The sequence below is a fragment of the Selenomonadales bacterium genome, assembly GCA_018335585.1.
Lineage (GTDB): Bacteria > Bacillota > UBA994 > UBA994 > UBA994 > UBA994.
Genome location: JAGXRZ010000041.1, coordinates 1 through 57671, shown reverse-complemented (window position 1 = coordinate 57671; position 57671 = coordinate 1). Strand labels below are relative to the sequence as shown.

Annotated in this window: 56 protein-coding genes (1 of these 56 running past the window's edge); 36 read left to right on the top strand and 20 right to left on the bottom strand. The window is 54.7% G+C overall.

Annotated features, from left to right (window positions below; translation table 11 throughout):
• On the bottom strand, positions 1–1169 hold the 5' portion of the coding sequence (gene iorA / locus KGZ66_07550) for an indolepyruvate ferredoxin oxidoreductase subunit alpha (GenBank protein MBS3985444.1). 559 nt of this gene lie to the left of the window's left edge; the window shows 1169 of its 1728 coding nt (coding positions 1–1169); its start codon is at positions 1167–1169; its stop codon lies off the left edge, out of view.
• Between the two features lie 119 nt (positions 1170–1288).
• On the opposite strand from iorA, the gene KGZ66_07545 reads away from it, so the two are divergent.
• The 22 genes from KGZ66_07545 to KGZ66_07440 all read left to right on the top strand — a co-directional run bounded on the left by KGZ66_07545 (position 1289) and on the right by KGZ66_07440 (position 24203).
• Positions 1289–1948, top strand: coding sequence for a GntR family transcriptional regulator (locus tag KGZ66_07545; protein ID MBS3985443.1), 660 nt, complete (start codon positions 1289–1291; stop codon positions 1946–1948).
• A 242-nt stretch (positions 1949–2190) separates the two neighbouring features.
• Positions 2191–2469: a citrate lyase acyl carrier protein gene (citD, locus tag KGZ66_07540; GenBank protein MBS3985442.1), complete on the top strand. Its 279-nt coding sequence runs from the start codon at positions 2191–2193 to the stop codon at positions 2467–2469.
• Positions 2462–3358, top strand: a complete 897-nt coding sequence (locus tag KGZ66_07535; protein ID MBS3985441.1) for an HpcH/HpaI aldolase/citrate lyase family protein — start codon at positions 2462–2464, stop codon at positions 3356–3358. Before citD ends, KGZ66_07535 begins: the two co-directional genes overlap by 8 nt.
• Positions 3359–3360: 2 nt before the next feature.
• Positions 3361–4902: a citrate lyase subunit alpha gene (gene citF / locus KGZ66_07530; GenBank protein ID MBS3985440.1), complete on the top strand. Its 1542-nt coding sequence runs from the start codon at positions 3361–3363 to the stop codon at positions 4900–4902.
• Between the two features lie 23 nt (positions 4903–4925).
• Positions 4926–7139, top strand: a complete 2214-nt coding sequence (locus KGZ66_07525; protein ID MBS3985439.1) for a hydratase — start codon at positions 4926–4928, stop codon at positions 7137–7139.
• A gap of 50 nt (positions 7140–7189) precedes the next feature.
• A complete protein-coding gene (locus KGZ66_07520; GenBank protein ID MBS3985438.1) occupies positions 7190–8164 on the top strand; it encodes a tripartite tricarboxylate transporter substrate binding protein in 975 nt (324 codons plus the stop codon).
• 83 nt (positions 8165–8247) lie between these two features.
• Positions 8248–8754: a tripartite tricarboxylate transporter TctB family protein gene (locus tag KGZ66_07515; GenBank protein ID MBS3985437.1), complete on the top strand. Its 507-nt coding sequence runs from the start codon at positions 8248–8250 to the stop codon at positions 8752–8754.
• A 17-nt stretch (positions 8755–8771) separates the two neighbouring features.
• Positions 8772–10277, top strand: coding sequence for a tripartite tricarboxylate transporter permease (locus KGZ66_07510; GenBank protein MBS3985436.1), 1506 nt, complete (start codon positions 8772–8774; stop codon positions 10275–10277).
• Between the two features lie 32 nt (positions 10278–10309).
• Positions 10310–10810 carry a citrate lyase holo-[acyl-carrier protein] synthase gene (citX, locus tag KGZ66_07505; protein MBS3985435.1) on the top strand — a complete coding sequence of 167 codons (501 nt, stop codon included), beginning with the start codon at positions 10310–10312 and terminating at the stop codon, positions 10808–10810.
• A complete protein-coding gene (locus KGZ66_07500) occupies positions 10810–11715 on the top strand; it encodes a triphosphoribosyl-dephospho-CoA synthase (protein ID MBS3985434.1) in 906 nt (301 codons plus the stop codon). The genes citX and KGZ66_07500 overlap by 1 nt, the downstream gene beginning before the upstream one ends.
• Before the next feature lie 5 nt (positions 11716–11720).
• On the top strand, positions 11721–12761 hold the full coding sequence (citC, locus tag KGZ66_07495; GenBank protein MBS3985433.1) for a [citrate (pro-3S)-lyase] ligase: 1041 nt from the start codon (positions 11721–11723) through the stop codon (positions 12759–12761).
• A 275-nt stretch (positions 12762–13036) separates the two neighbouring features.
• Positions 13037–14434 (top strand): sodium:alanine symporter family protein, encoded by a 1398-nt coding sequence (locus KGZ66_07490; GenBank protein MBS3985432.1) that lies wholly within the window; start codon positions 13037–13039, stop codon positions 14432–14434.
• Positions 14435–14679: 245 nt separating this feature from the next.
• On the top strand, positions 14680–16020 hold the full coding sequence (locus KGZ66_07485; protein ID MBS3985431.1) for a sodium-dependent transporter: 1341 nt from the start codon (positions 14680–14682) through the stop codon (positions 16018–16020).
• A gap of 154 nt (positions 16021–16174) precedes the next feature.
• Complete coding sequence (locus KGZ66_07480) at positions 16175–18130, top strand: diguanylate cyclase (GenBank protein MBS3985430.1); 1956 nt, start codon at positions 16175–16177, stop codon at positions 18128–18130.
• Between the two features lie 85 nt (positions 18131–18215).
• Positions 18216–18869, top strand: a complete 654-nt coding sequence (locus tag KGZ66_07475; protein ID MBS3985429.1) for an ABC transporter ATP-binding protein — start codon at positions 18216–18218, stop codon at positions 18867–18869.
• Positions 18841–19521: a heme exporter protein CcmB gene (locus KGZ66_07470; GenBank protein MBS3985428.1), complete on the top strand. Its 681-nt coding sequence runs from the start codon at positions 18841–18843 to the stop codon at positions 19519–19521. Before KGZ66_07475 ends, KGZ66_07470 begins: the two co-directional genes overlap by 29 nt.
• 46 nt (positions 19522–19567) lie before the next feature.
• The gene (ccsA, locus tag KGZ66_07465; GenBank protein MBS3985427.1) at positions 19568–20233 is read left to right on the top strand and encodes a cytochrome c biogenesis protein CcsA; all 666 of its coding nucleotides are present in this window, start codon (positions 19568–19570) and stop codon (positions 20231–20233) included.
• A gap of 2 nt (positions 20234–20235) precedes the next feature.
• On the top strand, positions 20236–20352 hold the full coding sequence (locus KGZ66_07460) for a CcmD family protein (GenBank protein ID MBS3985426.1): 117 nt from the start codon (positions 20236–20238) through the stop codon (positions 20350–20352).
• Positions 20342–20710 (top strand): cytochrome c maturation protein CcmE, encoded by a 369-nt coding sequence (locus KGZ66_07455; protein MBS3985425.1) that lies wholly within the window; start codon positions 20342–20344, stop codon positions 20708–20710. The genes KGZ66_07460 and KGZ66_07455 overlap by 11 nt, the downstream gene beginning before the upstream one ends.
• Positions 20711–20714: 4 nt before the next feature.
• Positions 20715–22013 carry a cytochrome c biogenesis protein ResB gene (locus KGZ66_07450; protein MBS3985424.1) on the top strand — a complete coding sequence of 433 codons (1299 nt, stop codon included), beginning with the start codon at positions 20715–20717 and terminating at the stop codon, positions 22011–22013.
• A 2-nt stretch (positions 22014–22015) separates the two neighbouring features.
• A complete protein-coding gene (ccsB, locus tag KGZ66_07445) occupies positions 22016–22891 on the top strand; it encodes a c-type cytochrome biogenesis protein CcsB (protein MBS3985423.1) in 876 nt (291 codons plus the stop codon).
• 46 nt (positions 22892–22937) lie between these two features.
• Complete coding sequence (locus tag KGZ66_07440) at positions 22938–24203, top strand: ammonia-forming cytochrome c nitrite reductase subunit c552 (protein ID MBS3985422.1); 1266 nt, start codon at positions 22938–22940, stop codon at positions 24201–24203.
• A 63-nt stretch (positions 24204–24266) separates the two neighbouring features.
• Here KGZ66_07440 and KGZ66_07435 read toward each other — a convergent pair whose 3' ends face one another.
• From KGZ66_07435 to KGZ66_07425, 3 genes are read right to left on the bottom strand one after another with little or no spacing between them, the layout of a single operon-like run.
• On the bottom strand, positions 24267–25145 hold the full coding sequence (locus KGZ66_07435; GenBank protein MBS3985421.1) for an acetamidase/formamidase family protein: 879 nt from the start codon (positions 25143–25145) through the stop codon (positions 24267–24269).
• Between the two features lie 27 nt (positions 25146–25172).
• A complete protein-coding gene (locus KGZ66_07430; protein ID MBS3985420.1) occupies positions 25173–25586 on the bottom strand; it encodes a putative toxin-antitoxin system toxin component, PIN family in 414 nt (137 codons plus the stop codon).
• On the bottom strand, positions 25583–25855 hold the full coding sequence (locus tag KGZ66_07425) for an AbrB/MazE/SpoVT family DNA-binding domain-containing protein (protein MBS3985419.1): 273 nt from the start codon (positions 25853–25855) through the stop codon (positions 25583–25585). The genes KGZ66_07430 and KGZ66_07425 overlap by 4 nt, the downstream gene beginning before the upstream one ends.
• Positions 25856–26086: 231 nt before the next feature.
• Here KGZ66_07425 and KGZ66_07420 point away from each other — a divergent pair, with 231 nt between their 5' ends.
• The gene (locus tag KGZ66_07420; GenBank protein MBS3985418.1) at positions 26087–26881 is read left to right on the top strand and encodes a D-cysteine desulfhydrase family protein; all 795 of its coding nucleotides are present in this window, start codon (positions 26087–26089) and stop codon (positions 26879–26881) included.
• Between the two features lie 98 nt (positions 26882–26979).
• Here KGZ66_07420 and KGZ66_07415 read toward each other — a convergent pair whose 3' ends face one another.
• Genes KGZ66_07415 through KGZ66_07400 form a run of 4 tightly spaced genes read right to left on the bottom strand, consistent with a single transcriptional unit; the run spans position 26980 to position 29647 of the window.
• Entirely contained in the window at positions 26980–27801 is an 822-nt protein-coding gene (locus KGZ66_07415; protein MBS3985417.1) for a DUF4097 family beta strand repeat protein, read from the bottom strand.
• Positions 27794–28639 (bottom strand): hypothetical protein, encoded by an 846-nt coding sequence (locus KGZ66_07410; protein ID MBS3985416.1) that lies wholly within the window; start codon positions 28637–28639, stop codon positions 27794–27796. Before KGZ66_07410 ends, KGZ66_07415 begins: the two co-directional genes overlap by 8 nt.
• Complete coding sequence (locus KGZ66_07405; GenBank protein ID MBS3985415.1) at positions 28636–29139, bottom strand: zf-HC2 domain-containing protein; 504 nt, start codon at positions 29137–29139, stop codon at positions 28636–28638. Before KGZ66_07405 ends, KGZ66_07410 begins: the two co-directional genes overlap by 4 nt.
• Positions 29126–29647 carry a sigma-70 family RNA polymerase sigma factor gene (locus tag KGZ66_07400; GenBank protein ID MBS3985414.1) on the bottom strand — a complete coding sequence of 174 codons (522 nt, stop codon included), beginning with the start codon at positions 29645–29647 and terminating at the stop codon, positions 29126–29128. The genes KGZ66_07405 and KGZ66_07400 overlap by 14 nt, the downstream gene beginning before the upstream one ends.
• Before the next feature lie 163 nt (positions 29648–29810).
• Here KGZ66_07400 and KGZ66_07395 point away from each other — a divergent pair, with 163 nt between their 5' ends.
• Positions 29811–31670 carry an ATP-dependent helicase gene (locus KGZ66_07395; GenBank protein MBS3985413.1) on the top strand — a complete coding sequence of 620 codons (1860 nt, stop codon included), beginning with the start codon at positions 29811–29813 and terminating at the stop codon, positions 31668–31670.
• 73 nt (positions 31671–31743) lie between these two features.
• On the opposite strand, the gene pdxA is transcribed toward KGZ66_07395, so the two are convergent.
• Positions 31744–32787, bottom strand: coding sequence for a 4-hydroxythreonine-4-phosphate dehydrogenase PdxA (gene pdxA, locus KGZ66_07390; protein MBS3985412.1), 1044 nt, complete (start codon positions 32785–32787; stop codon positions 31744–31746).
• Between the two features lie 152 nt (positions 32788–32939).
• Between pdxA and KGZ66_07385 the strand changes: the two genes are divergently transcribed.
• The 5 genes from KGZ66_07385 to KGZ66_07365 all read left to right on the top strand — a co-directional run bounded on the left by KGZ66_07385 (position 32940) and on the right by KGZ66_07365 (position 38604).
• The gene (locus tag KGZ66_07385; GenBank protein ID MBS3985411.1) at positions 32940–34700 is read left to right on the top strand and encodes a PrpR N-terminal domain-containing protein; all 1761 of its coding nucleotides are present in this window, start codon (positions 32940–32942) and stop codon (positions 34698–34700) included.
• A 144-nt stretch (positions 34701–34844) separates the two neighbouring features.
• A complete protein-coding gene (locus tag KGZ66_07380; GenBank protein MBS3985410.1) occupies positions 34845–36062 on the top strand; it encodes a four-carbon acid sugar kinase family protein in 1218 nt (405 codons plus the stop codon).
• Positions 36063–36152: 90 nt separating this feature from the next.
• Positions 36153–37112, top strand: a complete 960-nt coding sequence (locus KGZ66_07375; GenBank protein ID MBS3985409.1) for a 2-keto-3-deoxygluconate permease — start codon at positions 36153–36155, stop codon at positions 37110–37112.
• Between the two features lie 35 nt (positions 37113–37147).
• Positions 37148–37450, top strand: a complete 303-nt coding sequence (locus KGZ66_07370; GenBank protein ID MBS3985408.1) for a UxaA family hydrolase — start codon at positions 37148–37150, stop codon at positions 37448–37450.
• A complete protein-coding gene (locus KGZ66_07365; GenBank protein MBS3985407.1) occupies positions 37447–38604 on the top strand; it encodes a UxaA family hydrolase in 1158 nt (385 codons plus the stop codon). The genes KGZ66_07370 and KGZ66_07365 overlap by 4 nt, the downstream gene beginning before the upstream one ends.
• Before the next feature lie 115 nt (positions 38605–38719).
• On the opposite strand, the gene KGZ66_07360 is transcribed toward KGZ66_07365, so the two are convergent.
• Positions 38720–39286 carry a cysteine hydrolase family protein gene (locus tag KGZ66_07360; protein ID MBS3985406.1) on the bottom strand — a complete coding sequence of 189 codons (567 nt, stop codon included), beginning with the start codon at positions 39284–39286 and terminating at the stop codon, positions 38720–38722.
• A gap of 118 nt (positions 39287–39404) precedes the next feature.
• Between KGZ66_07360 and KGZ66_07355 the strand changes: the two genes are divergently transcribed.
• Positions 39405–40466, top strand: coding sequence for a DUF697 domain-containing protein (locus tag KGZ66_07355; protein ID MBS3985405.1), 1062 nt, complete (start codon positions 39405–39407; stop codon positions 40464–40466).
• 6 nt (positions 40467–40472) lie between these two features.
• On the opposite strand, the gene KGZ66_07350 is transcribed toward KGZ66_07355, so the two are convergent.
• The 4 genes from KGZ66_07350 to KGZ66_07335 are packed head-to-tail and all read right to left on the bottom strand — an operon-like array spanning position 40473 to position 46958.
• A complete protein-coding gene (locus KGZ66_07350) occupies positions 40473–41720 on the bottom strand; it encodes a DUF2399 domain-containing protein (protein ID MBS3985404.1) in 1248 nt (415 codons plus the stop codon).
• Complete coding sequence (locus tag KGZ66_07345; GenBank protein ID MBS3985403.1) at positions 41665–44979, bottom strand: AAA family ATPase; 3315 nt, start codon at positions 44977–44979, stop codon at positions 41665–41667. Before KGZ66_07345 ends, KGZ66_07350 begins: the two co-directional genes overlap by 56 nt.
• Positions 44957–45553 carry a DUF4194 domain-containing protein gene (locus KGZ66_07340; protein MBS3985402.1) on the bottom strand — a complete coding sequence of 199 codons (597 nt, stop codon included), beginning with the start codon at positions 45551–45553 and terminating at the stop codon, positions 44957–44959. The genes KGZ66_07345 and KGZ66_07340 overlap by 23 nt, the downstream gene beginning before the upstream one ends.
• Positions 45537–46958, bottom strand: coding sequence for a hypothetical protein (locus tag KGZ66_07335; GenBank protein MBS3985401.1), 1422 nt, complete (start codon positions 46956–46958; stop codon positions 45537–45539). The genes KGZ66_07340 and KGZ66_07335 overlap by 17 nt, the downstream gene beginning before the upstream one ends.
• 213 nt (positions 46959–47171) lie before the next feature.
• Here KGZ66_07335 and KGZ66_07330 point away from each other — a divergent pair, with 213 nt between their 5' ends.
• Positions 47172–47711, top strand: coding sequence for a GNAT family N-acetyltransferase (locus KGZ66_07330; GenBank protein ID MBS3985400.1), 540 nt, complete (start codon positions 47172–47174; stop codon positions 47709–47711).
• A 44-nt stretch (positions 47712–47755) separates the two neighbouring features.
• Here KGZ66_07330 and KGZ66_07325 read toward each other — a convergent pair whose 3' ends face one another.
• The 5 genes from KGZ66_07325 to KGZ66_07305 form a co-directional block, all read right to left on the bottom strand.
• On the bottom strand, positions 47756–49051 hold the full coding sequence (locus tag KGZ66_07325; GenBank protein MBS3985399.1) for a transcriptional regulator: 1296 nt from the start codon (positions 49049–49051) through the stop codon (positions 47756–47758).
• A complete protein-coding gene (locus KGZ66_07320) occupies positions 49035–49880 on the bottom strand; it encodes a DNA adenine methylase (GenBank protein ID MBS3985398.1) in 846 nt (281 codons plus the stop codon). The genes KGZ66_07325 and KGZ66_07320 overlap by 17 nt, the downstream gene beginning before the upstream one ends.
• 83 nt (positions 49881–49963) lie before the next feature.
• Positions 49964–50746, bottom strand: a complete 783-nt coding sequence (locus KGZ66_07315; GenBank protein MBS3985397.1) for a hypothetical protein — start codon at positions 50744–50746, stop codon at positions 49964–49966.
• A 95-nt stretch (positions 50747–50841) separates the two neighbouring features.
• A complete protein-coding gene (locus KGZ66_07310) occupies positions 50842–51825 on the bottom strand; it encodes an NHL repeat-containing protein (protein MBS3985396.1) in 984 nt (327 codons plus the stop codon).
• Between the two features lie 65 nt (positions 51826–51890).
• Positions 51891–52970, bottom strand: coding sequence for an MFS transporter (locus tag KGZ66_07305; GenBank protein MBS3985395.1), 1080 nt, complete (start codon positions 52968–52970; stop codon positions 51891–51893).
• A gap of 124 nt (positions 52971–53094) precedes the next feature.
• Here KGZ66_07305 and KGZ66_07300 point away from each other — a divergent pair, with 124 nt between their 5' ends.
• From KGZ66_07300 to KGZ66_07290, 3 genes are all read left to right on the top strand, one after another.
• Positions 53095–53769: a Crp/Fnr family transcriptional regulator gene (locus KGZ66_07300; protein ID MBS3985394.1), complete on the top strand. Its 675-nt coding sequence runs from the start codon at positions 53095–53097 to the stop codon at positions 53767–53769.
• Between the two features lie 85 nt (positions 53770–53854).
• Positions 53855–54331 (top strand): DUF302 domain-containing protein, encoded by a 477-nt coding sequence (locus KGZ66_07295; protein MBS3985393.1) that lies wholly within the window; start codon positions 53855–53857, stop codon positions 54329–54331.
• Between the two features lie 12 nt (positions 54332–54343).
• Positions 54344–54622, top strand: coding sequence for a thioredoxin family protein (locus KGZ66_07290; protein MBS3985392.1), 279 nt, complete (start codon positions 54344–54346; stop codon positions 54620–54622).
• Positions 54623–54699: 77 nt separating this feature from the next.
• Here KGZ66_07290 and KGZ66_07285 read toward each other — a convergent pair whose 3' ends face one another.
• Complete coding sequence (locus tag KGZ66_07285; GenBank protein ID MBS3985391.1) at positions 54700–55059, bottom strand: VOC family protein; 360 nt, start codon at positions 55057–55059, stop codon at positions 54700–54702.
• Between the two features lie 243 nt (positions 55060–55302).
• Here KGZ66_07285 and KGZ66_07280 point away from each other — a divergent pair, with 243 nt between their 5' ends.
• Positions 55303–55827, top strand: a complete 525-nt coding sequence (locus tag KGZ66_07280) for a methylated-DNA--[protein]-cysteine S-methyltransferase (GenBank protein ID MBS3985390.1) — start codon at positions 55303–55305, stop codon at positions 55825–55827.
• The gene (gene rlmD / locus KGZ66_07275; GenBank protein ID MBS3985389.1) at positions 55805–57181 is read left to right on the top strand and encodes a 23S rRNA (uracil(1939)-C(5))-methyltransferase RlmD; all 1377 of its coding nucleotides are present in this window, start codon (positions 55805–55807) and stop codon (positions 57179–57181) included. Before KGZ66_07280 ends, rlmD begins: the two co-directional genes overlap by 23 nt.
• The last annotated feature ends 490 nt before the right edge of the window (positions 57182–57671 follow it).

Below are 57671 nucleotides of genomic sequence, written 5' to 3'. Positions count from 1 at the left end.
CCTAGCGCCATCGGCACCGATGCGCCCATGCAGATGCACGTGTCCATAGAGTCAAGCGGCGGCAGTGCCCCCAGCGTATAGCAGCCAATATCCCCAGTAACAAACAGCTTCAACTGCTTAAGCAGATAAAACACCGGGCGGTGCGGACACCCGGGGCAGAGCACAGGCGGGCGCACAGGGACTTGTGCCGCAGGCTTTCCAGTCGCCACGCCCGAGCCACCGAAGGCCTGCAAAACTGTCCGTACAGATAGTTCGCCCACGCTTGGGAAGATACCCTTGCCAACTACCGGTATTCCGAGAGCCTTTACGTGTTCTTCCAGATAGGGCTCACCTTCCTCGATAACGTAAAGCGTTTCGACTGCGGCGGCAAAGGCTTTAATTAACTTCTCGGGCAGCGGCCAGGTTAACCCGAGCTTAAGAATAGAGACGTGCGGGAGCGCCTCCCGCGCGTATTGAAATGCAATGCCCGACGTAATAACGCCAATCCGCTTGTCGCCCCATGCAACGCGGTTTACAGGCGTCGTTTCGCTGTACTCCTTAAGGCGGGCGTATCTCTGCTCGAGCTCTAGTCGCTTCGCGCGCGCAAAGGCCGGCATCATAACGTACTTTTTAATGTCCTTCACGTAAGGCTTTACTGTCCGAAGTATAGGGTCTCTTAGTTCCACGAGCGTCTTAGAATGGGAAATGCGCGTAGTAACCCTAAGCAGCACGGGCACATCAAACCGCTCGCTAATCTCTAGCCCGAGTCCCACATAATCCTTAGCTTCTTGGCTGTCGCTTGGTTCAAGCATGGGAACTTTAGCGAACTTCGCGTAGTACCTGTTGTCCTGCTCGTTCTGTGAGCTGTGCATACCAGGGTCGTCCGCCGAGACTAGCACCAAGCCTCCGTTTACTCCTGCGTAGGACATAGTAAACAAAGGGTCAGCCGCGACGTTTACGCCTACGTGCTTCATCGCCGCTAACGTGCGCGCGCCGGCAATCGAGGAGCCCACCGCCACTTCCATCGCGACTTTCTCGTTAGGCGACCACTGCGCCTTAATCTCCTTGTACTGGCCCACATTCTCCAGTATCTCGGTGCTCGGCGTCCCCGGGTAGGCCGCCGCTACCGTGACGCCGAACTCATACGCGCCACGGGCAATGGCCTCGTTACCTGTAAGCAGTGCTTTCATCGTAACCCTCCTACGATTTTTCCACCCTATATTTTATCACACACCTTCGCTTTCTGCTTTAGCGCCGGGAGTGGTATACTGTGTGCAGGAATTTCTGTTTGATGCAAGGAGTTGTATGCATGTCGGTACTGACGCCGGTAGAAGTAACAGACCTACGGCCAATAAGAGACATTGTGCATGAGAAATTGCGCACGGCCATTTTGCGCGGGCACTTGGCCTCAGGCGAGCGCCTCTTCGACACGCAGTTAGCTAAACAGCTCGGCGTGAGTCGCACGCCGGTGCGTGAGGCTTTGCGCATGCTAGAGCAAGAAGCGCTAATCGTCGTCACACCCCGCCGTGGGACGATTGTGTGCAGCCTTAAGCAAGAAGATGCCATAGAAATCTATAATATTCGTTCAGTCTTAGAGGGATTAGCAGTTAGACTAGCGGCCCATCTCATCACGCGCAACGAGGTGTGGGAGCTGCGCACAAGGCTTGAAAAAATGCGGCCGCTGCCGGAGAACCTGGGGGGTTACATGGCGGTACATGCTGAGTTTAACTCCATCCTAATTAGGGCGAGCCGGAGCCCCCGCATTGAACAGCTAGTAGGCTCCTTTACCGGGCAGCTGCGCAGCTTGCGCGGCATCAGCCTGACGACCCCCGAGCGACAGCTCTTAGCATGGAAGGAACACTGCGCCATAGTTGATGCTGTAGAGGCGCGGGATGCCGAACTAGCCGAGCTTTTAGCTCGCAGGCATGTAGAGAACGCCAAGGCGGCTTATCTAGAGGAGTGGGCATAAAGTCATGCTCGAACTCACAAAAAAGTCTTGCAAGCGCAAATAGTGCTTGCAGGCGCGGATGAAATCGTTTAGAATGTATACATGAATCCATCAGAGCTCAATAACTAGCGGGGACTGGGCGAAAAGGGCGGTATTCTGCTATCCATGCGCTCATATCGGCGTGCTGTGTATCCATGAATACATAGCAGAGCCATGTGTCCTTGCGGTCAAGGTAAAGACATACAGAGTGGAGCGATGCTGCATTGATTAAACGCTACGCACAGGCCGGGAGTCTCGAATCCGGCGATGTCTTGGTGCAGGTAGCACCGGCTGTCGCCGATAATCTCGCGGTGAACATTAAGAGCAAAGTCGGCCCTAGGTTCGCTTCATCTATGCAGGCAAGCGTGCGCGCAGTGGCCGCTCTATTGGGTGTTACCGCTGCTTCTATAGAAATTGTGGACAGTGGTGCTCTAGATTTCGTGCTGCGGGCCCGGGTAACGACGGCCCTAAAAAGAGCGATGGAGGTCGCCGCCGATGCCTAAACGTCTTCGTCGCAGTATGTTGTTTGTGCCCGGCAATAACCCGGCACTCATCATTGATGCTCCGGTCTTTGCGCCCGACAGCATTATTCTAGATTTGGAGGACGCGGTGGCAGTTGACCAAAAGGACGCCGCACGCGAACTCGTAGTCAGTGCGCTTAAGACCCTGGATTTTGGCCCCTCGGAGATATGCGTGCGCATTAACGCCCGCCACACCCCCTTCTTCGCGGAGGACGTACGCGCGCTTACCCCGGCGCGGCCGCACGCGCTGCGCTTGGCCATGGTCGAGTCGGCGGAAGATATCGCCTGTTTGGATGAACTCCTAACTAAGTGCGAAGCGGAAGCTGCCTTAACGCCTGGCACAATAAAGATTATGGCTGCCATTGAGACTGCCCAAGGCGTCCTAAACGCGCGCGAAATTGCTTTAGCCTCTCCACGCTTAGTGGCGATGTCATTTGGCGCCGAGGATTTTACAAACAGCATTCAGTCGGAGCGCACATCTCACGGGCACGAACTGCTCTTAGCGCGTGCAGCCGTAGTCCTAGCGGCACGCGCGGCAGGTATAGACCCTATCGACACCGTGTATTCGCAGGTCGACGACGATGCGGGCTTTAGAGCCGATGTGCATGCCGCCAAGCAGATGGGCTTTGCGGGGAAAAGTTGCGTGCACCCTCGCCAAATAGCGGTTGTACACGACGTGTTTTCACCCACGGCCGAGGAAGTTATGAAAGCGGAGCGCGTACTCGCCGCCTTTGCCGATGCGCTGCAGCAAGGAAGCGGCGTGATTGCGGTCGACGGCAAAATGGTAGACGGCCCGATTGTCGCTAAAGCGCAACGAATCGTAAGTCTAGCCAAGGCAAGCGAGAGCTCGCTAGAGGGGAGAGTGCGGTGATGATAGCTAATAAAGTAGGCCGCTTAGTGCCCTCATTTGTCGAGAACCTAGGGGAGTTCGAGCCCTTCGCCGGCGTTTTTGCCACCCCGCCTACAGGCCGCCGCTATGCTCCGCCTCTCTGCAAGCCTGCGGCAGGGGGCAAAAAGTTGTTGTCGTCCCTGCGCCAAGCCATCCTAGCGAGTGGGCTTCAAAGCGGCATGACCATCTCCTTTCATCACCACTTCAGGAACGGCGACCTGCTCGTCAACATGGTCGTAGACGAAATCGCCGCACTCGGCCTTAGGGACATTACACTTGCGCCAAGCTCCCTGCAGAGCATTCACCAGGCACTCATCCCCCACATTAGGAGTGGCGTCATCACTGCCATCACTACCAGCGGCCTGCGCGGCGAGCTAGCCGAAGTCCTAACGCGCGAGTCCTTGCTTAAGTCCCCGGTTCTCATTCGCTCACATGGGGGCCGTGCGCGCGCGATCGAATCTGGGGAACTCAAGATAGACGTAGCCTTCCTAGGCGCGTCGGCGGCAGACATATACGGCAACATGAACGGCATCCACGGGCCCGCGGCATGCGGCTCTCTAGGCTACGCCATGGTAGACGCGCAGTACGCAGATTGCGTAGTCGGTGTGACGGATAACATCGTCCCTTATCCCGCGCTTCCCATCAGCATTCCGCAAACGCAAGTAGACTTCGTAGTGCAGGTAGACAAAGTTGGCGACCCCAAGGGGATTATGACGGGCGCAACGCGCCTCACGCGCGACCCGCTTGAGCTCTACATCGCGGCGCAAGCTACGCGCGTCATCGAGGCGTCGGGCTATTTCTGTGAGGGGTTCTCGTTTCAGGCTGGCACAGGCGGAGCGTCCCTCGCGGTCGCCAAATTTCTCAAGGAAAAAATGGCTGCAACGGGTCTCCGCGGCGGCTTCTCTACCGGGGGTAGCACCGGCTACATCTGCGAGATGCTCAAGGAGGGGTACTTCTCGGCCATTTTGGACACACAGTGTTTTGACCTGGCCGCGGTGGAGAGTCTGCGCACCAATCCGCGCCACGTCGAAATGTCTGCCTCCTATTATGCTAACCCGCACGCTAAGGCCTGTACCGCTCACATTACCGACATTATGATGCTGGCAGCCACCGAAATAGACACAGCGTTTAACGTTAACGTGCTTACGGGTTCGGACGGCATTATGATGGGGGCCTCGGGAGGCCATTCCGATACCGCAGCCGGGACAAAACTGCGGTTAGTTACCGCGCCGCTCATTCGCGGGCGATTCCCCATTGTGGTGGACAGCGTGCATACCGTCATTACACCGGGAGAGTGCATCGACGTGTTGGTCACAGAGCGCGGCATCGCCGTTAACCCCACACAGCCGACACTGCGGGAGAGGCTACACGAAGCGGGCATTGCGACCGTTTCCATTGAAGAGTTGCAGTGGCGCGCAGAAAAACTGACCGGCAAGCCCGAGCCCTTAGCACAAGGCGATGAACTGGTGGCACTAGTCGAGTACCGCGACGGCACGCTAATTGACGTTGTGCGGCGTGTGCTGTGACACAGGCGCGAGGAGGGTAGGTCATGGTTAAGCTGTCGCCCGCAGGTGTCTACCTCGTGGATGGGCGCGAAATCATCCACGCCGACCAACACGCCGAGAACGCTATAGCGCTGCGCCAAGGCCGAGTCGTCACGCGCGAACAAGCCAGGCAGGGCACCATTGCGCACTCCATTCTAGCTAAGCACAACACTTCGCCAGACCCGGCTTGGCTAGAGCTACGCTTTGACGCTTTGGCCTCACACGATATTACCCACGTCAGCATTATCCAGACGGCACGGGCGAGCGGCTTAGACAAGTTCCCCTTGCCTTACGTATTGACTAACTGCCATAACAGCCTCTGTGCGGTAGGCGGCACCATTAACGCCGACGACCACGCCTTCGCGCTTTCGGCCGCCAAAAAGTACGGTGGCATCTACGTTCCGCCGCACTTAGCGGTCATCCACCAGTACATGCGCGAAATGATGGCGGGCGGGGGTATGATGATTCTCGGGTCTGATAGCCATACGCGCTATGGCGCCTTGGGGACCCTAGGTATCGGCGAAGGCGGCGGCGAGCTGGTCAAACAGCTCCTTGGCAAGACTTACACTTTGACGCCGCCTGACGTGGTGGCAGTATACTTAGACGGGAGCGTGCAGCCCGGTGTGGGGCCGCAAGACGTGGCTTTAGCCATAATCGGGGCCGTTTTTAAGAACGGGTATGTCAAGGACAAAATCATGGAGTTCGTTGGTAGCGGCATAGATGAGCTCTCGGTCGAGTTTCGCCATGGCATAGACGTGATGACGGCAGAGACTGCGTGCCTTTCGTCCGTCTGGTGCACAGATGAAAAAGTAAAAGACTATCTAGCGGCGCATGGCAGGCCGGCGGCCTATCGACAGTTAGCCCCGCAGGCAGTCGCCTACTACGACGGACTGATGCATGTCGACTTGTCTCTGGTCAAGCCCATGATTGCCTTGCCGTTTCACCCGAGCAACGTCTTCACTATTGAGGAAGTCCAAGCTAACCCAGGCGACATTCTCACGGGTCGCAAACTTGTAGCCGACCAAGCCGTAATTGCCGGGTGTGCCGGCGGTATGTTTGAGAACATTGCCGCGGTAGCGGATATTATCGGCGGCAAAGCGGCCGGGAGCAGTGAGTTTTCTCTCAGCATTTATCCCTCAAGCCAGCCCATGTATATGAGCCTTATGCAAAGCGGTATAGCCGAAAAGCTGCTCGGTGCAGGTGTGGTTATGCGCTCTGCCTTTTGTGGCCCTTGCTTTGGCGCGGGGGATGTGCCGGCGAACAGCGGTTTTTCCATCCGTCACACTACGCGCAACTTCGTGCATCGCGAAGGCTCGGTGCCAAACGAGGGGCAAATGGCTTATGTGGCACTGATGGATTCCCGCTCTATCGCGGCGACGGCACTAAACGGCGGTAAGCTGACGGCTGCTACCGACCTAGCCGTGCGCCTAAGCTCCCCCTCATACCAATTCACGCCGGATATCTATGCTAAGCGAGTCTATTACGGGTTTGGCAAGGCTGATATGGACGCGGAAATAAGGCTTGGGCCAAACATTACGGATTGGCCGGAGATGTCTGCCTTGCCCGAGCATTTGCTGCTTAGTGTCGCCGCGGTGCTAAAAGACCCCGTAACTACGACCGACGACTTGCTCCCCTCAGGCGAGGTGTCGTCGTTGCGCTCTAACCCCCTGCGTCTAGCCGAGTTCGCGCTCGCCCGCAGGGAGCCAGCCTATGTAGCGCATGCTAAGCACGTACAGACCTTTGAGCTAGCCAGACGAGCAGGGCATGACCTAAGCACGCATTTTCCCGAGCTTACGGCAGTTTTCAGCCGCTTGCGTAGCAACGAAGAGCTAGGATACGCAGCTATCGGCTTAGGAAGCGTAATCTGTGCCAAAAAGATTGGCGACGGCTCGGCGCGTGAGCAGGCAGCTTCTTCGCAAAGGGTGCTCGGTGGTTGGGCAAACATTGCCCATGCCTACGCCACACGGCGCTATCGCGCTAACCTAATCAACTGGGGAATCCTGCCCTTCCTTATACAAGAAGACCCAAAATTGACTTGCGGCGATTATCTCTATATCCCCGACATCAGGCGGGTCCTGGAACTGGGGCAAGTCGACATCTGTGCCTACATCCTCGGCGCGGCTCCGCGCGAAATCCGTCTCACCGTAGGGGTTTTAACTCCGGAGGAGCGGCAGACTCTCTTGAAAGGGGGCTTGATCAATCTCTACCGCCACAGGTGACGGTGCGAATCCATAGGTACCACATATCACACAATCAAGGAGGTAAAACAGTGAACAAACGGTTGTCTTTAGTTGTGGCTTTGTTGCTCGTTCTCGCTCTGGCCTTTACCGGATGCGCTCGCAGACAAGCGCAAGAAGAATTTAAGTTCACCCGCAGCGTTGAGATTATTGTACCTTGGGGCGCAGGCGGCGGAGCCGACACCACCGTGCGGGCTTTTGCTCCTCATCTTGAGCGAGCCTTAGGGGTGCCGGTAGTCGTCAACAATGTCTCCGGCGGCGGCGGCGTAATGGGGTTTGAGCATGCCAACCGGCAGCCGGCTGACGGCTACACTTTTATGCTCGGCACGCAGTCGCACCTTCTAGCGCACTTCCAAGGACTCACCAGCGTTAACCCCATGGATGCCTTTATCCCGGTAGTACGACTTGTGCATGATACAAACATTCTCGTAGCTTCGGCTAGGGCCCCGTTTAGGAACTTTGACGAATTGCTGGCCCACATCAGAGCAAATCCGGGCGTAGTTAAAGCGGGAGTGCTAACTGTAACTGGACTAGACGCCTTTATGATTCGACAGACCTTCCTCGAAGCAGGCGTAGAAGTGCCGCTAGTGCCGTTTAGCACAGGCGCAGAGCTTAACGCAGCCGTGCTCGGCGGGCATGTGCACCTTGCTGTAGTGGGCCCGGCCGAGGTAAAGGGACTGCTCGCAGCCGGCGATATGCAGGCAATCGTGGTAGCGGCCGAGCGCCGTATCGCCATATTGCCCGATGTCACCGCCACGGGTGAGCGCAATATTGACTCCTACCTTGGGCCGATGCGCGCCATTTTTGCCAAAAAGGGTACGCCGGAAGCGGCCATAAAAGCATTCGAGGCCGCAGCAGTAAAGGCACACGCCACGGCCGAGTTCCAAGCGTGGATGAAAGCCAATGCGCTTGACCAACGCCCCGCCTTTGCTAACACGGCAGACTTAAAGAAAATCTGGGAGGAACAGAACACAACCCTAAAGGAGCTGTTTGACCGCTTCAAATAGCCCGCAATTCCGAGGGCGGGGCAGCATCTACTGCCCCGCCCTGTAGCGGAAATAGCGGGAACATATGAAAGGAGCTAACACGTGTGTTGCTAGAACTTCTGTTTAACGCCGGACTCGTCGCCCTCTTTACGTATGCGTATTTCTTCATTGGGGCTAGTGTGCCCGCCGCGCCGGGCCCCGGATGGGGAGCACAGGTGTGGCCGCAAGCCATCTTGCTGATGCTCATCTTTTTGCTCTGCGTCAACATGTATCAGGTCTACCGCAAAGGGGCAGGCACACAGGCCAATGAGCTGGCAGAACTGCGCCGCCTGAGCTTAGCCGCCCTTGTGCAAAGCAAGCTGTCTTTGGCCATGCTGTCGCTGTTCGTCTATGCCATGTCTCTGCAGGCCGCTGGGTTTATCCTAAGTACCCTCGTGTTTTTTATGGTTTACGCCAAGATTGTCGGCCAAAAGAGTGCCAAGTTGCTTGTCCTCAGCTCCTTTATTGCCACATTCGCGGTGTACTTCGTCTTCTCCCGCGCGTTAGGCGTAATGCTACCGCGTGGAGTAGGAATCCTACGCGATTTTGCTATTTTCCTCGAAAGCTTATAGGGTGAGGGGCAGGTAAAATGTTTGATTTGTTGATGACAGGCTTTCAGATTGTCTTTTCGCCCGCGACATTTCTCCTAATCTTTGCGGGGACTATCCTCGGCATTATCTTCGGGGCCATGCCCGGCGTTAGCGCCTCCATGTCGGTGGCCTTAGCGGTTCCTTTTACCTATGCGATGTCGCCGGTAGTTGCTATTGCCTTTCTTGTGGCGGTTTATTGCGCTTCTATAACAGGCGGCGGCATCACGGCTATTTTGTTTAAGATTCCCGGCACACCCTCCAATGCGCCGACTACGTTTGACGGGTACCCAATGGCGCAACAAGGGAAGGCTGGCAAAGCGCTAGGCATTTCGCTGGTCTGCTCCGCGATTGGTGGCGCGGTCTCAGCCCTCGCCATGCTTTTGCTCGCGCCGCAGCTAGCTAGCATTGGGCTGCGATTTGGCCCTTCGGAGCTGTTTGCCGTTTCTGTACTTGGGCTCAGCGTGCTTACGGCGCTAGACAGCGATAACGTCATTAAGACACTAATTTCGGGCTTAATCGGGCTGTTTCTCGCTACCATCGGCATGGACCCCTTGCTCGGCGTGCCGCGCTTTACGTGGGGGAATCCGGCTCTCCTTGGCGGGGTTGAGATGATTCCGGTGCTGATCGGCCTCTTCGCCATTACCGAGGTTCTCAAGCAAACCAGTAAGCCGCTTAAACTAGACCCAACTTCCTCTAAGGCGGGCAGCAACTTTAAGACGGATTTACTAACTCTACGCGAAGCGTGGTCTATTCGCTGGACCGTCATTCGCTCGTCTATTATGGGGACACTGGTAGGCATTTTGCCTGGGGCAGGCGCAACTATCGCCGCATTCCTTAGTTACTCCACCGAGGCTAAAATCTCGCCGAACAGAAAGCAGTTTGGCCATGGCGCCATAGAAGGAATTGCCGCATCGGAGACTGCCAACAATGCTGCCGCCGGAGGTTCTATGGTGCCGCTACTGGCACTCGGCATCCCGGGCGGTACTGCTGCCGCCGTGATGATGTCGGCGCTGGTGTTGCAAGGGGTACAAGTCGGGCCTATTCTGCACCGCACGCAGCCTCAGTTCCTTTCCGCCGTGTTTGCTTCCATGATGCTGACAAACGTTTTGATGGTGTTTTGTTCGATGGCGATTGCCAAGGTCTTTAACAAGGTACTGAATGTTCCCTATAGCATCCTCGGGCCACTTATTGTGCTGTTTGCCGCCATGGGCAGCTTCGCCCTCAAGAACAGCACCGGCGACGTGGTGCTGATGATTGTGGCCGGTATCATCGGCGTTGCCTTGGCCTCGTTCAAGTTCTCGGCTGCGGCGCTGGTGCTTGGGTTGGTGCTAGGTAGCCTGACCGAAGCTAATCTAAGGCGAGCGATTTTGCTTGAAGGCGGGGACCTAGCGGCAGTGCTGTCAAAGCCAATAACCGCAGCTCTCCTCTTGGCCTGCATAGCCATTCTTCTTGCGCCCGTGCTAGGCGGGATCATCAAGAAAATGGCTAAGGCCAGAGCGGCATAGAAAGAACAAGTAAGCTTAGGACGGTGAAAAGCATGGGGGTAGCAGGCGTCCTCGCGGCTAGGGAAGAAAGGTTTACCCGCCAGCAGCGGTTGCTTAATATAGAGGAAACGGTTCTAGTGCAGGTATCGCTTAACTTGCCGGGAGGGTACGCCTTATACCCATGGCAGGAGCTGATGGCTGAGGCGAGCGCCGCGCTGTCTGCAGCGCTTAATGAACTGGGGGCAAGTGTAACCGCTGCGTACGACGGCGTCGATGCCCTAGGCCCCTGCAGCTTATTTGCCGTGACAGGTGACGCCCGGAGCATAAAGCGCCTGTGCATGGCCCTCGAGGAGATGTCGCCGCGCGGGCGGCTGTGGGATATCGACGTAATTACGCCGGCAGGTGCTATCGACCGCCGCCAAATGGGTGCAGACGGGCGCACGTGTTGGGTGTGCCGGCAAGCGGAAGCGCATGTGTGTCGGCAGAGCGGCAGGCACCTACCGGAGGAAGCGGTCGCCGTGGCGCAGGCAATAGCGCGAGGAGTAGCGACTTAATGCTACCGATAGACGATATTTACCAAAAAGGCGCCTGTTTTACTGCCGCTTCGCTCTTTGAGGTGTGTGTCAGCCCTTCGCCGGGTCTGGTTAACCCCTTCGACAATGGCGCGCACACCGACATGAACCTGTTCACTTTTGTGCTTGGCAGCAGCGTCCTTGCCCCGTACTTTACCGAATGCGTAGCCACCGGCTTTCAGGAGGAAGAGAAAAGCCTAGATTATGTGTTTGCCAAGCTGCGGGCAGTCGGCGTGCGGGGAGAGGCGGCGTTGCTGCGGGCTACTGCTGGCGTAAACACGCAGCGTGGTCAGCTTTTTGTGTTAGGCCTCGCCGCAGGGGTAACCGGCGTATGCTTGGCCCAGGGCATCAAAGTTCCCTCACCCGAGTTTTTCTCTGCCGTTAAGTCTGCCTGTTCTGGGCTGACCGAGCGCGAACTAGCCAAGCTCGAAAAGAGCGACGCGCGCACAGCAGGGGAGAGACTCTTTCTGCACAAAGGATATACGGGCGTAAGGGGAGAAGCGGAGGCTGGCTTCCCCAGCGTGGAGCGCGTGGGCTATCCCGCGCTTCTCTTTGCCTTGTGCCGAGAAGTAAGTCTTAACGACGCGGCTGTACACGCGTTACTTTGCATAATGGCGCACTTGTCCGACACCACGGTTCTACACAGGGCGGGCGAAGCGGGCCTAGCCAAAGTGCAGAACACGGCGCAGGACATACTCTCTGCCGGCAGTGTCTTTAGTGACTCTGGGCGGAGCATCATCCGACAAGCGCATAATGAGTTTTCGGCCGCTAGGCTTAGCCCGGGTGGCAGCGGCGACCTCTTGGCCTTGTCGCTCGCGCTTTACTTCTTAGAGAAAGGCCTCCCCTCGCCACAAGTTCTACTTCGCCCAAGTTTATTTCGGGGGTGAGCAGCGTGTGGACTCCTTACGAAGTCATAGAGAGCCATGATAAGCGCGCGGTCGAGCGTTTCCTTGCGCAGTTTGGCTTGCGCTACGACGCAGGTAGTGATGTAACTACGGAGATACGGGTAGCAGGAGATATCGTGGCGACAGGCTCGTTAAAGGGCAATGTGCTCCAGTGTTTAGCCGTAAGCCCCTCGCTACAGGGAGAGGGCTTGTCAGGCAAGCTTATACACCACCTGATGCTAATCGCCCACAGGGCCGGGCACACACGTGTCTTTATCTACACCACGCCTGTGCAGGCGCATCTTTTTGCCAGCCTCGGGTTTCGCACGTTGGTCAAGACAAAATGGGCAGCACTGCTAGAGAGCGGCTACCCATCTTTTGCGGATTACTTGGCGCAGCTTAGGGCTGTTGCTGGCAGTCAAGCCGCCATGCAGGGCGGCCTCGTAGGCGGGCTGGTAATGAACTGCAATCCCTTTACACTAGGGCACGCGCACTTAGTAAAAGCAGCCGCAGAAAGATGCGACCGCGTCTTTCTGTTGGTTGTAGAAGAAGACAAGTCGGTGTTCCCTTTTGCTGTGAGGCTCGAACTAGTCAGGCAAGGCACGCGTCAATTTGAGAATGTGACGGTTCTCCCCACCGGGCCCTACGCCGTTTCAATCGCTACTTTCCCCAGTTACTTTAGCGAGGAAGAAACTGCGCATGCGCGGGCCGGGGCAAGTATAGACGCCACCTTGTATGCCGCGCATATAGCGCCGGCACTTCGGGTAAGGACGCGCTTTGTCGGCACGGAACCTTACTCGCCGGTCACCGCCATTTACAATCAGGTGCTGCGCGAGACCTTAGTGAGCCACAACATGGAACTCCTCGAAATATCGCGCCTAGAGCAGGGTGGGAGAGCCATTTCCGCCTCGCTCGTCCGTCAAGCCTTGCGGGAGGGCGACTTTGCCGCCCTGCCCCAGCTAGTGCCGGAGACGACGCTGGCGTTTCTTGTGTCAGACCAGGCAACGGGCATTGTTGAGAGACTGAAAGCGAGCAGCGGCCGCCACTAATAGAGTCGATGGCCTGTCGAACTGTGGCGAAAAATAGATGAATTTGGAGATTAATGCCGATTTGCTGCACGTGCCCTCAAAAAGATTGAACATGCAGACATGCAAACTATTGACAAATATCTGATATGCATTAGTATTGTAGTGTCAGCATGAACGACGCCTGCACACCTTAGACGAGGGGAGAGTGGGCTATAGGGAAAGTGAGCGCAAACATAGATGCATGCAGCTCTTGCCTTTAAGTGTTCTTAAACTTAAAAACAAGGAGGCAGTCATTTATGACCTACGCAGAAATCACTGCAATGCTGCAACAGATCGGGCGCATAGTTTGGGGTCCGCCGACTTGGGCTCTGCTAGGCTTGTGTGGGCTATACCTGTCGGTGAGGACAGGCTGGTTTCAGGTCAGCAGGTTTGGGGCCTACTACAGCAGTACGGTCGGCAAGATATTTAAGAAACAAGAAAAGCTAGGTAAAGGAGACATTACACCCTTCCAGGCCTTCTCCACCGCGGCGGCAGCCACCATGGGCGTGGGTAACCTAGTGGGCACCACAACCGCCATTCTTTTTGGGGGGCCCGGTGCTGTCTTCTGGATGTGGATGGTCGGCTTCTTTGGCATAACCACCAAGTTTGCCGAAATTGTACTGGCAGTTCACTACCGTGAAGTCAGCAAAAACGGCCTGATAATCGGCGGTCCTATGAAATACATAGAAAAGGGCCTCGGCTGGAAGTGGCTTGCGGTAATCTTTTGTATTGCCGGTTCGATAGCGGCCTTTGGCATAGGTAACTTGGTGCAGGCTAACAATGTGGCCGGTGCCATGGAGCGTGCCTTTAACGTGCCGCGCCCTGTGTCGGGCATCGCTTTGATGATACTAGTCGGCCTTGTCATTATTGGCGGCATTAAGCGCGTAGGTAAGGTTGCGGAACGGGCAGTTCCCTTTATGGCGATTGCGATGGTCATAGGCTGCGCATTAGTCGCCATTCAAAATATCACCTTAATCCCGGAAGCTTTCAGCCGCATCTTTGTCGGAGCATTTACGACTCAGGGTGCCGTGGGCGGTTTCGCGGGTGCGGCCATCGCCTCAGCCATACGGTACGGCCTGATGCGCGGTATCTTTTCCAACGAAGCGGGTCTCGGCTCCGCTCCCATTGCCCATGCCACCGCAGAGACCAACCATCCGGTCAGGCAAGGTTTCTGGGGAGCTATCGAAGTTCTGCTTGACACCCACGTAGTCTGCACAGCCGTCGCACTCGCAGTTCTCACCAGCGGTGCATGGACGCAGGGGCAGACAGCAATGGCTACGTTTATGTACGCGTTCTCGTCGTCCTTTATTGGGCCTGTGATTGGGAATGCCGTCGCAGCCACCGGGATACTCATCTTTGCTTACACCACCATGCTAGGCTGGTCGGTCTACGGTGAGAAATGCCTGGAGTACCTGGTTGGGCCAAAGTCTAACATGGTCTACCGTGCACTCTTCCTGCCGTCACTTTACGTAGGCTCCTTTGGCGTGGTGCCGGTGTGGGCTATCGCCGACATCCTCAATGCTTTCATGGCTGTTCCCAACATCATCGCCGTGATAGCGCTCACCGGTCCCTTTGCGGCCATCACGAAGTCCTACTTTGCAGGCGAGCGCTACGTGCCTTACGACGAAAACCCCACCTACTACAAGCAAAAATAAGCTGCGGAGTTTCGTAGTCCCTCGCCGAGAGCTCGGATTTATCCGGGCTCTTATTTTATTTAAGAATTCTGTTGACTTGCACTGTGTTTTTGCGCTAAGATATCGACCATATACATAATTTTTGGACATCGTCCTAGGAGGAGGTGAGCGACCGCAGAAAAACGGCGACGTCTCTAAGCTCTGTATCGTTAGCAGGCACGACACGAACGGAAGCAAAGGAAGCAGTTTGGGAGGATTGATTAATTATGAGTGACAAGACACCTACTACGCAGCCGGGTCGAGAGCTTTGGTCAGGCAAGCTGGCTTTTATCCTAGCTAGCGCCGGCTCGGCAATTGGACTCGGCAACATTTGGATGTTCCCGTGGCGTATGGGAACCTACGGCGGCAGTGCATTTCTGCTTATTTATGTGCTGATCGTCGCGCTTATCGGTGTTGTGGCACTCATGGGCGAGTTTGCGCTTGGGCGCGTCTATGGTAAAGGTCCGATCAGCGCCGTTAAAGAGGCATTCGCAAGTCGCAAGCTAGCCGGCGGGCAATGGGTGGGGTTGCTACCGGTACTCGCTACCGGAGCCGTCACGGTCTTTTACATGATCGTGGTGGGTTGGGTGTTCAACTACGTCGGTTTTGCCTTGCGCGGCTTTGCCGGACACAACTTGGCGGCAGCCTTTAACTCGTTCGCCGGGTCGTCTGGGTCTGTGCCGTGGCACATCCTGGCCATTGTCTTAACAACGGCCATTGTGTATTTCGGCGTCAAAAAAGGACTGGAACCCGCCAACAATATTTTACTGCCTGCGTTGTTCGGAATTTTGGTTGTCCTTGCCGTGCGTGCCTTGACTTTGCCTGGTGCCGACGAAGGATTGCGTTTTATCTTCACACCTGATTTCAGCCACCTCGGCAACCCCCTGACGTGGTTTAATGCTCTCGCCCAAGCACTCTTCTCGCTTAGTCTACTCGGCTGTACCCTCGTCATCTACGGCAGTTATTTGCCCAAAGAAACCGACATACCGCAGGCCGCCTTGTACACTGCGGTGTTCGATACCGGAGCTGCCATATTAGCCGCTCTCATCGTGTTCCCGACCGCGTTTGCCTTCGGCGTGGCACCGAACTCGGGCATTCCGCTCCTGTTCGTCACTTTGCCGGGTCTCTTTGCACAGATGCCTGCCGGTGCCCTGTTTGGCACACTCTTCTTTCTGTTGGTAGCCTTCGCTGCCATTACCTCGGCCGTTTCTCTCTTTGAATCGGCCGTTGAGCCGATGATGGATGCCTTCAAATGGGATCGCAAAAAATCCACCCTGGCCACCGGCGCGCTCTCCCTGTTAATGGGGCTGCCGTTGGCGCTCAACCAAGCGTGGTTCACTAGCTGGATGCGCTTCACCTCGGCCATCGTCATGCCCGTAGGGACGCTCATCATGATGATAGTCATTTTCTGGGTCTATGGCAGCAGCCTAATCCGCAAAGAGGTTAACCACGGTGCGGCAACCCCTATGCCGCTGTGGTGGGATTTCCTAGGCAAGTATGTCGCGGTGTTCGGCACGCTGTTCATCCTTGTAGGCGGCGCGCTGCGCTACTTCGGCCTCTGGAAGTAACAGAGGACGAAGGAGTGTCTGCGAGGGACGGAGGACTAAGCTCCGTCCCTTTTGCTTGTCTTATGCTTCTCTCGTCTGGCGACAGCAGGGAAATCCATGGTCAGTGTGGAAAGAGCTTTCAGCGAGATGCTCGGCTGAAGGGAGCAAGGGTGAGATGGCAACGGCCAATGGTGAGGCGCAGTACAAGGCGCTCTTTATGCAAACGCAACAGGCGATCTCGGTTCACGAAATCGTCCAGGACGTGAACGGCAAAGTTATTGACTACATATTTGTCGATGGAAACCCTAGCCTAGAGCGGCTGTATGGGCTTAACATGGCCGAGCTAAGGGGCAAATCAATTCGCGTTGTTAACCCTGCCGTATCTGACGAGACCATAGAGGCCCTAGGACGCGTAGCACTCACCGGTGAGCCTCATGTCAAGGAGTTTTTCTCCGTGAGAGCACAGCGGTACTCACAAGTGTTAAGCTACTCCCCTGGGCCCGGTCTGTTTGCCAGTATACATACGGATATCACCGAGCTGAAGCGTGCCGAGGCGACACTAAGGGAGAAGAACGCGATTCTAGATGCCTTGCACAGGTACAGCCTTGAGCAGGCAGAATGCCGCACCGGTGAATCATTCGTCGCGACGATAGTTAGGCAGATAAATGAGTTTACGCAGGCAGTAGTAGTCGCCTACAGCGAGTACAGCCCAGAGAAGAAGGCTCTAGATGTGAAACTTGTTCACGCGGAGGAGGAACTACTGAGGCGATTTGCCGAGGTAGTCGGCAGCGAGGCGGTTGGACTTCAGGTTCCGGTGGACGCCGAAGAGCTTGCGGCGTTGGTCTCTCGCGTCAGGTTGCGTGAACAAACGCTGGCGGAGGTTACGAATGGCGTGCTTCCGGAAGCAGTCTCCCAGGCACTACACGAAGCTTCTGGTGTTCAGAGCTTTTATGTAATATGTCTCGCGCTTGACGGCATCTTTTACGCTACGGTTCTCCTAGGGCTTAGGGACCGGCATCCCCCGGAGGAATTTCTTGACCCTTTTACCTACCTCGCCTGCATTTCTCTGCGCCGCATTAGGGCTGAAGAGGAGATACATCACCTAAGCTTTCACGACCACCTAACCGGGCTGTACAATCGGCGCTATCTCGACGCCGAAATAAAGCGTCTTGATGTGTATGACCAGCTGCCGCTGTCTATCATCATGGCAGACGTGAACGGACTAAAAGTAGTTAACGACACATATGGCCATTTGTATGGCGACGATTTACTTAGGTCGGCCGCGCTGGCCATTCAAACAAGCTGCAGACCAGAAGACGTTGTGGCGCGCTGGGGCGGCGACGAGTTCCTTGTGCTAATGCCCCAGGCAGACGCATTGGCAACCGAGGCGGTCGCTAAGGCTATCGTGGCGAACTGCCGTGCAGCGCGGGTAGGTGACGTGCCGGTGTCGGTGGCCATAGGCATAGCAACCAAAATAGACACAGAACAAGACTTGTTCACGGTCTTACGAACTGCAGAAGATGCCATGTACAAGAACAAGCTAGCTGAGGCGAGTAGTGTCAGAAGCAGTGTCCTAGGCGCGTTGCTGAGAGCCCTAGAGGAAAAGAGCTGCGAGACGCAGTCGCACGTGCTACGGATGCAGGAGGTTGGCATCAAGGTCGGCGAGCGGCTGCGCCTGTCCGATGATGAACTAGCCAAACTAATGTTGGTGATTACGCTCCATGATATCGGCAAGATAAACACACCCGAGGAGATCCTGACGCGCGCCGGTCCCCTTAGCCCCGCCGAGTGGGAGATAATGAAGACTCATCCCCAAGTAGGTAGCCGCATAGCGCGCGCCACCATCGAGTTCGCGCATGTGGCCAATGACATTCTGTCGCACCACGAGCGTTGGGATGGCAACGGCTATCCTCAAGGTCTGAAGGGAAAGGAAATCCCGCTGCTCGCTCGCATCACCGCCGTGCTAGATGCCGTAGATGTCATGTCTACTGGACGGCCCTACAAGCCGGCCATGTCTGGGGCAGCAATTAGAACAGAGCTCAGGGCTTGTGCCGGCAAGCAGTTCGACCCCGAGATAGTGGATGTCTTTCTCGCTTATTGGGATGCGGCAGATGAGGGAAGGTGTCTGTAGGGACGGAGGACTAAGCTCCGTCCCTTTTTCTTCTTCTTCGTCGGCACTAGTTGCAGGAAAATTGTTTAGCACGGTGAATTATATAGTGAAGTCTCTAGCGGAGGGATGTGAACTCGCTGTGCTCGGCAACCGCATCGAGGTCAGAAACCTCGGCAAGGCCTATAGCCGACGCCCGCTCTTTGCGGATATAAGCCTCACTATTCCTGACCGAACGGCACTTGTGGTCCATGGCCCCAATGGTTCCGGCAAGACCACATTCTTGCACTTGTTGTGCGGGCTCATCCCCTCCACCACCGGAAAAGTAGATGTGTATTTGCACGGCCGCGCCCTGTCTCCCGGCGAAAGAAGGCGTGCGCTTGGTCTTGTTTCGCCTGACCTAAGGCTCTACGACGACCTGACGGCGGCAGAGAATCTGGCGTTCTTTTCGGCCGTGCGCGGCTTTGCCTACTCCGCCGACGAGGCGCGAGGAGTCCTAGAACGGGTGGGCCTTAAGGTGCGCGGGCACGAGCTGCTCCGCACATTTTCTGCCGGCATGAAGCAGCGCATGAAGTATGCTTGTGCCCTCTGGCATCGACCGCACATCCTGCTCCTTGACGAGCCGACCAGTAACCTAGATGCGGCAGGGGTGGCCTTGGTGTGGGACATTGTAGAGCAGCAGCGTAGCCGGGGGATAGTCGTTATTGCCACAAATGAACGGGAGGAGCTCCGCTATGGAGACCAAACCCTCGTCTTTGCTTAGGCGCGCACTGGCTGTGTTGCACAAGGACATGCAGGTTGAGTTCCGCTGTCGCTATGCCTACAGCGCCCAAGTGGTCTTTGCCGTAACTACGTTAATAGCAGTAAGCTTTTCCATGGGCGGTAGACTCGCCGACCCCGACGTGGCCGCCTCGATGTTGTGGGTCATTCTCTTCTTTTCTTCGATGACCGGTTTGTCGAGGTCATTTGCGCAAGAAGAAGAGACCGGCACTATTCTCGCACTTAGGCTCGCCGCCGACCCAGAACCGGTTCTCCTGGGGAAGTACTTGTTTAACGCGGCGCTACTGCTAAGCTTAACGGCACTAATAGTCCCGCTCTTTCTTGTTTTCGCCGGCGTTACGGTCGCGCACCCGCTTGGATTTCTTGCGATTGTATTTCTCGGAGCCCTCGGGTTAGTTGGCGGTGGCACGATTATCGCGGCGATTGCCGCCCGCGCTGCCGTAAAGGGGGCACTTATGACCGTGTTGTCTTTCCCGATAGTCATCCCTCTACTTATTAGCGCCATTAACGGAACACGCCTAACTTTAGGCGGAGGAGCTGCTAGAGGCGTGATGCCCGACCTATGGTTCCTCTTCTTCTATAACGGCATCATCGTGGCGGCATCATTTCTTTTGTTCGAACATATTTGGGATTAGCCTGCAGCAAACCCTGAGCAAACCTGAGCAAGAGGAGGCGAGTCAGTTGATATGGCAAGTGGCTTTAGGCGTGTGGATGGCGGCGGTTATCGTTGCCTCATTTCTCTATATCCCCGCAATCGCCGGGTTTGGCGCAACCGGCGAAACCGCGCGGCTAATTGTATACCATGTGCCGACAGCCTGGGTTGCCGTGCTGGCCTTTCTTATGGCGACAGTGCAATCCATTCGTTACCTGCAAAAGCGAGACCTAAACTTAGACATGCGCGCATTAGTGAACGCCGAGCTCGGCATGGTGTTTTGTGTTCTTGCTACGGTAACAGGAGCAATCTGGAGCCGGGCCGCATGGGGCATGTACTGGAACTGGGACCCGCGCCAAACGTCTATAGCCATACTGCTTATGATCTATGCTGCTTACTTTATCTTGCGCGGTGCGCTCAGCGATGCCGAGCTACGGGCAAGGCTTTCCGCCGTTTATGCCGTGTTGGCTTTTCTTACAGTACCCTTCTTAGTGTTTGTGGTGCCGCGGGTTTTCCCGTCGCTACACCCTAATTTAGGCGGTGTCGAAGAAAGGGTAAGTATTATGAGCCGTGAAGTGCTCGTAGTGTTTCTCGCCTCGATAGCCGGCTTCACTGCGATCTACGCCTGGGCCTATAGGCTGCAAGTCCGTGTCCTCGCTTTGCACGACCGCTTAACTAGGGAGAGAGGTGCCTAAAGTTGGGAGAGCTCGTATTTGTGTTAGCGGCGACGCTAGCGATTTGGCTTGGATTGTTTCTTTATATGCTGCGCATCGATTTAAAGCTAAGAGAGGTGGAACGGCGCGATGAGGTATGACAAGGTCGTTTTGCTTGCGCTAATTATAGTCTTCGGCGCAGGCATTTTTATGACTGCACAAACAGCCTTTAGCTCCTACATTACATTTGCCGAAGCCGAGCTAGGAGGGCGTCCGGCCCAGGTTAAGGGCGTAGCTGTCAGCGGGTCGCTGCAAACAGCGGATGCGGCATCGTTTACTTTTGCCGTAACCGATAAGGCAGGAAAGACACTAACCGTGTCACACCGCGGCAATGTCCCGCCGAACCTGTTCACGGCCGAATATATTGTAGTCTCCGGGCGCGTCGACGGCGAAGTCTTCGTGGCGCGCAACATTCTTGTTAAGTGCCCGACTAGGTTTATGCAGGAAGGCGGTAGGTAGTACGTTGAGAGGACCGCATGTCGCGCCTGAAAGCCCCCTCAGACAAACTATTAAGTTCTTTAGCTCGATGCAATTTGGCCTGGTGCTCCTGCTACTGGTCGCGGCAGTTTCGGCAGGCGCCACGTTGCTAGATATGGAGCAGGCGATTGCGCGCGTGTACAGCTCGTGGTGGTATCTAACACTGCTAGCTCTCCTCTCGCTTAACCTGCTGTTGTGTTCGTTGCAGCGCCTAGGGCCGCTCTATCGCCTGGCATTTAAGACAGAGCGTACGCTTGGTGCCGCAGACATTAGCCGCCTGCCGAACAGCCGCGCAGTAAGGCTGCTAGGTAGCACAGACCCTGTAACTGTCGCCAGCGCGGCCTTAAAGTCCATGGGGATGCGCGTGACGGCACAAGAAGGCCCTTCCGGGACTGTAATCTGCGGCGAGCGGGGTAGACTGGGTTACTTTGGCTCATGGATTAGTCACGTAAGCCTGCTGGTTATTCTTTTTGGCGCAGTATACGGCGTTGTTACCGGCTACGACGTTCAGAATGGCGGCTGGGTCGGCAGTCAGTTCACGGTGCAAGAGGGCGGCTTTAGCGTCGAGATTACCGATATTCGCATGGTGCAGGCCGAAGACCCGCGCATACGGCCCCGCGTTTACAGCGACGTTACGGTGCGCCGTGACGGCAAGGTGCTCGCCAATGACACGGTGTCCATAAACTACCCCGTGCGCTTTCTCGGCAACACCATCTACCACTCCACGTTTCTGCATTTTCCGGTACTTCGCCTGACAGACATTGAAACCGGTGAAGTGGGCTCTAGTCGCTTTCTAGCCGGCGACAGGGTGTACCTTGATGCAAAGAGGACTTTACACATTCGCCTGCAAGACTTTTTCCCGCATTTTTCAATGCGCGCCGATGGGACGCCCTTTAATATAGACTACAGGCCGGAGCGCCCGGTTGCTATCGGGGCACTGATGCGCAACAACCAACCGCAAGGCCCCGTCTTCCTGCCGCTAAACAAGGCGCAGGTGTTCGATACCCCAGACGGCCGTGTCGAAGTTATGATGACCGGGTTTGACCTTGCCGCGGTGTACTCCATAAGCAAGAATCTCGGTCGCCCGTACCTCTTTGTGGGTTCTCTGCTGCTACTTCTCGGCCTTTACTTAAGCTTTTTCGTCTCACCCCTGCGCATCTATGCCCTGCAGCAGGAAGATGGCACTCTTCTGCTTGGCGGCAGCAGGTACCGCAGCAAATTGAACCTTAACCCGACATTAGATCTCCTAGAGGAGCGCCTCAAGCAGAGAGGGGATGCGAAATAGCGATGCCGATTTTAATAGAAGTCTCTCCGCTAGCCATGTGGATAGAAAACGCCTTGTTTGTACTTGCGGCCATTCTATATGGAGCGGCGACCATTAGTTACTGGATTTACATGCAGGGGAAAAGCGAGTGGGGGAGCTTTGCCTCGGCCGTACTGAAAATCGCCTTTGCCGTGCAATCGGCGTTTATCCTGCTTAGGGCCTACAACGTGCAGCGGTTGCCATTTGTAGGGCACTTCGAGTTCGGTAACCTCTTTATTTGGGGCAGTGCACTCGTTTACCTGTGGACGGAGTGGCGCCTTAAAGAGAGTTACTATGCAGTGGGCGCTTTTCTAACGCCACTTATGATGCTGTATCTCTCCTACCTCACGGTTATTCCGAGCATTATCCCGGGCATCGTGGTGAGCCGGGCGCATCGCCCGCTGCCCCCCGTTCTGCAATCGGACTGGCTGTCTATCCATGTCGCCACTTCTGTGCTTGGCTACGCCGGATTTACCGTGGCCTTTGCCGGCGCTGCTATCTGGCTTGCGCGCCTTGTTTTGCGCGCGGGGTCACCGCTCGTGCGCATGCTGCCAAGCGCCGACTCACTCGACGAGTATATCTATCGGGCGGCGGGGTTTGGGTTCCTGTTTCAAACAGCGATGATCATCAGCGGCGCCATCTGGGCAGACATATCGTGGGGACGCTATTGGGGGTGGGACCCAAAGGAAATGTGGTCGCTCATAACTTGGTTTGTTTTTGCCGTATACCTGCACGCGCGCATTACGCGCGGCTGGACCGGCATGCGCGCCATAGCGCTAGTGGCGCTCGGCTGGGTAGCCATGCTCTTTACCTGGGTTGGCGTGGCGTGGCTGCTGCCCGGCATTCATGCGTTCGGCTAGACTAGGCGCGCACCCAATTATCACTCGAAGAAGGAGGTGAAAGAAAATGGACACAAGTCGCCCATCATGGATGTTCTACATCCTCACGGCGGCAATAGTCGTAGCCGTGGCTATAGGGGCGAGGTACGTCACCTTGCAGACGGTCGCACAGCCCGAGCCGCCTGCCCAAGCGCTGACGCCCGCGGCGACGCTCTATTGGCAGGACCGCTTCCCCGCGCAGGTAGCAAGCTACATGCGCACGCTGGAAATGGAGCCGACAGCACACGGCGGGTCGGTCCCCTATCAGAAGCTAACGAAGTACCCCTTTATGCGAGCCATGTACCACGGGTTTGGCTTCTGGTTCGATTTCCGCGAGTCGCGCGGGCACCTTTACACCATCGAGGACACAATTAACATCGGGCGTCCGAAGTTTGGCGGAGTGTGCTGGGGCTGCAAGTCGGCCGACTACCCCGCACTGGTAGCTAAGTACGGGCAGCGAGAGCTTGACACCATGTATTGGAGTGAGGCAGCAACGAAGACTAATCATCCGGTATCCTGCATCGACTGCCACGACCCCAATACTCCAGACTTTGCGCTGACGATAACCCGTCCCTGGCTGATTGCGGCTATAGAGTCGCAAGGCCGCACCCTCGCCGACTTCGACATGAAGTCGCTCGTTTGCGCGCAGTGTCACTCGGAGTACTACTTTGAGGGCCCCGGCGTCACAAACAAGATTGTTTTCCCGTGGAGCCGTGGTTTTAGGCCCGAGGATGCTTTGGCGCACAAGGATGCCGCAAACTTCTCCGACTGGACGCATCCGCGTACTGGTGCCGGTGTGCACAAGATTCAGCATCCTGAGTTTGAATTCTTCCAGGGGAGCGTGCACTGGGAGGCCCGACTGACTTGCACCGACTGTCATATGCCGCAAGTAAAAGATGCCCAAGGCCGCACGTACACCCAACACTGGCTGGCAAGCCCGCTAAAACATATGGAAGCATCGTGTCAGCGGTGTCATGGGATGGACATGACCGCACTTAGGGCTAGAACAGAAAAGCTACAAGGCGAGCTTAGAACTACCGCCAATGCGATAGGTGCAGATCTCGAGCAGGCGATTAACGCCCTGCGCGACGCGCGCCGCAACCCGACCGCGAATGCAGCGCTCATTGCCCAGGCACAAACCAAGCACCGCCAAGCCCAACTGATGCTCGACTGGTTCCTCGTAGAGAACAGCACCGGTTTTCATAATGCACGTGAAGGCAGGCGCATTCTAGGCGAGGCCCAACGGCTCGTAGGCGAAATGGCGACGCTCACAAACAGAGCAATCGGACGATAGGAAATCGCAAAGCCCCTGTCAGCTTTAAAGCGTGACAGGGGCTTTGGTTAGTAGCTAGCCACGCTAAACTCGAACCAGCCACCGCGGCACGGCAAAACGCGCCGTCATTTTTGGGTCTACCACTTGGCAGATTTCCGTGCTGCCAAGGGCACTTAGGAGCATGCCCGCCTCATTTAGCGACAAGCCGAGCTTCTCCATCGCGAGATCTAGCATATCGTTTGCCGCCCTGCGCACGGCCTGGTCTAGGTCTACGTCCGAAGCAATGGTATAGAAGAACTCTGCATCTTCGTGGCGTGGGTTAGGAATAGACATGCCCTTAAGTACGTCGACGCGCACCGTAACTTCGCCGCTACACTCCACGCCTGTCACCATTACCTCGCCGTCACCCATCACGGCGTGTAAATCGCCTAGGGCAAGTAATGCCCCCGGGACAAACACAGGTAAGTACAGCGTCGTGTTCGCGGTAATGCGCGCGTTATCCATATTTCCTCCATGCCTCCCCGGCACGCCGCAACCTTCGCTTTCGCCCGCGGGTGCCACCCCGATGACGCCAATCATGGGCTTAAGCGGCACGCTAATGCCTGCGCAGAGCATCGCGCGCCCGCCACTTAGCGGCACAAGCTTAACCTCCGCGTCGCGCACGCGGTCGCCAAACAGCCCCGCACCGGGAATAGCGGCCATCACTCCTTGCTCCGCCACTTCGATGCTTAGGATATCTACCCTAAGCGTATCGCCCGGCTCCGCCCCCTCGACGTACAGCGGTCCGGTAGCCGGGTTAACCCTGCTCCAGTCAAGGGCTGCCAAAGCCTGCCCCGACTCCTGCACCTGCCCCCCAAAAGCATCTGTCGTCTCAAAAGTGACGACAGCGCCGGGCTCCACCCAGAGCACGGGCGCGTTAGCCCTATCCATAGAGTAGATAACACTTTCACGCGGAATGCGCATTGCTTTCCCCTCCTATCGCTTTCTCGTCTAAGGCAGCTGGTCCATTTGCAGAAACTCAGTAGCGGTCATGATCTTTGGACTCGTTATACCAGATTGCAGGAAGTCTCTGTCCCCTGTTACAAGCACATCGGCCCTTGCAGTAATTGCTGCCCTGAGGATCGGCCTATCGCTTGCATCTCTTAGAAGGGCCTCATCGGGCACGTCAACAACAGGAGTTGGCACTACTTCGAGGACTGTGAGGGCGAGAGCCAAAAAGCGTTCGAGCGCTTGGACTTTGTGGGGGAATTTTCGGTTGTATACTCGGCGAATTTCATCGACGTTTTGGTCGCAGACGATGCCGCGATTCGGGTGCGTAACCGCTTTGATGTATGCCTGGTATGGTGCGCCATCGCCACTCAAAGCAGCCGAGACCAAGATATTGGTGTCGATCAATACTCTCACAGCCCCTCAATCTCCGCACGGACTTCCTTCACAAGTTCAAGTACGTCGTCATCGGTAAGGAGTCCAGCCTTGCCTGCCTCACCTCGCATTTCTCTCTGTAGCATTTTCATAGCATACAGAGCTGAGTTCATGAGAATGACCTGGTCACCTTCGCAAATCAGCGTAACACGGTCGCCGCTGGCAAGGCGAAGCTTGGAGCGGATGTCTTTGGGCAGGGTAATCTGGCCTTTGGCCATTACCTTTGCATTATCAACTAATGGAGCGGTCATCTTGCTACCTCCTTAAGTAAACTCTGATGTAGGGAAAGTCCTACTTACCCTACCCTCAGTATATGCAAGAAGAAGACAAAATACAATAGTCGATAGTAGGGGGCAGAATTACATGCAGGAATCCGCCAGAAAATGGCGAACGTTATATGGCGTGATAGCCAGATTTTGCGCCCACATTGTCATTATCGGGAGGCGAAAGCATGAACCTAGCCAAGTTTCCGCGCCGACACCCTGATTACCTGTGGCGCTGTGCAGTCAAACCACTGCCGTCTCACCTTAGCCGCCGCTGTGCGCGAGGGCTTGCGTTGCCGCTTAGTGCTAGAAGAGCGCGTCGCAGGTAGCTTCGACCCTGCAGCGGGGGGCAACAACTTCTTGTATCAACTCCTTGGCGTTGAGGCGATAACCGTCGTGCCGGGCGGCAGCGACATGCTGCAAGCGATGGAAACCGTCGCCGCGGCAGTGCGGCAGGAGGGGGGTAGACCCTACATTATCCCGGGCGGCGGTTCAAATCCCCTCGGTGCGACAGGTTACGTTGCCTGCGTGCAGGAGTTAGCGCAACAGATGTTCGAGCAGGGGCTAAGCTTCGACTTCATAGTCGTGCCTAGCGGCAGCGGCGGTACCCACGCCGGCGTGCTAGTCGGCGTAGAAGGCACACACCTAAACCTCCCCGTCTTAGGCATAAACGTAAGTCGTCCAAACGCTCTGCAGGAGAAGCTGATTTTTGACTTGGCTGCGGCAACCGCATACCATGTCGGCTGCCCAGCGCCGACGCGCGACAAGGTGCGCTGCTTTGACGGTTACGTAGGCGCAGGTTACTCCCGCCCCACACCGGCAATGGCTGAGGCGGTAACACTCCTAGCTCAGAGCGAAGGCATTCTGCTTGACCCAGTCTACACCGGCAAGCAAATGGCAGGGCTAATCGGCCTAGTACGCGAAGGCTTCTTTGCACCGGACGACAAGGTGCTGTTTCTGCATACCGGCGGTTCGCCCGCGCTTTATCACTATCGGGAGCAGGTGTTGGGGTAGCAGAGCAGTGCCGACGCTGAACCTTTGGAACGTAATCGACGACTACGTGATGGCCGAACGCATACGGACGTGGTTTGAGGCCCTCTAGAGAAATGAATCTACCTTCTCCCCAACCGCTCAAGCCTAATGCTGCCGTTCACTGTGTTGACATCAAGCTGCAGCGCGCCGTCGCCGAGGGTGGCGTTCACGTTACGGCGGCTGATTTGTCCGCCCTGCAACATCCACTGCCCGTAGTCTAGCGTTACGCCGCCGTTGACGGCATTCGCGCGCAAGGTGACGCCTAAGTCCTCCGGCAGTGCGACGCGTATGGAACCGTTGACGGTACGAAGCTCGTACTGGCCTTGCCGAGGAGCCACCTTTACGGTTATGCCTCCGTTAGTTGTGCGCGCGGTGAGCTGGCTCGGACCGGTTTCGCCCAGCACCTCTACGGGGCCGTTAGTGGCCGTTACATCTACTATCCCAATTAACTCATGGGCGTCGACCCGTCCGTTGACAGTAGACGCGTTAAGGTTTATGGTGCGGGGGACGATTATCTCATAGCGGACGGCGTCGTGAGCCATAACTCTGGTCGGGAACACCGCACTCACCGCGAGCGTATCGCCTTGTATTGCTGTGTCGGTTCGTAGCTCGTGCACGCGAGCTGTGGCATTGTGACCGCGCGAGCTGTAGTAGGCCCTGATGGTAATCTCGGCTGTGTCCGCACCGGTCACAATAATAGAGCCGCTGATGGTCTGCACCTGCAACGTATTAATGCCAGCCGCAGGCTTCGTTATTACCTCTTCGCGCCTCACCTCGTCGGCTACTTGGATAAGCTCTGGCATTACGTTAAACAGGAAATTGTGAAAGGGCACGACCACGAGGGCGCCAAGCAGAACCCAAAGCCCCGCGACGACAAGAAACGCCCTAATCAGTTTAGACATTGCCTCCCTCCTTAGTCGCTGCCCGTTGTGCCAATAGAGTCCACACTACGGCTCCAAAGCCGAGCAGGCTGTAGAACAAGGACATCAGGCCGCCTACGACCGGGATAAGCGTAAAGAGGCCAAGCGCCAACAGCCCAAGGAGTACATGCGCTGCGCCGCTTGAGCTCAGATTCATCCGTTCGGCGATGAACTTGCCCGCGAGCAAGCCGAGTGCCACTTGCCCTAGGAAGCGGCCGGCGAATACAGACGCCCACAGCAGCGGCAAGGCCATTATCCCGACAATAGTGATAATCAGCATGACGGTGAGGGGTATCACCGCCAGATAGCCCAGCAGGCCGTAGAGTACAGATTTCAGTGGGTCGGCGCTGGCTGCGCTGGCCACTTTCACTACGGGAGCGGGGAGCAACCAGTAGAGCACCCCACCCAGAAACATTATCGACAGCAATTTCCACACAGAATGTACACCTACGTGTCGCGCATACGAGAAATTCATATGCGGCATAAAGCGGAGGTTGCCCGCGCCAAGGCTTACGTTCTCGCCGCCGATATGGGCCGTGGGGCTCTTTACTACGCGGCCGCCCACTGCGACAACATTGCCGTCGACCACAGCTTCTTGTTCGAGATAGATATCCCCCATAATTACAACCACGTTCTCGCGCACGCGGCCGCGCACGGTGGCGTTGCCGTTAAAGACAACCACGTTGGTGTCGACGGTGGTTCCTTGGGGTACCTCGGCGTCCTCGCCAAATCTGACGATGCTGTCTTGTGATGCTGCGCCGGCTAGCGCCGGAAGTAACAGCACAGCAACAAACACCGCGACAACTAAATACTTCTTCACGCAAATTCCTCCTTACTAAGTAGAGCCATGCCAAAAAGTGCAGCGGTCGCGAGGGCAAAGACAAGGGTGAGCGCGAGTGCGCTCAGCTCGTAGAAGCCAAAGGCGGTTACTATTAACCTCAGTACTAGGGCCATCGATTGCCAGAGGATTGTCACGTAACGCCACACATCCGCCGCGAGCCCAAGTTTTGGCGAGAACAGAAGGGCCCCAGTGCCGCCGAGCACCAATACCATGTAGACCGACAAAGTTGCCAGTACCCACATTAGTCTTGACTGGCTGGGCGTGTGTATGGACTGCATGACTCGAGATGTCACATCGGGTGCTTCGCGCATGTACCAGTCTGAGGCTAACAGGTTGTCGAGCAGAGGGTCATCGCGTAGCAGGAGGGCAGCGCAGGCGGGACACGACTCTAGGTGCTGTTCTACGTGTAGGTTGTCCGCAGGGGTTAAGTCGCCCGCGAGGTACGCTTCAAACTTGTGCTCTAGTTCAAGGCACTTCACCTGTCGTCCCTCCTTCTATCTTAAGATAGGCGTCTCTTAGCAGCTTCTTGCCGCGGAAGATGCGGTTTTTAACGATTGATAGTGGCTGATTGAGCAGCTCTGCTATGTGCTCGTACGAGTGCTCGCAGGCGTAGTGCAGTACAAGAACTTGCCGGTACATATCTGGGAGTGAATCTATGGCTTTCTGCAGCAGCTGGTGTTGGGTGAGCTCTATGACTATGTCTTCCGGCGAGGGGAGTTCTGCCTCATTGGGACTTACGTTCATTGCCAGGTACTTGGCCGCCGTTTGCTGTCGACGCAGTTTGTCCTTACATGAGTTAGCGACGGTAGTTTTAAGATAGGGGAGGAAGTTTAGGTCGGGCATAGCCTTAAGGCGGTTATACACCTTGACAAAAGCCTCTTGCGTCACGTCCTCTGCCTCTTCGCGGTTCTGCAGCAACTGCCAAGCAATGCTGTACGCAAGGCGCTGATAGCGCGCCACTAACACTGAATAGGTTGCCGCGTCCACGAAACCACCACACTTCCTTTTTCACTTACTATAACGCACAGCTTAGGCGTTTGTCTGAAGCTGTTGCACCACGCGCGGCATGGCGAGGGCAGGAGGATGCATGTGCAGTGTGGAAAGATATAGTCGCAGGACGCAATAAGAGCTGATTCAGGACGGTGACGCAGTGCGAGAGAGCAGCATATTAAGCGGATTCACCCTAAACGAGGCGCAGCGGCAGGCGGTAATGCACCGCGACGGGCCGCTTTTGGTTGTAGCAGGGCCGGGGAGCGGCAAGACGCGGGTAGTAACAGCGCGGGCGGCGGTGCTTATTGAAAGCGGTGTGAACCCGGCCGAGATTACGGTGGTGACTTTTACGAAGGCCGCCGCGCGGGAAATGCAGTTGCGGCTGGTGCGGCTCCTGCAGAAGGCCGACCAAAGGGCGGGGACGGTTAACATCGGTACGTTTCACGCTTTGTTCTGGAAGACGCTACGGCGCTTTGGCTTTTCCGGCGAGCTTGTAGACGACAATCTCAAGCGCAAGTGGATAACTGAGGTGTTGCGGAAGCTCGGCGAAGAAGTGCGAGACGACCAGATAGACGAGCTGCAGCGTATAATCAGCTGGCACAAGAACAACCTGCAGTCAGTCGCGGACGTCCCACCCGAGAAGAAGCTGCTGCGAGATGTGTGGGTGCGTTACGAAGAAGTAAAGACCGCCGCTGGCAGGTTAGACTTTGACGATATGCTGTTTGAGACCCATGCCCTGCTGCGCGAGAACCCACAGGCCCTGCGCCATATGCAAGCGCAGGCTCGCTACCTCCTGGTGGACGAGTTTCAAGATACTAATCGCGCTCAGTTCGAAGTGCTAAGGATGATAGCCGCCGCACACGGCAACATCTGCGCCGTGGGCGATGTCGACCAAGCCATTTACGCCTGGCGTGCCGCTAAGCCAGAGTATCTGCTAAACTTTGGCAGCTACTTTCCGGGTGCACGGCGTATCGAGCTGACGGCAAATTACCGGTCGACGCCGGCGATTGTCGGGTACACGAATCGCTTAATTGCGCGCAATTCTTTGCGCCACGCGGTCGTCGGTCGCGCCGCGCGCCAGGGCGGGGAAGCGCCGCTAAGCCTTAATCCCAGTAGCCAGCAGGCCGAGGCGGCTAGCATCGTCACTATGGTTAAGAAGCAGAGCCAAGCTGGCACTGCTCTAGAAGACATGGCTGTGTTTTACCGCGTCAACCGCTATAATCATCATCTGGTCGGCAAGTTGGTGGCAGCCAGTATTCCGTTTGTCGTGCGCGACAAAGAGCGTTTCCTTGAGGAACACTGGGTTGTGCGCGAAGTGCTATCCTTTTTAGAGTTAACGGTAAATCCAAATCAGGTTGAACCCTTCGCGCAGGTGGCGCGTCGTCAACTAAACTTGTCGGCGGAACAGGGTGCAGAGCTACAGCGCTTGTCGCAAGGCGAGGGTGTTTGGCAGCGGGCGGCGAGACTAGTTTCGCCGGAGCGTGTTTCGAAGTTCAAACTGCACTTAAGTACAGCGGCTCGTCTGGCACCTGCGGCGGCCTTGGACTACTATCTAGAGGAAATGGGGTTTCGCCGCTATCTGCAAAACTATGCGGCGCATCGGGGGGTAGCGCGCGGCGAGTACACCGAAATCTGCGAGGAGCTAAGGCTAGAAATGGAGTCCTTTAGCTCCGTACCCGCATATCTGCAGCATGCCAAAGAGCGCGCGCGGGTGTTAGTCCAAGCGCGCAGCGAAGATGCCGTGCCGGGGAAGCTAAACCTCATGACGCTTCACGGTGCCAAAGGGCTGGAGTTTGAGGCCGTGTGGATTATAGGGGCAGTAGAGGGGTTGTTGCCGCACAGTTTAGCAGAGCATCCCGAACAGCTCGAAGAGGAACGCCGCTTGTTCTACGTCGGCTGCACGCGGGCAAAAAACAGGCTGTGCATAACTTCGCCTAAGCAGATTCGCGGTCGCACCGTGGCGCGGTCACGCTTTGTGGCAGAAGGGTTGACCGCCGCCCGCACTGGCAGTACGCCGTGAAAGCGGGGAAGCTGCGGGTTCGCCGATTTGATGAACTTGCACAATGTAGTGAGCAAAGGGATGAATGGTCTTGTCACGGGGCATTTCGATTTTCAGCAAACTTCACAGCACAGGATATGGCTGCTACAAGGCTGGATGGGCTAGCCGTTCCCTTGTAAGCTATGTCCATTGCGGTGCCGTGGTCAACTGAGGTACGGATAATTGGCAAGCCTAGCGTGACATTGATACCGGACACTGCATCCCATTTTTTCTCAACTCTATTATAAACGAAACCTTCCATTTTCAGCGGAATATGTCCTTGGTCGTGGTACATGGCTACCACGATATCATACCATCCGCCCCTAGCTTTTGGAAATATTGTGTCCGGCGGGATAGGTCCTTCTACGCTTATGCCCTCTTTCCTTGCCCTTTCAATAGCGGGGATGATTTCGTCGATTTCCTCGGTGCCAAACATTCCCGCTTCTCCGCTGTGGGGGTTAAGCCCGGCCACCCCTACTGCAGGGCGCTTAATCCCAAGGGTTCTGCAGGCTCTATCTGCCAGCACGATAACTTCGTAGACGCGATGTTCTTTCACGCGTTCACATGCTTCCCGCAAGGAAACATGAGTCGATACGTGAACTACCCGCAGATCATCATGGGCGAGCATCATAGCATATTGAGTAGTCCCGGTCAGGTGAGCATAGATTTCGGTATGACCTGCATAGACGTGTCCAGCTAAGTTGATCGCCTCTTTGCTCAACGCGTTTGTTACTGTTGCGTCAATGTCACCGCTCAATGCTAAGGTGATGGCTTTTTCTACATAGCGATAGGAAGCCGCACCATTAGCGGCCGTGAATCTACCGATATCCACCTTGTCCATTGAAATGGCACCCATGTCGAATACGTCTATGATCCCATGCTTGAAGCGGGCTGAACTGACATCACTGACCGAATTAACGTTGAGATCGTTGCTGCCGACAATTTCAAGTGCTTTTTGCATTACAGGCACATCACCAATAATGATCGGCCGACATTTCTCGTATATTGCGGAATCGCGCAAAGCCTTTACCGAAATCTCGGGACCTATGCTTCCCGGGTCACCCATAGTTATGCCAATAATCGGCTTGCCCTGTTTCATAATGCAACACCCTCCGTCAACCTACGTGTAGGCTGTGATTTTGTTTTTGCTATGATTATCATGATAATATCTGTCGCGGTTAGCCACTGCAATCTGCGGAACCAAGGTTGTTCGTACATTAATGAAACAATTAGCGTAGGGGAGGAGATGGCATGCGGAAGCTGAGGATCTTGGTTGTCGCTCCTTATGCAGGGCTTAAAGACATGTTCATGAGTATTGGGGAAAATCGTGATGATTTAGAGATTACAGCCTACCAGGCCGATTTGGAGGCAGGAGCTGATCTCGTTCGGCAGCTTGATGAATCTGAGTACGACATCATCATCTCACGGGGTGGCACGGCCAAGCTGATCCGGGACACTGCCCAACTACCGGTAATCGAAATTGCGCTCTCGCACTACGACCTCATGGGTGTTATGAAGCTAGCCGAATCCCACATCGGTAAATGTGCCATTGTGGGATTCCCCAACATATGCAAAATGGCCAAGGTGTTGCGCGACATCCTCCAAAGCAAAGTGGAAATTGTGGAGATCGAAAGGACGAATGACGTTTACGGTGCCATACAAACCCTAGCAGAGAAAGGGTACACCATGATTTTTGGGGACACAATCTCCTTTACTGAGGCGCAAAGACAGGGCTTGACAGCTGTCTTAATTACATCCTCTCGAGAAAGCGCACTAACAGCTGTTGAGGAAGCTGTAAGCTTCTACCGTAACCTTGAAAAGATTAGGGGTCAAAATCAGATGTTACACCAAGCCACCCGCTTAGGTGGCGGCGGTGTCATTATCTTTGCAGAGCGCGACCCTATATTCAGTAACATAAAGAAGGATAAGGAACTATTCTTAAGAATTACACGGGAAATGAATCCCACTGTTCTCAGAAATAGTAGGCATACCTTAGTACAGAAGGTGGATAATCGTAATGTCAAGGTCTCAGGCCACTTAGTGCAGATAGACGGCACGACATATTGCATCTACTTGATCGAACAGGTGGACCGGGGTGAGAACCATGTGATTCCTGGGGTGTACGCTATTGTTAAGCAAGACTTACACGGGAGCTATTTTAGTTTGAATTCCAGCTACGACTCAAAGCTGCTGCAGGACATTGACCGTTGCCGGAATAGTAGGTTGCCGGTGATAGTTGTCGGCGAAACCGGTACCGGTAAAGAGCGGGTGGCTAACATGCTTATTTCTGGGAGGGGGAAAAGCTACTGCATCGACTTTGACGAACTCGATACCAAGGGCCTCGCTCACCTTTTGGGCAGCACTGACTCGTGTTTACTTCTTAAGGAACGCACGGTGTGTTTCAAAAACATCCATAGCCTAACTGAAGAGCGGCTACAAAGGCTGCTCGCTTTTGTGGAAAGTAGCCAGCTTCATCTTAGGAACCGCCTGATTGTCACTTTGACTACGCGCCTTTCCGACCTGCACCATAAGTATGCCTACCGTGCGTTTAACAGTCGTATGCCCAGCCTCACCATAAAGCTGCTCCCGCTGCGGGAGCGAGCGGAGGATATCCCAGGGCTTTTAGGAGCCTTCCTCAATGAGATCAACGTCGTACACGGCCTCAACATACTGGGTTGCGAACCAGAAGGGATTGCCATGCTAAAGCAGTTTCCCTGGGAGCACAACCTTGGCCAGCTAAAGCGAGTGCTAAGCACGCTGGCTTCCATAACTAAGGGTTCCTACATTTCGGCACATGATGTGAAGTGGGCACTTGATAATGAAGGGTGGAAGCAAATACTCCCTGCGACGGGTCAGGTTAGTGTAAACACCAAACAACCAATTGAAAAAATTACACATGATATTCTGGCGGCCGTTTTGAGGGAAGAGGGCATGAACCAGACTAGGGCGGCCAGAAGGTTGGGGATAAGCCGCACAACCCTTTGGAGGATGCTTCAAAGAGGGAGTGGTTAACCAGAAGTTGCGTCAGTGAAAAAACGTTTCATAGTGAAACGTTTTTTTTGCGCATAGATATAACTGACTATCGCAACTGATATTACAATTACAACAAGTCCATTGTCATGAGCTAAATGTTGAAGTAAGGCGGGAGCGGGACAAATGAGCCGACTTTTAATAATCGCGGATGACATTACAGGTGCCAACGATACTGGGGTTCAACTGGTGCGGCGCGGCATTGACACCGTAGTAACCTTAGATGCGAGCGCGGTTGGGGGACTGCCGAAGAGCTATGTTTTGGATACAGAAAGCCGTGCTTTACCCGGAGAAGAAGCCTTTGCCGTCCTAGAACAGCAGCTGCAAATCATAGACTGTTGTGCATTTTCGCATGTGGTCAAAAAGATCGACTCCACCCTGAGGGGGAATGTCGCGTACGAAGTTTTTGCTACAGATAAGGCATATGGGAGCGACCTGATAGTATTTATGCCGGCATTCCCAAATATGGGGCGTACGACTAGGAACGGCGTACACATGCTGAAAGGTAAGAGGGTTACTGAAACTGAAATAGCCCGTGACCCAAAGACGCCAGTTAAGGAGGATAATCTGCGTAGCATCCTCAAGTCTGTTTACAGCGAAGAAGTAACCAACATTGGGGTCAAAGAGATTGAAGAGGACAGGATTGATTTTGGGGAAGGTAGGGTATTCACGTCTGATGCCATAACCAATGAGCACATGGAGGCTGTGGTGTTGGCTGCACTCAAATCAGGAAGGAAGAAGATTCTCTGGGTTGGCTCTGCAGGGATTGTCGATAGTCTGATGCAGGTTGAAGCCCCTCAATATCCGGCTCTCGCTGTGGTTGCCAGTATGAGTGAAACAAGCCGTGAGCAAGTGAGGTGTGCTGAAGAAAACGGTGCGGTACTTGTGCCCATATCATGGCGGGATCTGTTTCGCGAGGAGTATTCGAGCTATGTCGACCTAGCCACGCGAGTCATCAAGGACGGGAAAGATGCTGTGTTGGTGTCTGTGGCCTGTTTTGATAGAGATGAGGTCGCTCAGTCTCAGGCTGAAGGCGAGAAGTTGGGGCTTTCTGCTGTTGATGTGGGGCGAAAAATCCAAGCGGGCATTGGCAAAATAGCCGTCGATGTTGTGGGTAGTACGAGAATCTCAGGCATATTTTTGACAGGCGGAGATACCGCCATGGGGTTTTTCGACCGCCTCGGTGCAAGGAGTTTTGACATCATTTCAGAAGTGCTGGTCGGGATTCCGCTCATGAAGATGGTTGGCACTAAGTGCGATGGAATGAAGGTGATAACAAAAGCGGGTGCATTTGGGAAGCAAGATGCCATTGTCCATTGTCTCAGAAAGCTCAAAGAAAAATAGGTCGAGGGGGGAGTCATGGTAGGCTACGAAACATATCCATAAGATGCTGATCGGAAATGATGGCTCACGTCAAGTAAAGGAGGATAGGCAATGCCAATTCTATCAACAGTAAGGAAAATACCGGGCGGGCTGATGGTTGTACCTTTGTTTCTGGGGATTCTAGTGAACACATTTGTACCTAGTGTTATAGATATCGGCGGGTTCACTACAGGGCTTTGGAGAACGGGTGTGCCAGCTATCTTGGGCTTGTTCCTGTTCTGCAATGGCGCGCAAATAAACGTAAAGCAAGCGGGTCAGCCCCTCTCGCGCGGTGTGATTTTAACTATTGTCAAGTTTGCCATAGGGGCGCTCCTCGGCATTCTGATTGACGCAGTGTGGGGGCCGTGGGGAATATTAGGGATCACCCCCCTTGCCATCATCGCAGCGTTAACTAACTCTAACGGCGGGCTGTACGCTGCCCTCTCTAGTCAATACGGGGACCCCAACGACGTGGGTGCCGTTTCAGTCCTCTCGATAAACGATGGCCCGTTCTTAACTATGGTGGCTCTAGGTGCAGCTGGCATGGCCAATATCCCGATTATGGCGCTTTTAGCGGTGATCTTACCTATCGTTGTAGGGTGTGTGTTGGGTAATCTCGATGAAAATATAAGGACTTTCCTTGAGCCGGGCACTAAAATGACTATACCGTTTTTTGCCTTTCCGTTGGGAGCCGCACTCAACCTTTCACAATTAGTGCAGGCGGGTGGCCCGGGAATCATTCTTGGTTTGCTGTGCGTTGTGCTTACAGGGTTTGGTGGGTATTACGCACTCAAGCTTATCCGCCACCCGAGTCCGGCAGTTGGGGCTGCTATAGGTACGACCGCGGGCAACGCGGTTGGAACCCCCATGGCCTTGGCTGCTGCCGACCCTGCCTTGGCAGAATTAGCTACCTCTGCTACAGTGCAGATTGCTGCGGCTATCATTGTAACCGCCATCCTGTGTCCGTTACTGGTCAACTTCCTAGACAAGCGTGACAAAGTCAATACAAGGCCTATGGTAACCGCTGATTAGTCTCGAGAACAAAATGATGAAGGAAGGTGCTCGCAATGCTCAAGTTCGCAGTCGTGGCGCATGAAAATGACAATGTAGCAACGGCAGTAAAAGACCTGCAAAAAGGCGAGACCGTGTTGTTGGATATAGGTGGTAAGGCACAGAGCGTTACTTTGCAGGAAAAAGTTGCCTTTGGGCACAAGTTCGCAGTCGCCTTTATACCAAAAGAAGGGAAGGTAATTAAGTATGGGGAAATAATCGGACATGCCATCGAAGAGATCCCTATAGGCCATTATGCACACGTTCATAATATCGTAAGCGACCGTGGACGCGGAGACTTGGAGGTAAGGGGACAGTGAAGCTTTATGGATATAAGAGAGCGAACGGCGCTATCGGTATACGCAATCACCTTGCAGTCATCCCTGCTTCCATTTGCGCGCTTGAGGTTTGTAAACGGGTAGCGGATAGTGTGGAGGGCGCAGTCTATCTAGAAAATCAGCACGGGTGCTGTCAGATAGGGCCTGACTTAGACTTGACTGCAAAAGTGCTTATAAATTTGGGGAAAAACCCAAATGTGGGCGCAGCCCTGATCATAGGGCTGGGCTGCGAAGGCATTAACACAGCAATGGTCGCAGCAGAAATCGCTACTACCGGGAAGCCAGTGGAATATCTTCTAATACAAGAGAACGGCGGCACTATGCAAACACAGGCCAAGGGATTAGCTATTGCGCGTGCAATGGCGACTAGTCTAAGCCAGATGCAAAGGAGCGAGATATCTCTTGCGGACATCTTCCTGGCAGTCGAGTGTGGCGGGTCTGATACAACCAGCGGTTTATCTGCAAACCCGGCCGTTGGATATGCCTCAGATAAGGTCGTAGACAGCGGTGGCATATCCATGTTTTCGGAAACAACGGAGTTTATCGGCGCGGAGCACATACTTGCTAAGCGTGCCGTAAACGAGGATGTTGCCAGACGTATAGTGAATTTTGTCAAGGACTGCGAAGCCAAAGCTAATACCATGGGTGTTGATTTGCGTACAGGGCAGCCTACTCCCGGCAATATTCAGGGCGGACTTACTACCATTGAGGAAAAGTCACTTGGATGTATATATAAGGGCGGGTCTAGGCCGATACAAGGTATGTTGGACTACGCCGATATGCCGGACAAAAAGGGATTATGGCTCATGGACACACCAGGCCAAGACATCGAGTCGATTACCGGCATGGTGGCGGGAGGCGCGCAAATAATAGTGTTTACCACGGGGCGCGGTACTCCGACAGGCTCGCCTTTAGCACCTGTCATCAAAGTATGCGGCAACTCCGAAAACTTTAAGAAAATGCAGGACAACATTGACATAAATGCTGGAACGATCATTGACGGCGAAAAAACTATCGCTCAAGTTGGTGAGGAAATCTTCAGGGAGATTTGCGAAGTTGTGAACGGTAAGTATACCAAAGCGGAATCGCTTAAACACCGTGAGTTCGGCATCTACAAGATGATCTCAACATTCTAGGTTTGACTGTAGTGGTTATGGACAGTACTCCTTTCGGGTCATGACAAATGCATAGGAGTCCATCGTGGACATCCCCCCCGTGGTAGACATCTGCCGCTGGGGGTCCTTTTTTAGATCAACAGCAGGTACCTCCATTTGAAGGCCCCGAACCTTGGGCGCGGTTAATCACCGAAATTTGTAGCGCTACCATAACGTCAAGTGCGGCCTTGTGAAGCAGCTCGTCGTAACTAGCAACTGCCGTTGCATCTACGATAACAGTCGCTTCAGGTAAGGCCGCCTTGGCGATTACGGCGTTAGATAAAACACAGATGTTTGAAACTAATCCCGCGAACTCCACGCGAGCATAATTGCCGTTCTGTAAATACTGGGCTAGCTCTAGGGACCCAAAAGCGCCCTTTTCGATGCGCATATCAGTTGGTAGCGCACTGTCACCCACCATGCCGTAAAGCTGCCAGCCGGGGGTACCTTTGGTGCAGTGTCGAACAGGCAGATTGCGGCCTTCCTGTGTAACCAAGTAGTCATCAGCGTGAGTGTCCATGGTAAACAAAACTTCGTGGCCGCCTTGGCGATAGTGTTCCACCTTGGCAGCTATAACTGCGTCAAGCTCCTTGGCTTTCGGAAAACCTAGCGTCCCTTCAACAAAATCGTATTGGTAGTCCACAACTACAAGCAGGTTTTTCAAGGTGCACGCCTCCTTTGGAACAGTATACTAGAGGGACTGTATGCAGGGAAAGTATCCCACTGAGCAGAATATGGACGGTAATACAGTGGGGTGGGGGAACCCACAAAGGGGGAGTGTCATGCGCGAACTCATGCATGCGCTGCGTGCGCTAGCGCTACTGCTGCTAATCGCGGCTATCCTGTTCATTATTAGCCAAGTAGCGCACGTTGTGTCGCTCGCTTACGCCGTGCATCCTCTGCTCGGCTATTTTGTCTTGGTCGCAGTGCTTGTAGCTATCGCCCTCTTGGTCATCTTCCCTATAGTAAGGCTCTTTAGCCTGTCGCCTGCGCTTAGTCTACCTGCCGAAACAAGCGGGCCTAAGCACAGTGCGTACATGCAGAGCCTAGCGGCGAGGCTACAGCGAAACTCACTCACTAGGCACTTAGCGATTTCTGCCGCTGACCCGGCAAGCATCGATGCTGCGCTGGCTATCCTCGACCGCGCTGCGACGGAAAAAATCGTGGGTATCGCCAAGGCGACGTTCTTGTCGACGGCGTTGTCGCAAAACGGTAAGCTCGACGCCTTTATTGTGCTGGTAGCGCAGGCTAGGCTTATCTGGCGTGTGGCGTGTGTGTACAACCAACGGCCACACCCGCGGGAGCTGCTGCGACTTTATACTAACGTAGGCGCTTCCGTGCTGGCTGCGGCCGAGTTTGAAGACACCGAGCTCTTGGAAACCCAACTGGAGTCGCTCTTTGTGGAGATTCTCGGCCAAAACCTGCCTATGGTGAACAGGGTTCTCTCCCTTGTGCTCGGCTCGGCCACTCAGGGCGCGGGGAATGCGTTGCTGACCTTGCGCGTTGGGCTTATCGCCAAGGGGTATTGCGCCGCAAGGTCGAAAGCAGACCTCTCGGCCATACGTAGGTCTGCGGCGATACAAACGGTGCCCTTGTTTGCCGGCATTTTAAAGGATTGTGTCGCTCGCTTTGGTGGGGCAGTTCTCCGTGCCGTAAAGCGGACCGGAGTAGCTACAGCAAAAGCAGCAACCCAATCGGCCAAGGCTAACTCGGCACGTGCCGTGCAAGATGCCGCAGATGCGGGCAAAAAACTGAGTGACATAGTAACACAAGTCGGCTCGCATGTAGCAAGACGAATCGGCGGGGTAACGCAGCTTGGCAAGGACAAACTCAGGCTGCCATAGCTCACGCTATTGCAGCCCGATACTCTCTTGCTCCACACGTACTTTGCGGGATAACATCTCCAAAAGCAGTGGGCGCCATTCCAGATACCGTTCATCGTGGAGGAGAGCCTGTAGCCTAAGGGCGTAACTCTGCTCAAAGGATAGGCCCCGCTCGGCGTACTCCCTGTAGGCAGCGACGTCCATCAGGTAAGGGCGCAACGACGGGAAGAACGTTTCTTTTAGGTGCTGAAAGATGCGTATGCCACCATAGTCGATATCCCCCCAGTGGTAGACTTCTGCTGCGGGGGTTTTACTTATTAGCGTCACGGCGAGCTTGGCAAGCAGCTGCTTGGTGCCGCTGTGAGGAAAGCCGCCGGTGTAAACTACCAAGCCCCAACGGGATTGTTGGTGCTGAGTGACTTGGTAGTATGTCGTAAGGTTCTCCACGGTCAGCATTGGTTTGGTCGACAAAGAGGTGATGCTGAGCTCCTTAATGCTCTGATGGGCGAGGCCGAGCCCGCCGGGGAAGTTCACAAGGCTAGATGCTATTCCGTTAAGTGTGAACTCGAGCTCACCGGCTAGCAAAGTCAGCTTGGGGTGCACCACTAGATTGACGCTGTCGAGGTATTCCTCGTCGGTTTCGTATTCGGCCGGGCCGTGTGCGCGCAAGACTTGGAGCAAGACTTTCTCAACCCGCTGCTCAAACTCCTTGCTATCGCCTAGGACGCGCTGGCTAAAGACACGGCGCGGCGTGCTTTCGGTCAGGGAGGGGAGAGCTAGAAGTACTCTGACCAAGCTGCAATAGAGGTCGGGTGCGTCTAGGTCGAGCCCGGCAGCTTTGCGGGCACTAAGAGCTGCATCTGTGCTCTGTGCCCAGTCGGCCACCCAGCCCCACGGGTGCGCAAGGAGTGGCTCCAGGATAGTACGCATGGAGCTAAGCTTACTTGCCTTCGGAGTAAGTCCCGCCAGTTCGTAAGCTCGGTCGAGCGCGCCTAGTTCTAGGTACACGCGCGTGACTTCGGTTCGCTCGCGATATTTGGGCCAGGCTAGCGCAACTACGCCTTCTGCCTCTAGCTCCAAGAGAGCTGCGTTAATGGCCTCGCGCTTGGCGTAATCCATTTCGTCATTGTAGTCGCGCGCGAGCGGGGAATCGCCGATGCTCCACTGCGGCCGTCTCCTGCCTAGGTTGCCTGCCTGAAAGGCTGTGCTGGCCTCATATTTACTCAACAGGGAAGAGAGTATGATGTACTTGTAGCTCTGCGGCTCTGTCGTCATTGGCTACAGCCACCTCCTCTTGCGCCAGCATGTCCACAAAACACGTGTACTGGGTGCGACCTACAAGCAGCGTGGTGGTCACTTCGGGGGCCATATGCTGCAGTTTCTCATCGGGGACAGCCGCAATAAGCTGTAGATTTAGCTTTTTTATCAGGCGGAGACTCGTCCTAATGCGCTGCTCGTCCATTTTGTTGAAGGCCTCGTCGAACACCACTAGGCGCATGGTCTTGCCGTTGGTGTAAAGTTGGTTAAAGGCAGCGAGGATTATGATGTAGAACGGCGTCTGCGTTTCGCCGCCTGATTTTTCGCGCAGCACCTTAGAGAACTTGTACTGCGCGCCTTGGCTGGTGACGACAATATCAAAGTCGAGGTAGCGGCGGTAGTCCGTAAACTCCTCTTGTGTGTCGGCGTCGCCACGGATAAGTTGCTCAAACAGGTTTTGCAGTGCCGTAGCCCTTTCGTCGTCGGGCAGCGCAAACAGGGAGTCGCGCTCGGCGAGCGCGTCGTCCATAATGCAGTCGTAGAACTGCCGGTACTTATCGCTGGCACGCACTTCAAAACGGTATCGGTCGTCACTAAAAGGGAAGTTATGCAGGGCACTGTTGATGCGGTCGAACTCGCGGCGTGCCTCTAGAATCGCCTCGCGCATTTTGTGCATGAAATGGGACTTAAACTGGTCTTCGGCTTGACGCTGTGCGTCCGCGAGTTTGCTTTGGTAGGCAGGAATGTCTATACCGCCGATGCGGGAGAGGATTTGCTGGTAAGTGTCGTTGTCTTCGGCGGCATGGTCGCCGTTAAATGTGTAGCGGAGATTGTACGTGTGACGAGCATCACGCAGTGCCTGAAACTCGTTGTCGCGACGGGTGATATTGCCTTTTTGGTTGTTCTCCCAGTTGACGATGCGCGCGGCAAAAGTACCGGGGGTCTTTAGGGCTTCGGCCAACCGCTCTTTAGCCAGCGTGGCTAAGTCTGCCGGGTGCTCCCCGACCCACTGCTCTATGGCCAGCTCTGCTTGCCGCAAGGCGAATTCGCGGTTGCGCAGTTCCCCTGTAAGGGAGTTAAGTTTCGTCCCTATGGTAGCCTTGCGTTCCGTGAGTTTGTCGTAGGTGCTGCCGAGTTCACTCTTTTGCCTAAGCCAGTAGTCTGCCTCTGCCTCGAGAGCCTTCAGCTCGGTGACGTCAAGTGCAGCTAGCTGACTAGCCAAGTCCTTGACCGACGCTTCGAGCTCGGCGATAGTTGTCGGCAGGTGGAGTTGCTCGGCCATGGCTTCATAGCGAGCCCGCTTCTCGGACAGCTTGGCGGAGGTAGTGCTAAGCCACTTGAGAGCCGTGCCGAGGGCAGACAGCTCAGCCTCTACTAATTCTAGGCTACGCCCCTTTTGTTCTAGCTGCCGCACGATGGCTTGCGCGCCGATATAGGGGACTTCGAAGCGCTCGCGGGGTATCTGCCTAGCGACGAGGTTGCTATAGGACATGCAGGTTTTGGTCACGGCATGGGTGTGACGGCGCAGGTCTTGCTCGTCGTCAGCGCACATGACGCGGCCGAGAACATGGTGGATGCGGGCGCGTGCTACGGCGTTTTGTGTGTCGAGGAACTCGGCAAGGGAGCCTGTTCGCACAGAACCGAGGTGTTTTTGCTCCTTTTCGGTATCTACCAGGCCCACGCCGTCAAGGTTGTGGGTGCGCTTCTCGCGCTCGTAAATACTTAAAGCTTCTGCGAAAGCGTGCGGTTCTACCAGCAAGTCGAAGCGCTGGGTGTTAAGATAGCCTTCGATTGCGTCACGCCAGGCCTCATCGCGAATCTCAAGTTCTTCGCAGAGCACCCATACTGGCGAACGTGCGCCAAGTCGCTCGGTTAAGATGGCTCTTAGGGTGCGCAACTGCTCGCCGTAGGGGCGCTGTTTCTTGCGCAGGTTCTCAATTTCCGTGCGGAGCTGCTGTGCCTTTTTCTCCATTTCACCAATCGAGCTTTTCAGCAAGGCCTCCTGTCCCACCATGCGGCTATAGAGGTCGGCGAGGTGTTCACCTGCGGAGCGGAGTTTTGTCGCACTGTCTGCGGTAGATTGGTGTGGCAGGTTAGCTAGGCATGCGGCTATAGCCTGCAACGTTTCTATGTCGCTAGCGTCCCACCGCCAGGCTGCAGTGCCTTGGTGACTAAGGAGCTCGGTGATAAGGCTATGCTCGCGCCGCAATGTGTCGCAGAGCGTGCGCAAAGTCGCTTGCTGCCTGGCGAGTGTTTCTTCTGCCGCTGCCCGGTCCTTTTCTAGCTGTCTTTGCAGGTGGAGAGTGCCGTGGCTGTCGCGCTTTTGCCGCGCTTCTAGGTAGTTTCTCTCGGCCTCGTCACGGTCCTCTCGGGTTAGGTCTAGCAGGGATTGCACTTCGTCGTAGGCGGTTTGCTCCCGCTTAATAGAGTCCTTGGTGTGCAGGATGTCGTCTTGTCGCTCTTGTGCCTTTAAGCTCCGTATGACGTAGTCCTGCTGCTTAATTGTGTCGCGCAGTTGGGTGTAGTTGTCGTAGCGCGCGGCAATCTTGGTGAGATGCGTGCGGCGCTCCTCTAGGTCGCGCAAGTCACGCTGGTATCTCTCGTGCAGCTCAAAGTTTTCTCTGAGGAGGCCAAGCTGTAGTTCTCGCTTTTCAAGGATAAAGCTATAGACAAAGTCGCGGATGTCGTCTAAGGGCTTAAACGAGAGAGCGCGGCAGAACACCGAGAAGAAGCGGCTCTCTAGCTGACCGAGGCGGTGGCAGAGGGCATTTTGGTAGCTTGACTTGGTGCGCTCAAAGATGCTTTTTCGGGAGTTGTGCTTGCGCCTAAACTCCTCGCGTGTACACCAGTGGCCGCTCGGGCCCTTTAAGGTTAGGTCCTCTAACCTGCACTTGTCGATTATAAAGTACTCGTCGTGGATGGCATCGTCGCGGTGTACGTCTAGCACTACTCCCACCACAAAGCTCTCGCGCTGCTTGTCGTCGCGAAACTCGGCGATGATGTAGGAAGTAAATTCGTTTTCGCGTACATGGGCGCGTTCTTGGCTGCCGATTTTGCCGCGCAGGTAGTTTATGAGGCTGCGCTTAGCGTCTTCGTGCGCCGCAGAGTTAAAGCGGATTTGGTGCTTGTTGGCCACGAGAAGAACCTGCAGGGCATCAATAATGGTAGATTTGCCTGCTCCGGTCATGCCCGTGAGGATGGTCTGAGTTCCGAAGTGCAGGGTCTCGTCAGGAAAGTAGTGCCAGTTAATTAGTCTAAGCTTCTTCAGCCACTTCACTCTCGGGCTCACCTCCTTCGTCTTGGGTGTAACGGGCAATGCGGTGGGACAGGTCTTCAATTTTTTCGGCGCTGACGGCGTGTAAGAGCGAATGGTAGAGGGTAAAGCGGCAGTCGTCAGAGCGCAGGTCGGTATCTAGCGGCCTAAACAGGCTGTTGCGAACACCTAGCTTAATTAGGTCTTGCAGGCGAGTCTTGTTGACAAAAGGTATTTGGAATGTGGCGTACTTGGCGCGAATCTCATGTAGCGAGACTAGGGGGAAGTCGCTTAAAGCTAGTTCCGACCGCTTCTCTTGGTACAGGAGGCGGAGGACGAGAATCCAAATGCTCTCCTCCCGCGTCAGGCGTAGGCGGTGGAGCGCCTCAGGCGAATGCACGAAGACGCAGTCATGGCGGTCATCAAGCACGAAGTTCCATCCCAAGGCCTTAAAGAAGTCGTCGAGGGTGGCCCTATGGCGCCTAGCCAAATGATAAAGCTCTGGTTCGCGGGCTTTAACGAGGATGTTTACGCTCAGCAAGCGGTTAACGATATCCCGCATCTGCTCTTTTTCGTTTTCGCTAAGTCCTGCGAACATGGGCACTCCCTCCTTTGGGTGAAGTCCTGACTAGCTTGTGATTCGTAAACGTATAGGGCCCATGCCTTGCTACCGGGGCGTCGGGAGAACGCCTTATTCTGTAGCCGCTCTTGCCGTCGTTCCCATAAAGGTAAGCAAAGGCCATGTACACGAAATCTTCGGTAGAGCTTGGGGCTAGGTCGGCCATAGATATTAACTCGCGGTCGCCCATGCGCGCCAAAATAAAGTCTGCCACCTTGGCCGGTGTGATGGCGTTGCTTAGCCGCGCGAGGTTTAAGTCGCGTTGTCGCTGCCGCAGTTGTGCCGGGATGACAACTTCGGTGGGGGTCTCTGGGGCGAGGGGAGGCCGCTTCTTGCGTGGCGGCAACAGTGACGCGTTAGTTAGCTGGGTAACGCCAAACAGGCTAAAGGCCGCAGTGATGTCGGCCGCGGGGTGGCGGGCTACCCACTCTAGGATCTGCCCAAGCCGCTTGTCTAGCCCTTGACTGTATTGGCCAAGATAGCGGGCGCGGTCGAAGGAGGCCCTGATGTATTGGTGGTGGCGGAGGTCAATCTGGTTAAGCGTATCGTCTAGGTTGCGGTAGGCTTCTTCAATGTAGAGCAGTGCGGAGCGGATTTGCTCTTCCGCCTTGTTCTCCGCAATGTCTTCCTGTGTGGCGCTTTGCACTAGCTCCCGCAAGGACGGGGGATCAATAAGGTAGTTCTGCACGGTCTCAAGGATTTTTAGCCGGTAGCGCGAGACGTGGTCGGACGTCTTCAGTCGGTGGTAGCTCCGGTCTACCACCTTGGCCTTGTATTCGTCAAAGTGGTAGTCGAGCACTTCTTCGATGGAGTTCTTCTTGACAACCTCTTCCATATGGCTGCGCATATTGTGCGTGAGTTCGCGGAGCGCATTGATGAACTTACGGGTGGTGTCTTCGGCTTCAAGGATGGCATAGCCGGGGCGGTCGGTTTTGTTGGACAGAAGAGTATAGGTGACAAACGCAAAGCGCTGATACTCAACTGCGCGCTGGCTACAAAGTTCTTTCAGCACCTCAAGAATGCGGCTAGAATATCGAGGTAGCACGACATACCGCTGGTAATTGGCCCTGTCCTCAATGTCTATCCAGCCATAGAGCTTAAGCTGCCTAAGCAAGGTGCCTGCTCTGGCGCGGAATATGTCAATTTCAGTTAGGTCCTCAGAGGGTGGAACGGCATCACCGTCCAGTTGATCTAGTGTTAACCCGGTGGGCGCGGTGGTCTCCAGCAACTCCTGCAGTGCGTCGCGCAGGACATCATACGGAATGCCGAACTGATTGGCCAAGTAATGCTCGTACAATAATAAAACTGCTTCGGCGTAGACCTTGCGGTTAGGTGACGCCAGCAGAATAAAAAAGCGCTCGGGCATTACGTCAAACAACTTCATGGGCGGCCTCCTAACGGTTCAGGGGGAGAGACGTATCTTATTTACTTCGACACGCTGCGACAAACCCCCTGCAGACGAAGCAAAAGGGACGGAGCTTTTTGCTTCACAGCGCAGTGTGTTCCACTTGACCCGCGTATACACAAAGTACATACTCATGCTGAGGTGATAAGCACTTAGCTCGTTGGCAAAGAGGAGATAAAGGAGGACGTGACGATGTTAATCGTAGACATGGCTCGGTTAAGTAAAGACCAGATAACGCAAGCGGCAGAGATTCTGACGCAAAGCATCCCCATAGGGTGGCCTACGCTAGAGGATGCGCTGCTAGAGATTCACGAGCGGCTAGTGCCCGAAAACACTATGCTAGCTGCCGTCGAAGGCGACCTAGTGTTAGGTTGGGGCGGGATTTTAGCCCCCAGCTACGATGGCAATGTCTTTGAGCTGCATCCGCTGGCAGTTAGTCACGATGCGCGGGGCAAAGGCGTCGGCCGTGCAATTGTGCTGGCTCTAGAGGACGCGGCGAGGCAAAAAGGAGGGCTAACCATCTACCTTGGGGCTGACGATGAAAAGCCTGGGGGGGAGACGTCGTTAGCCAATGTAGACTTGTATGATGACCTGCCGCACAGGCTGGCCAGTTTTAACCCGGGAACACACCAGTCGGGGTTTTACATGAAGCTCGGGTACAAAATCATAGGGGTTATGCCGGACGCTAATGGTTATGGCAAGCCCGACATCATCTGGGGCAAGCGGTTGTGATCATTCGATTGCATTTTTTCCCACCCATCTCTGCGCCGCCGCCCCTACCGCCGCAAAGACAACACCCAGTTAGTCCAACTTATAATTGTAGAAGCTCTACGATCAAAAGTGCTCTCTGCCTCCAAGCCGAAAAGGTTGCATGTTTTCATGACCGCCACTACATCATCCCGCGACGGCATTTTCCCATAAGACAAATGGAGTCTCAGCACTTCGTTAAATGCCCTATGACGCAATATACAGTGAACCATGAGCAATTGCCTGTCCCTATACCCCAGCCTCAGCAAATTCCGGCCCTCCGAGGTCAGTGAGTACACGCCATCGTTACCGCTCCCGGGCTTCGCTATTAGACCAAGGTACCTACCCGCATTGGCGTAATAATCGGACTGCCGAGGGTCAAAGGCATAGTTAAGGCTGACATCCTCCTTCGTCATGTCCCCCTGCCCGAGTAGTTCACAGAGATTTATTACCCTTTCTAGGCTATCTGCCTGTGGAAATGGAAGGTCTGGCTCCGGGATTAGCTGTACGCTACGCATAATACTCAAAATATCGTCCAGCGTGATGCTGACGGGCTCAAGGCTATAATGCTTATGCTTAACAAGCACAAGAGAGTTGTAATCATCACGCGATACAAACTTGTACTCGTATAACTGGTATATCCTGTTGGAATACACCAAGAACACAGGCGTAACTTGCTTAGTCACCCTACTACTCCAGAGCCGATACGGGTAGTACAATTGTCTCACCAGAAAATCCTCTGACAGAAAGCTCTTGGCTTCAACTATGGCTAGCTGGCGAATCCCCTCGTACCCCCCATCTATCTCAACTTGGGAGTTGGTTGCTGAGAGTTCCATCGGCTGGCAGCTGTTCGTGTTCCTAATACGGTAAGAGAATATGTCGGAGCTCATCCTGCCGCTGACAGTAGGCAAAAGCTCCTCGTCCTCAAGGAAGTCTGCAATAATCCCTGAAGCGTAGGCGCAATTGAGAGCTAGCGCCTCGCTAGTTATGTCGTCAACAGTAACGCTGCTAATATGCTCTGGTAACGAGGCGGATACAATCTCAAAACTGCTCGAGACTTCAAAGCCCCTATACGCGTCAAAATGGGATATTGCGTAGCTGCCCCGGGAGATGGGTAGAATAGCGAGTCCGTTTTCCTTAAATAGCTTTGGCAGGTTTATGTGATGATCAAACTTCGTCATCAGCCGTGCTTCTCTGTACTCGTTGATCTGTGTCGCGGTGATCTCACATAGGCCCTTGGTCTTCACCTGCTCCAGAATGCGATAACGGTCGAAAAGCTTCTCCCATGCCACATCATTCTTGGTAAGTTCACCGCCCGCGGCCATAGTTCATCACCAGCACCTCTTCCACTTCGCCACGCCTATCAGCTTTAGAGTTAATAGCTCTCTTGGCCTGCACTACTTCCACGCGATACCCCGCGTACAGCTCCCTGATAAAGGCAGTGGAGGAGTTAGATAATAGGAATTTTACTCCCCTTGCCTCAAGATCGTCGCAAGTCAGCTTCAGCCTCCGCTGCTCCTCTTGATCAAAGCCACCTTTGTCATACCCTGTAAAGCTAGATGTATCTGAAACCGGGTCATAGGGCGGATCTAGATAAACAAAATCACCCTTGCTAGCCCCTAAAAGAGCTGTGGCAAAATCCAAGCATACGAAGGAGACGTTGGCCTTCCTAAAGTAACTGCTAACGGCCCGTATAGTAACCTCGTTGACGATGTTAGGATTCTTGTAATAACCGAAAGGTGTATTGAACTCGCCTGCCCTATTTACCCGAAATAAGCCATTGTAGCAGGTCTTGTTCAGGAACAGTAACCTAGACGCGCGCTGCACTGGCGTAAGCGTCGCGTACAAAGACTTGTCCCTGTCCTTCTCTCGCACTTCATAGAAATATTCCTCAGAGTTCCTATGCTGTTTCAGATCCTCTATTAAAGCATCAGACTCGTCTCTAATCACTTCATAGAGATTAATAAGCTCAGCGTTAACATCGCCAACTACTGCACGAGATGGCTGCAACTCAAATAGCACTGCTCCGCCACCAACAAAGGGTTCATAATATGTACTAAACCTCTCGGGCACGTACTTCGCTATTTCGTCTATAATCTGCCTTTTGCCACCTACCCATTTGACGACAGGGACAACTAACCTGTTTTTAGCCATATGGATCCCTCCGTATCACCATTTATGATAACAGAGATAATCACGCGGGGGTACGGAAATCTTTCATCACACACACGGAGCTGTCACCCAACCAGGCCGCTCCCGTAAGGGACTGTTTCTTCCCTGACCAGACTCATCTGAACCTCGCCCACGCGTCTCTCAGCTAGCTGCAAGTACTCTGGACTCAAATCTATGCCAATGAATCGGCGCCCCAACTCCAACGCAGCCACCCCAGTGGTGCCAGACCCACAAAACGGGTCTAAAATGAGGTCGCTAGGCTTCGTGCTAGCACGGATTATCCGTCTGAGAAGACTTAATGGCTTCTGCGTTGGGTGCTTGCCGTGGGTTTTCTCCCTTTGCGGCGTGCTGTGCATGGGCCACATACTACGCATCTGCAAGCCGCCATTCTCAGCCTTCATGGCCTCATAGTTAAAAGTGTGGCGGGACGACTTATCGCGGGCAGCCCAAATGAGCGTCTCGTGGCTAGCGGTGAAGTACCGCCCACTCAAATTCGGAGACGCATTCGGCTTAAACCAGCAAATGTCGTTAAGGATCTTGTACTCAAGGGTCTGTAGCGCGAAGCCAATGGAATAAATTGCGTGATAGGTGCCCGACACCCATATGGTCCCGTTCCGCTTCAGCACGCGCTTACATTCCGCTAACCAAGCCAGGTTGAAGGCGTGATCTTCTGCTAGCCCTCGGGATTTGTCCCATTCCCCCTTGTCAACACACACCCACTGCCCCCCATGGCAGGTCCCACCGCCGTTGCTGAGGTTATATGGCGGATCCGCGAACACTACATCAACGCTAGCAGCTGGTAAGCGCTTCATCACTTCTATGCAATCGCCCAAAAGCAGCTCGGGCATTAGATAGCCTCCTTCCGCGTCTTTGAGATGATTCTACCACAAACGCGTGTTCGTGTATACGAACTTGTGGCTTCTCACCTTTCATGCGCGACCCTCTACTTCAATGGAACTTCAGTCGGGTGACGTGCGCTATACTTGCCGTGCCGCAGAACTACTAACTCGCCGTCCCAAAGGGGAATGAAAAGCTGACCCGCATAGTAATCTAGCCCGCAGATGTGATAGAGATCCAGGCCATCGGAAGATCCTGCTAAGGTTTTAATGGAGGTTCGATCAGCGGTTATGACGCGGATTGCCCTGTTCCATGTGTCCCCTACGTAAATATTGCCATGTTCATCGAGGGATAGTGACCATGGTCCGTCAAAATACGTGTTGGGGTTACTGCCGAAGGTGGCACTAATCGGCTCACCACCGTCCCCATCATACCCTCCTGAGCCAGTTCCAGCTACCGTGGTTACTGTCTCTCGCACGGTATCTATGACGCGAACAGCGTAATTGCGGCTATCTAGAACGTAGATGTTTCCGTCTGGTCCTAGGCGCAGGTCATACACCCAGTTGAACTGAGCATCCTCGCGGGCGACTGTCCCTGGCTGAAAACCCGGCACACCGTTCCCGAATGTCAGCAATAGCTCTCCCCAGGAACTGAACTTGTGGATTTTGCACCCCTTCACCTCGTTAACCCTGATGTTTCCGTGCATGTCCACTACAGAGTTCCCGAGGAACGTAATGCCGAGGGAGTGGCCGTCAATCAGGAGGCTTGCCATATTAGTTAGCCGATCTAGCTTGTATACTCTGCAGTTGCCACTACTTGCAACTAGTATGCTGCCATCTGGTGCATCGCAGACGTAATGCGGTTCCTCGAGTTCGACATGAAGATGGGGGACGCTAGCTACCACGACGTTAGGGCCTGCAGTCCAAGATAGAGCGCCCTCGTGATTCACAAGCCCTACCCAATGCTGCTCATTGTCTATGGCATACAGATTTCCGCTGGCAGTATGAAAGCCAAACTGAACGTAACCATCTCTGGGCTTTTGCTTGTCTGATCCTTCGAATTTGAGAAACTTCTCTACAATCCACTGCATAATCACACTCTCCTTACAGCAGGGTAGGACGCCCCCTACGATGTTTTCGAGATTTTCGCGCTGCTCTACGCGTCGATTGTCTTGGCTAGCAGCACTGCAGCGGCAAGCGCCATAGCCGCACCAAAGGCAAAGGGCGCTGCCGGTCCGACAAACTTCCACAGTAGCCCGGCCACTAAGCTCGCCGGCAGCAGGGATAGCCCCACTAAGGTGCCGTGCCAGCCTATTACCGTTGCTTTGCCGACGCTTGCGCCGATGTCAACGAGCAGTGCTTTCTCTACTCCTTCCGAGATACCGGCAAAGAGCCCATAGATGACAAACAACAACCACACTGCGCTTGGGGAAGAGGAAACTGCAAAGCCCGCATACACAAGTGCGTACAGCAGGTAGGCGCCAAGCAATAACGGCTTGCGCCCGATTTTGTCGGATAGTTGTCCGGCGCTGTAGGAGACGGCTGTATAGCTTAAGTTGTAGGTAAGGTACAGCAGTATAACGCTTGCCGGCAAGAATCCGATGTCATAGGCGCGCAGCAGCAGGAAGTGGTTAGAGGAGTTGCCAAGCGCAAATAGCAACGAGACCACGAAGAATCTCTTCACCGGCGGGGGGAGCTCTTTTAAGGGAGGCAACTTTTTTGCTTCAACTTTGTTTAATGCCGGCGCGTCTTTGACGGGGATAAAGCACAGCACCGCAATGGCTGCCGGGAGCAAAGACCACAGGAATACCCGCTGCAGGTGCTCCGGTGATGTCTTCACCAAGAAGAAGGCAAATAGCACGCCTACGACTGCTCCGAGCGTGTCCATAAACCTGTGAAATCCAAAGGCTGCGCCAAGCTTGCCCGGAGCCGCAGACTCAGCAATTAGGGCGTCGCGCGGGGCTCCGCGCACCCCTTTGCCTATGCGGTCGAGGCCGCGCGCCACAAAAACCAGCGGCCAACTGCCGGCAAAAGCGAGGAATGACTTGCCGAACACAGAAAATACATAACCGCCGATGGCTAGCGGCTTGCGGCGGCCTAGTCTGTCCGAGTAACGGCCGGAGAATACTTTAATGAGAGCAGCCAAACTTTCAGCTGTCCCTTCGATTAAGCCCAATACGGCAGGGCTTGCGCCTAGCTGTGTCGTAAGAAATAGGGGGATAAGGGGATAAACCATCTCAGAGGAGATGTCGGTAAAGAAGCTAATTAGTCCAAGCAGGAAGATATTCACGGGCTGCCTCCTTCACGTAACAAAACTCGGGTGCGAACATCGCTTTTATGTTATGGGGTGGTTATGAGATATGCAAGATATGTACTCCGCAATAAGCGCAAAGTTTCCGCTGCTGTCGGCCCTCTCGGTCGAAGAGCAGGCTGTTGTTAAAGCAAACCTCGGGTATGTGAAGTTTGCCGACCAGCAGTTGCTCATCACCAAGGCTGAGCAGTGCAAGAGCGTCTTCTTTGTCTTAACCGGCAGCATTCGTGTCTATATGGTTTCCGAGGAGGGGCGCGAGATTACGCTTTATCGCTTGGTGCCCGGGGATGTCTGCTTGTTTACCCTATCTTGTCTAGCGGGCTTAGGGGAGCTACTGGCCAATGCCGAGGCCAGTGCCGGGACAGAGGTAGTAACTTTGCCGGGAATCATCTATCAAAACTTGATGCACAGCAGTCCCGCGCTACATAAGCACACCATGGCTAGTGCTCTTACGCGGCTCAGGCAGGTTATGAAAGTGGTCGAGCTCGTGACCTTTGTGCCAATCAAGCAGCGGGTTGGGTTGTTCTTGTGTGATGCCATGCATAAGCAGGGGTCGGTCAAATTAAAGCTAACCAGAGAGCAGATTGCTCTCGAAGTCGGAACGGCCAGAGAAGTCGTAAGCCGCGTATTGGGCGAGTTTGAGCAAGAAGGCGTCCTAACACTCGGGCGTGGAAGCGTAACGGTGCTGCAAAGGGACGTCATAAACGACTTTTGCCTTGTGTGACTTAGTCACAGTAAGCAGGCACATGCCACTATATACTCGTTACATAGCAAGTGCAAAAGCTTGCGCATGTAAGGAGGAACTGGAGTTGAAAAATATGTTTTTGGTGATAGCAGTAAGCTTAGTCGCGGGCATGCTGGTAATGGGTGGGCTCGTGTACAGCTTGGCTCCTAGGCTTATGATGATGGAGAGTCAGAGTAAGTACGGGTTTGACCACACTGTGGAAGCGTTCATCGCGGAGGTAGATAAGGCCGGCTGGAAAGTCGTCGGTCAACACGACATGAAAAGCACGCTGGCCAATTTTGGACATGACGTACTAAATGTTAAAATAATAGAGGTGTGCTCCGCTAAGTACTCGGCCGAGATCCTTAAGCTTGACGACGAGCGGATTGTATCGCCGCTGATCCCTTGCCGCATTGCTATCTACGAGAAGAGCAACGGCAACACCTACATCGGCCGCATGAACTCACCGCTCTTTGGGCGCATGTTTGGCGGAGTGATTAACAAAGTCATCGCCGAAGCTTCGGTTATCACTGAGGGCATGATTCAGAAGATTATTAAGTAGGAGGAGACAAGCATGAGCAAGACACTGCGGTTCTTTATGCTGCAAACCTGCCCGCACTGCAAAAATGCCATCCGCTGGATGGAGGAGCTGCGGAACGAAAATCCAAGCTATGCCAAGATTCCGGTAGTAACGGTGAACGAGCGCGAGCAACCGGACGTAGCAAACCAGTTCATGTATGACTTAGTTCCCACCTACTACCTAGATAAGACTAAGTTGCACGAAGGTGTAGCAAGCAAGGACAAGATTCGCGCTGTGTTCGATGCCTACATGGCAGCGGAGACTAAGGCCTAGTCTTCGACGAAGCAAAAACGAAGCAAAAGAGAAGCAAAAGGGACGGAGCCTTTTGCTTCATCTTTTTTGCTTCATAGCTAGTCAGCGTCGCCTGCCAAGTTGAAGTACCAGGGGATGCCAAAGCGGTCTTTCACGCCGCCGTAGCACTTAGTCCAAAAGGTCTCCTGCAGTTCCTTAAGCACCGTCCCACCTTCGTCACGTAGGCGGGCAAAGGCGTGCTCGATGTCAGCTATATTGTCTAGCACCAAGGCTAGGGAGATGTTCTCCCCGGCCGTGATTGTGCTGCCCGGAGGAGCGTCCGACAGCATAATCTTGCTGCCGTGGATTACGAGTTCGGCATGCAGTACGAGATCCTTGGTTGTGTCTGGCAGGCTAAAGTCAGGTGAAGGAGGTGCGTCACCGTAGGTGTAGATGGCCGTTTTGTCGGCTGAGAAAATGTCGGCATAGAGGTCAAAGGCTTCGCGGCAGTTATTCTACATCCGCCTTTCGTGTCACTTCCTTAGGCTCTCTGTGGCGCAGGCGCTCGCGAGCTTGCGCATGGTACTGCTCTAGGATGGGTACGAGATAGTCTAAGCTTAGCATACCGAAATTTTGGCACCTGGGCAAGCTAAGAGTGGACGTAGTTCGTGCAGGAAATAGCTCCCCGATGCTGAAACATTAGGAGAAAGGGGGCATGCGAGATGCAAGTCTATTTGGGACGTGTTGAAACGAAGTTTGGCACCGTGCATTACGCAGTAACTGAGCAGGGAGCGGTGGCTATAACGGTGCCGGGTCAGGCGCAGGCCGAGGCTTTTGGTATATTGGAGCGCCGCGGGTTCAAAGCCGCGGATTGCCTGCCTGACACGCAAGGGCTCCACAATGTAAAGAAGGAACTAGAGGAGTATTTTAGCGGCACGCGCCGTGAGTTTTCATTCCCGCTAGACATGCAGGGGACGGAGTTCGAACTGCGGGTATGGCAGGCGCTGCGCGATATCCCTTATGGTGAGCGGCGCAGTTATTCCGATATCGCTCGCGCCGTAGGTGTGCCTAAGGGCGCGCGAGCAGTAGGGGGGGCGAACAGCCGCAACCCCCTGCCGCTAGTGATCCCCTGCCACCGCGTGTGTGCGCAGGGCGGGGGCTTAGGTGGCTTTGCCGGTGGGCTGGAGTGCAAGCGGTTTTTGCTGGAGCTAGAACAAAGGAGTCTTGCCGGTGAGTGTTCCCGTTAGGGTAGGGCAGCGCGTCAGTTTGCGGGTGGAGGGCATAACGCACGAGGCGGAGGGTGTTATGCGCTATAACGGGTTTACCGTGTTTGTGCCTGACGCATTGCCGGGTGATGTTGTCGATGCTGACGTTATTTCGGTTAAACCGCACTATGCACGCGCGTTGCTGTCTAATGTAGCGGTCGCGTCGCCTGACCGCGCGACTCCGCCTTGCCCGTACTATGCCAAGTGCGGCGGGTGCCAGCTTATGCACGCAAGCTACCCAGCACAGCTACGCTATAAGGAGGAGCAGGTGCGGGCCGCATTAACTCGCATCGGTGGTTTAGACGGCGTCGTCGTGCGGCCGATTATCCCGATGCAGGAGCCCTACAACTACCGCAATAAGGCGCAGTTTCCGGTGGGCTTGCAGTCGGGTAAGGTCGTGATGGGGTGCTATAAGCGACGCAGTCATGAGATAGTTCCGGTTGATACGTGCCTAATCCAGCACAGCGCGAACAATGCGGCTCTGGCTGTTACGGGCGAGCTGGTTGCTCATTTTGGGTGGAGCGTGTATGAGGAAACACAGCACACGGGGTTACTCAGGCATGTCCTCGTGCGGCATGCGGTGGCTACAAACGAGACTATGATAGTCTTAGTCATCAACGGCGAGACGTTGCCGCGAGCCGCGGAGTTCGCAGGCGAAATTAGACGACGCTTGCCAAGTGTTGTTTCGGTGCAGATAAACATCAACCGCAAACGCGGCAACGTCATTTTGGGGGAGACTACTCGCCTTATTTGGGGCAGGGAACATATTGTCGACGAAGTGGCCGGGCTTAAGTTTAAGGTTTCGGCGCGTTCTTTTCTGCAGGTGAACCCGGTGCAGACCGCCGTACTCTACGGCAAAGCGCTGGAGTACGCCGCGCTTACGGGCAGAGAAAACGTATTTGACCTATATTCGGGTGTAGGCACCATCTCGCTGTTTCTAGCACGCGAAGCGCGGCAAGTGACCGGCATCGAAATTGTGCCGGAGGCTGTGCGCGACGCCGAGGAAAACGCTCGTCTTAACGGCATCACCAATGCAACGTTTATCACCGGCGCGGCAGAAGAAGTCGTGCCGAGGCTTGTCGCAGCGGGTGAGTCGCCAGAGGTTTGCGTCGTCGACCCGCCGCGCGCCGGTTGTCAGGAAAGTTTGTTGGCTACACTCGCGGCCGCCCGACCCAAGCGCATTGTCTATGTCTCCTGCAACCCCTCGACACTTGCGCGCGACTTGCGTTACTTAAGCGAACACGGCTTTCGCGCCGAAGAAGTCCAACCGGTAGATATGTTCCCACATACTAGCCATGTTGAGACGGTAGTCTTGATGTCAAGGGTTGATAAGTAAGCGTGTAATAAGATAAGTAAATAAAGGCTTTCCGTGATTTGAGGTCTGGTTCTAAGCCGGAAGGATAATCACGGATTTTTGCTTTGTGGGAACTTATCCAAGATAGGCAGGTTAGATGATTAAGAAGATGATATGGATATTGATGTGGTGAGTTGACACGATTGCTGGCAAAAACGTGGCGAGTTGATAGGATTGATGAAAAAATGAATGTAGGCTATTGCAAGTAGATCAGTCATCATTCGAAATATTGATCAGATAGAGTGATAGCGTTATTGTTTCAGCTCCCGCATAATGGCCACTAGTTGACATGCTTGTTTGTCCGCAAGCTGACGGATATAATGACCGTATCTTAGGAAAGGAAAAGACGTCTCTTTTGCGGTGAATTAAGCAGATTCACCCGAGACGTCTCCCCAAACAGCATGTTAATCATAACAAATTACAGGCTGCTTGAAAAGTCGCCCCGCGTTTTTTGTTTGGTGTACAGAGACGG

What these genes read in the sequence shown, in the direction of transcription:
- KGZ66_07545 (MBS3985443.1), top strand. Translation starts at nt 1,289, where the DNA reads ATGTCGGTACTGACGCCGGTAGAAGTAACAGACCTACGGCCAATAAGA.
- KGZ66_07535 (MBS3985441.1), top strand. Translation starts at nt 2,462, where the DNA reads ATGCCTAAACGTCTTCGTCGCAGTATGTTGTTTGTGCCCGGCAATAAC.
- KGZ66_07525 (MBS3985439.1), top strand. Translation starts at nt 4,926, where the DNA reads ATGGTTAAGCTGTCGCCCGCAGGTGTCTACCTCGTGGATGGGCGCGAA.
- KGZ66_07510 (MBS3985436.1), top strand. Translation starts at nt 8,772, where the DNA reads ATGTTTGATTTGTTGATGACAGGCTTTCAGATTGTCTTTTCGCCCGCG.
- citX (MBS3985435.1), top strand. Translation starts at nt 10,310, where the DNA reads ATGGGGGTAGCAGGCGTCCTCGCGGCTAGGGAAGAAAGGTTTACCCGC.
- KGZ66_07500 (MBS3985434.1), top strand. Translation starts at nt 10,810, where the DNA reads ATGCTACCGATAGACGATATTTACCAAAAAGGCGCCTGTTTTACTGCC.
- KGZ66_07490 (MBS3985432.1), top strand. Translation starts at nt 13,037, where the DNA reads ATGACCTACGCAGAAATCACTGCAATGCTGCAACAGATCGGGCGCATA.
- KGZ66_07485 (MBS3985431.1), top strand. Translation starts at nt 14,680, where the DNA reads ATGAGTGACAAGACACCTACTACGCAGCCGGGTCGAGAGCTTTGGTCA.
- KGZ66_07480 (MBS3985430.1), top strand. Translation starts at nt 16,175, where the DNA reads ATGGCAACGGCCAATGGTGAGGCGCAGTACAAGGCGCTCTTTATGCAA.
- KGZ66_07470 (MBS3985428.1), top strand. Translation starts at nt 18,841, where the DNA reads ATGGAGACCAAACCCTCGTCTTTGCTTAGGCGCGCACTGGCTGTGTTG.
- KGZ66_07455 (MBS3985425.1), top strand. Translation starts at nt 20,342, where the DNA reads ATGAGGTATGACAAGGTCGTTTTGCTTGCGCTAATTATAGTCTTCGGC.
- ccsB (MBS3985423.1), top strand. Translation starts at nt 22,016, where the DNA reads ATGCCGATTTTAATAGAAGTCTCTCCGCTAGCCATGTGGATAGAAAAC.
- KGZ66_07440 (MBS3985422.1), top strand. Translation starts at nt 22,938, where the DNA reads ATGGACACAAGTCGCCCATCATGGATGTTCTACATCCTCACGGCGGCA.
- KGZ66_07435 (MBS3985421.1), bottom strand. Translation starts at nt 25,145, where the DNA reads ATGCGCATTCCGCGTGAAAGTGTTATCTACTCTATGGATAGGGCTAAC.
- KGZ66_07425 (MBS3985419.1), bottom strand. Translation starts at nt 25,855, where the DNA reads ATGACCGCTCCATTAGTTGATAATGCAAAGGTAATGGCCAAAGGCCAG.
- KGZ66_07415 (MBS3985417.1), bottom strand. Translation starts at nt 27,801, where the DNA reads ATGTCTAAACTGATTAGGGCGTTTCTTGTCGTCGCGGGGCTTTGGGTT.
- pdxA (MBS3985412.1), bottom strand. Translation starts at nt 32,787, where the DNA reads ATGAAACAGGGCAAGCCGATTATTGGCATAACTATGGGTGACCCGGGA.
- KGZ66_07385 (MBS3985411.1), top strand. Translation starts at nt 32,940, where the DNA reads ATGCGGAAGCTGAGGATCTTGGTTGTCGCTCCTTATGCAGGGCTTAAA.
- KGZ66_07380 (MBS3985410.1), top strand. Translation starts at nt 34,845, where the DNA reads ATGAGCCGACTTTTAATAATCGCGGATGACATTACAGGTGCCAACGAT.
- KGZ66_07375 (MBS3985409.1), top strand. Translation starts at nt 36,153, where the DNA reads ATGCCAATTCTATCAACAGTAAGGAAAATACCGGGCGGGCTGATGGTT.
- KGZ66_07370 (MBS3985408.1), top strand. Translation starts at nt 37,148, where the DNA reads ATGCTCAAGTTCGCAGTCGTGGCGCATGAAAATGACAATGTAGCAACG.
- KGZ66_07355 (MBS3985405.1), top strand. Translation starts at nt 39,405, where the DNA reads ATGCGCGAACTCATGCATGCGCTGCGTGCGCTAGCGCTACTGCTGCTA.
- KGZ66_07350 (MBS3985404.1), bottom strand. Translation starts at nt 41,720, where the DNA reads ATGACGACAGAGCCGCAGAGCTACAAGTACATCATACTCTCTTCCCTG.
- KGZ66_07340 (MBS3985402.1), bottom strand. Translation starts at nt 45,553, where the DNA reads ATGTTCGCAGGACTTAGCGAAAACGAAAAAGAGCAGATGCGGGATATC.
- KGZ66_07335 (MBS3985401.1), bottom strand. Translation starts at nt 46,958, where the DNA reads ATGAAGTTGTTTGACGTAATGCCCGAGCGCTTTTTTATTCTGCTGGCG.
- KGZ66_07330 (MBS3985400.1), top strand. Translation starts at nt 47,172, where the DNA reads ATGTTAATCGTAGACATGGCTCGGTTAAGTAAAGACCAGATAACGCAA.
- KGZ66_07325 (MBS3985399.1), bottom strand. Translation starts at nt 49,051, where the DNA reads ATGGCCGCGGGCGGTGAACTTACCAAGAATGATGTGGCATGGGAGAAG.
- KGZ66_07320 (MBS3985398.1), bottom strand. Translation starts at nt 49,880, where the DNA reads ATGGCTAAAAACAGGTTAGTTGTCCCTGTCGTCAAATGGGTAGGTGGC.
- KGZ66_07315 (MBS3985397.1), bottom strand. Translation starts at nt 50,746, where the DNA reads ATGCCCGAGCTGCTTTTGGGCGATTGCATAGAAGTGATGAAGCGCTTA.
- KGZ66_07310 (MBS3985396.1), bottom strand. Translation starts at nt 51,825, where the DNA reads ATGCAGTGGATTGTAGAGAAGTTTCTCAAATTCGAAGGATCAGACAAG.
- KGZ66_07305 (MBS3985395.1), bottom strand. Translation starts at nt 52,970, where the DNA reads ATGGTTTATCCCCTTATCCCCCTATTTCTTACGACACAGCTAGGCGCA.
- KGZ66_07300 (MBS3985394.1), top strand. Translation starts at nt 53,095, where the DNA reads ATGCAAGATATGTACTCCGCAATAAGCGCAAAGTTTCCGCTGCTGTCG.
- KGZ66_07290 (MBS3985392.1), top strand. Translation starts at nt 54,344, where the DNA reads ATGAGCAAGACACTGCGGTTCTTTATGCTGCAAACCTGCCCGCACTGC.
- KGZ66_07280 (MBS3985390.1), top strand. Translation starts at nt 55,303, where the DNA reads ATGCAAGTCTATTTGGGACGTGTTGAAACGAAGTTTGGCACCGTGCAT.